The 57671-nt window shown below is 34.7% G+C and carries 54 protein-coding genes and 2 tRNA genes; all 56 read left to right on the top strand.

What is annotated here, in order from left to right; translation table 11 throughout:
- The first annotated feature begins 159 nt into the window (after positions 1-159).
- The 56 genes from metG to lysS all read left to right on the top strand — a co-directional run bounded on the left by metG (position 160) and on the right by lysS (position 57360).
- On the top strand, positions 160-2148 hold the full coding sequence (metG, locus tag JOC75_RS22655) for a methionine--tRNA ligase (protein WP_204956208.1): 1989 nt from the start codon (positions 160-162) through the stop codon (positions 2146-2148).
- A 345-nt stretch (positions 2149-2493) separates the two neighbouring features.
- Positions 2494-3264, top strand: coding sequence for a TatD family hydrolase (locus JOC75_RS22650; RefSeq protein WP_204956207.1), 771 nt, complete (start codon positions 2494-2496; stop codon positions 3262-3264).
- Positions 3265-3506: 242 nt separating this feature from the next.
- Positions 3507-4700 carry a ubiquitin-like domain-containing protein gene (locus tag JOC75_RS22645; protein ID WP_204956206.1) on the top strand — a complete coding sequence of 398 codons (1194 nt, stop codon included), beginning with the start codon at positions 3507-3509 and terminating at the stop codon, positions 4698-4700.
- A 252-nt stretch (positions 4701-4952) separates the two neighbouring features.
- Complete coding sequence (gene rnmV, locus JOC75_RS22640) at positions 4953-5510, top strand: ribonuclease M5 (RefSeq protein WP_204956205.1); 558 nt, start codon at positions 4953-4955, stop codon at positions 5508-5510.
- The gene (gene rsmA, locus JOC75_RS22635) at positions 5510-6394 is read left to right on the top strand and encodes a 16S rRNA (adenine(1518)-N(6)/adenine(1519)-N(6))-dimethyltransferase RsmA (RefSeq protein ID WP_204956204.1); all 885 of its coding nucleotides are present in this window, start codon (positions 5510-5512) and stop codon (positions 6392-6394) included. The genes rnmV and rsmA overlap by 1 nt, the downstream gene beginning before the upstream one ends.
- Before the next feature lie 211 nt (positions 6395-6605).
- Positions 6606-6752 carry a hypothetical protein gene (locus JOC75_RS22630; RefSeq protein WP_204956203.1) on the top strand — a complete coding sequence of 49 codons (147 nt, stop codon included), beginning with the start codon at positions 6606-6608 and terminating at the stop codon, positions 6750-6752.
- Between the two features lie 35 nt (positions 6753-6787).
- Positions 6788-7669 (top strand): sporulation peptidase YabG, encoded by an 882-nt coding sequence (yabG, locus tag JOC75_RS22625; protein WP_204956202.1) that lies wholly within the window; start codon positions 6788-6790, stop codon positions 7667-7669.
- A gap of 859 nt (positions 7670-8528) precedes the next feature.
- Positions 8529-8798 (top strand): biofilm formation stimulator Veg, encoded by a 270-nt coding sequence (gene veg, locus JOC75_RS22620; protein WP_146950566.1) that lies wholly within the window; start codon positions 8529-8531, stop codon positions 8796-8798.
- Positions 8799-8916: 118 nt separating this feature from the next.
- Positions 8917-9102 (top strand): small, acid-soluble spore protein, alpha/beta type, encoded by a 186-nt coding sequence (locus JOC75_RS22615; protein ID WP_204956201.1) that lies wholly within the window; start codon positions 8917-8919, stop codon positions 9100-9102.
- 241 nt (positions 9103-9343) lie between these two features.
- Entirely contained in the window at positions 9344-10213 is an 870-nt protein-coding gene (gene ispE, locus JOC75_RS22610) for a 4-(cytidine 5'-diphospho)-2-C-methyl-D-erythritol kinase (RefSeq protein WP_204956216.1), read from the top strand.
- A gap of 59 nt (positions 10214-10272) precedes the next feature.
- On the top strand, positions 10273-11118 hold the full coding sequence (gene purR, locus JOC75_RS22605) for a pur operon repressor (protein WP_204956200.1): 846 nt from the start codon (positions 10273-10275) through the stop codon (positions 11116-11118).
- Position 11119: 1 nt separating this feature from the next.
- Complete coding sequence (gene ridA, locus JOC75_RS22600) at positions 11120-11494, top strand: 2-iminobutanoate/2-iminopropanoate deaminase (RefSeq protein ID WP_204956199.1); 375 nt, start codon at positions 11120-11122, stop codon at positions 11492-11494.
- Positions 11495-11828: 334 nt separating this feature from the next.
- Entirely contained in the window at positions 11829-12119 is a 291-nt protein-coding gene (spoVG, locus tag JOC75_RS22595) for a septation regulator SpoVG (RefSeq protein WP_046517517.1), read from the top strand.
- Positions 12120-12547: 428 nt separating this feature from the next.
- A complete protein-coding gene (glmU, locus tag JOC75_RS22590) occupies positions 12548-13924 on the top strand; it encodes a bifunctional UDP-N-acetylglucosamine diphosphorylase/glucosamine-1-phosphate N-acetyltransferase GlmU (protein WP_204956198.1) in 1377 nt (458 codons plus the stop codon).
- A gap of 19 nt (positions 13925-13943) precedes the next feature.
- Positions 13944-14897, top strand: coding sequence for a ribose-phosphate diphosphokinase (locus JOC75_RS22585; RefSeq protein WP_204956197.1), 954 nt, complete (start codon positions 13944-13946; stop codon positions 14895-14897).
- 267 nt (positions 14898-15164) lie between these two features.
- On the top strand, positions 15165-15791 hold the full coding sequence (locus JOC75_RS22580; protein ID WP_204956196.1) for a 50S ribosomal protein L25/general stress protein Ctc: 627 nt from the start codon (positions 15165-15167) through the stop codon (positions 15789-15791).
- 324 nt (positions 15792-16115) lie between these two features.
- Positions 16116-16673, top strand: coding sequence for an aminoacyl-tRNA hydrolase (gene pth, locus JOC75_RS22575; RefSeq protein WP_204956195.1), 558 nt, complete (start codon positions 16116-16118; stop codon positions 16671-16673).
- Positions 16674-16751: 78 nt separating this feature from the next.
- Positions 16752-16982, top strand: a complete 231-nt coding sequence (locus JOC75_RS22570; protein ID WP_146950574.1) for an anti-sigma-F factor Fin — start codon at positions 16752-16754, stop codon at positions 16980-16982.
- Positions 16983-17157: 175 nt separating this feature from the next.
- Positions 17158-20688 (top strand): transcription-repair coupling factor, encoded by a 3531-nt coding sequence (gene mfd / locus JOC75_RS22565; RefSeq protein WP_204956194.1) that lies wholly within the window; start codon positions 17158-17160, stop codon positions 20686-20688.
- Between the two features lie 217 nt (positions 20689-20905).
- Positions 20906-21442, top strand: coding sequence for a stage V sporulation protein T (gene spoVT, locus JOC75_RS22560; protein WP_204956193.1), 537 nt, complete (start codon positions 20906-20908; stop codon positions 21440-21442).
- Between the two features lie 131 nt (positions 21443-21573).
- On the top strand, positions 21574-23160 hold the full coding sequence (locus tag JOC75_RS22555; RefSeq protein WP_204956192.1) for a putative polysaccharide biosynthesis protein: 1587 nt from the start codon (positions 21574-21576) through the stop codon (positions 23158-23160).
- 9 nt (positions 23161-23169) lie between these two features.
- Positions 23170-24639, top strand: a complete 1470-nt coding sequence (gene yabN / locus JOC75_RS22550) for a bifunctional methyltransferase/pyrophosphohydrolase YabN (protein WP_204956191.1) — start codon at positions 23170-23172, stop codon at positions 24637-24639.
- A gap of 2 nt (positions 24640-24641) precedes the next feature.
- Complete coding sequence (locus JOC75_RS22545) at positions 24642-24905, top strand: RNA-binding S4 domain-containing protein (RefSeq protein WP_146950578.1); 264 nt, start codon at positions 24642-24644, stop codon at positions 24903-24905.
- Between the two features lie 110 nt (positions 24906-25015).
- Entirely contained in the window at positions 25016-25327 is a 312-nt protein-coding gene (gene yabP / locus JOC75_RS22540) for a sporulation protein YabP (RefSeq protein WP_146950579.1), read from the top strand.
- Positions 25324-25959 carry a spore cortex biosynthesis protein YabQ gene (yabQ, locus tag JOC75_RS22535; protein ID WP_204956190.1) on the top strand — a complete coding sequence of 212 codons (636 nt, stop codon included), beginning with the start codon at positions 25324-25326 and terminating at the stop codon, positions 25957-25959. Before yabP ends, yabQ begins: the two co-directional genes overlap by 4 nt.
- Before the next feature lie 11 nt (positions 25960-25970).
- Positions 25971-26339 carry an FtsB family cell division protein gene (locus JOC75_RS22530; RefSeq protein ID WP_204956189.1) on the top strand — a complete coding sequence of 123 codons (369 nt, stop codon included), beginning with the start codon at positions 25971-25973 and terminating at the stop codon, positions 26337-26339.
- Positions 26340-26429: 90 nt separating this feature from the next.
- Positions 26430-26912: a S1 domain-containing RNA-binding protein gene (locus JOC75_RS22525; RefSeq protein WP_204956188.1), complete on the top strand. Its 483-nt coding sequence runs from the start codon at positions 26430-26432 to the stop codon at positions 26910-26912.
- Positions 26913-27174: 262 nt separating this feature from the next.
- A tRNA-Met gene (locus JOC75_RS22520) sits at positions 27175-27251 on the top strand.
- A gap of 17 nt (positions 27252-27268) precedes the next feature.
- A tRNA-Glu gene (locus JOC75_RS22515) sits at positions 27269-27340 on the top strand.
- A gap of 459 nt (positions 27341-27799) precedes the next feature.
- A complete protein-coding gene (spoIIE, locus tag JOC75_RS22510) occupies positions 27800-30271 on the top strand; it encodes a stage II sporulation protein E (RefSeq protein ID WP_204956187.1) in 2472 nt (823 codons plus the stop codon).
- A gap of 167 nt (positions 30272-30438) precedes the next feature.
- Positions 30439-31176, top strand: a complete 738-nt coding sequence (locus tag JOC75_RS22505) for a vWA domain-containing protein (RefSeq protein WP_146950584.1) — start codon at positions 30439-30441, stop codon at positions 31174-31176.
- Positions 31157-32179 (top strand): protein kinase domain-containing protein, encoded by a 1023-nt coding sequence (locus JOC75_RS22500; RefSeq protein ID WP_204956186.1) that lies wholly within the window; start codon positions 31157-31159, stop codon positions 32177-32179. Before JOC75_RS22505 ends, JOC75_RS22500 begins: the two co-directional genes overlap by 20 nt.
- A 145-nt stretch (positions 32180-32324) precedes the next feature.
- The gene (gene tilS / locus JOC75_RS22495) at positions 32325-33704 is read left to right on the top strand and encodes a tRNA lysidine(34) synthetase TilS (protein ID WP_204956185.1); all 1380 of its coding nucleotides are present in this window, start codon (positions 32325-32327) and stop codon (positions 33702-33704) included.
- A 22-nt stretch (positions 33705-33726) separates the two neighbouring features.
- Positions 33727-34266: a hypoxanthine phosphoribosyltransferase gene (gene hpt, locus JOC75_RS22490; RefSeq protein ID WP_146950586.1), complete on the top strand. Its 540-nt coding sequence runs from the start codon at positions 33727-33729 to the stop codon at positions 34264-34266.
- Between the two features lie 84 nt (positions 34267-34350).
- Positions 34351-36285, top strand: coding sequence for an ATP-dependent zinc metalloprotease FtsH (ftsH, locus tag JOC75_RS22485; protein ID WP_204956184.1), 1935 nt, complete (start codon positions 34351-34353; stop codon positions 36283-36285).
- Positions 36286-36680: 395 nt separating this feature from the next.
- The gene (gene allC, locus JOC75_RS22480) at positions 36681-37928 is read left to right on the top strand and encodes an allantoate deiminase (protein ID WP_239589632.1); all 1248 of its coding nucleotides are present in this window, start codon (positions 36681-36683) and stop codon (positions 37926-37928) included.
- 12 nt (positions 37929-37940) lie between these two features.
- Entirely contained in the window at positions 37941-39170 is a 1230-nt protein-coding gene (locus JOC75_RS22475) for a pyridoxal-phosphate-dependent aminotransferase family protein (protein WP_204956183.1), read from the top strand.
- Between the two features lie 118 nt (positions 39171-39288).
- Positions 39289-40665 (top strand): allantoinase, encoded by a 1377-nt coding sequence (locus tag JOC75_RS22470; protein WP_204956182.1) that lies wholly within the window; start codon positions 39289-39291, stop codon positions 40663-40665.
- Between the two features lie 59 nt (positions 40666-40724).
- On the top strand, positions 40725-42305 hold the full coding sequence (gene ggt, locus JOC75_RS22465) for a gamma-glutamyltransferase (RefSeq protein WP_204956181.1): 1581 nt from the start codon (positions 40725-40727) through the stop codon (positions 42303-42305).
- Between the two features lie 169 nt (positions 42306-42474).
- Entirely contained in the window at positions 42475-43719 is a 1245-nt protein-coding gene (locus JOC75_RS22460; protein ID WP_204956180.1) for a SulP family inorganic anion transporter, read from the top strand.
- An 86-nt stretch (positions 43720-43805) separates the two neighbouring features.
- Positions 43806-44255 carry an Lrp/AsnC family transcriptional regulator gene (locus tag JOC75_RS22455; RefSeq protein WP_204956179.1) on the top strand — a complete coding sequence of 150 codons (450 nt, stop codon included), beginning with the start codon at positions 43806-43808 and terminating at the stop codon, positions 44253-44255.
- A gap of 441 nt (positions 44256-44696) precedes the next feature.
- Entirely contained in the window at positions 44697-45272 is a 576-nt protein-coding gene (locus JOC75_RS22450; RefSeq protein ID WP_204956178.1) for a chromate transporter, read from the top strand.
- Positions 45269-45799, top strand: a complete 531-nt coding sequence (locus tag JOC75_RS22445; protein WP_204956177.1) for a chromate transporter — start codon at positions 45269-45271, stop codon at positions 45797-45799. The genes JOC75_RS22450 and JOC75_RS22445 overlap by 4 nt, the downstream gene beginning before the upstream one ends.
- Positions 45800-46158: 359 nt before the next feature.
- A complete protein-coding gene (locus tag JOC75_RS22440; RefSeq protein ID WP_204956176.1) occupies positions 46159-46926 on the top strand; it encodes a type III pantothenate kinase in 768 nt (255 codons plus the stop codon).
- 40 nt (positions 46927-46966) lie between these two features.
- Positions 46967-47842, top strand: a complete 876-nt coding sequence (gene hslO / locus JOC75_RS22435) for an Hsp33 family molecular chaperone HslO (RefSeq protein WP_204956175.1) — start codon at positions 46967-46969, stop codon at positions 47840-47842.
- Positions 47843-47872: 30 nt separating this feature from the next.
- Positions 47873-48778 carry a peptidyl-prolyl cis-trans isomerase gene (locus tag JOC75_RS22430; RefSeq protein WP_204956174.1) on the top strand — a complete coding sequence of 302 codons (906 nt, stop codon included), beginning with the start codon at positions 47873-47875 and terminating at the stop codon, positions 48776-48778.
- Positions 48779-48882: 104 nt separating this feature from the next.
- A complete protein-coding gene (gene cysK, locus JOC75_RS22425; protein WP_204956173.1) occupies positions 48883-49806 on the top strand; it encodes a cysteine synthase A in 924 nt (307 codons plus the stop codon).
- Between the two features lie 158 nt (positions 49807-49964).
- Positions 49965-51377 (top strand): anthranilate synthase component I, encoded by a 1413-nt coding sequence (trpE, locus tag JOC75_RS22420; RefSeq protein WP_204956172.1) that lies wholly within the window; start codon positions 49965-49967, stop codon positions 51375-51377.
- Positions 51378-51387: 10 nt separating this feature from the next.
- The gene (pabA, locus tag JOC75_RS22415) at positions 51388-51972 is read left to right on the top strand and encodes an aminodeoxychorismate/anthranilate synthase component II (RefSeq protein WP_204956171.1); all 585 of its coding nucleotides are present in this window, start codon (positions 51388-51390) and stop codon (positions 51970-51972) included.
- A 4-nt stretch (positions 51973-51976) separates the two neighbouring features.
- Positions 51977-52837 carry an aminodeoxychorismate lyase gene (gene pabC / locus JOC75_RS22410; protein ID WP_204956170.1) on the top strand — a complete coding sequence of 287 codons (861 nt, stop codon included), beginning with the start codon at positions 51977-51979 and terminating at the stop codon, positions 52835-52837.
- Positions 52838-52853: 16 nt separating this feature from the next.
- A complete protein-coding gene (gene folP, locus JOC75_RS22405; protein WP_204956169.1) occupies positions 52854-53708 on the top strand; it encodes a dihydropteroate synthase in 855 nt (284 codons plus the stop codon).
- Positions 53701-54063, top strand: coding sequence for a dihydroneopterin aldolase (folB, locus tag JOC75_RS22400; protein ID WP_204956214.1), 363 nt, complete (start codon positions 53701-53703; stop codon positions 54061-54063). Before folP ends, folB begins: the two co-directional genes overlap by 8 nt.
- Positions 54060-54587 carry a 2-amino-4-hydroxy-6-hydroxymethyldihydropteridine diphosphokinase gene (folK, locus tag JOC75_RS22395; RefSeq protein ID WP_204956168.1) on the top strand — a complete coding sequence of 176 codons (528 nt, stop codon included), beginning with the start codon at positions 54060-54062 and terminating at the stop codon, positions 54585-54587. The genes folB and folK overlap by 4 nt, the downstream gene beginning before the upstream one ends.
- Positions 54539-54742: a helix-turn-helix domain-containing protein gene (locus JOC75_RS22390; protein ID WP_146950599.1), complete on the top strand. Its 204-nt coding sequence runs from the start codon at positions 54539-54541 to the stop codon at positions 54740-54742. Before folK ends, JOC75_RS22390 begins: the two co-directional genes overlap by 49 nt.
- A 25-nt stretch (positions 54743-54767) precedes the next feature.
- Positions 54768-55769 carry a tRNA dihydrouridine synthase DusB gene (gene dusB, locus JOC75_RS22385; RefSeq protein WP_204956167.1) on the top strand — a complete coding sequence of 334 codons (1002 nt, stop codon included), beginning with the start codon at positions 54768-54770 and terminating at the stop codon, positions 55767-55769.
- Between the two features lie 91 nt (positions 55770-55860).
- The gene (gene lysS / locus JOC75_RS22380; protein ID WP_204956166.1) at positions 55861-57360 is read left to right on the top strand and encodes a lysine--tRNA ligase; all 1500 of its coding nucleotides are present in this window, start codon (positions 55861-55863) and stop codon (positions 57358-57360) included.
- Positions 57361-57671 lie beyond the last annotated feature (311 nt).

The following is a 57671-nucleotide window of genomic DNA, read 5'->3' as shown; positions in this document are numbered from 1 at the left end:
TGCTAATCATAATAGGAGAATACTTAATAGCAATTGTGATAAATTTAAGTAAGTGTAAAAAATTACTTGTTTTATTTTGTTTTAAATATTTATACATAATACTTTGCTAAATAAAACAAACATTTAGCATGTACACGTTAATGCTAGGGAGGCTACATAATGGAAAACAATAAAAATACATTTTATATTACAACTCCAATATATTATCCAAGTGGAAAACTTCATATTGGACATGCTTATACAACAGTAGCTGGAGATGCTATGGCCCGTTATAAACGGATGAGAGGCTTCGAAGTTATGTACTTAACAGGTACTGATGAACATGGACAAAAGATACAACGTAAAGCAGAAGAAACAAATGTTACACCTCAGCAATATGTTGACGATATTGTTTCAGGTATTAAAGAGCTTTGGGGCAAGATGGATATCTCATATGATGACTTTATTAGAACAACTGAAACTCGTCATAAAATTGTTGTAGAGAAAATCTTCTCTAAGCTTTTAGAGCAGGGTGATATTTATCTTGATGAATATGAAGGCTGGTATTCAGTACCAGATGAAACCTTTTATACCGAATTACAGTTGGTTGACCCAATAAAGGAAGATGGCAAAATAATTGGGGGAAAAAGCCCAGATAGTGGACATCCTGTTGAATTAGTAAAAGAAGAATCATATTTCTTTAAAATGAGTAAATATGCGGATCGTCTTCTAGCTTTCTATGAAGATAACCCAGAGTTTATACAACCAGAATCAAGAAAAAATGAAATGGTTAATAATTTCATTAAACCAGGTCTTGAGGATTTAGCTGTATCTCGTACTACCTTTGATTGGGGTGTAAAGGTTCCAGGAGATCCTAAGCATGTCATTTATGTGTGGATAGACGCACTATCAAATTACATTACTGCTCTTGGGTATGGAACAGAAGAAGATGAGAAATATAAAAAATTCTGGCCTGCAGATGTTCATATCGTTGGGAAGGAAATTGTCCGATTCCACACAATCTATTGGCCGATTATGTTAATGGCATTAGACTTACCTTTACCTAAAAAGGTTTTCGCTCATGGTTGGCTATTGATGAAGGATGGAAAAATGTCTAAATCCAAAGGTAATGTAGTTGATCCTGTTACGTTAATTGATAAATATGGATTAGATGCACTTAGATATTACCTTTTGAGAGAGGTTCCATTTGGATCTGATGGAGTTTTCACACCAGAAGGCTTCATTGATCGAGTAAATTATGATTTAGCGAATGATTTAGGAAATTTATTAAATCGAACAGTAGCAATGATTGATAAGTACTTTGACGGTCAAGTTCCTGAATATAAAGGTAGTCAAACTGATTTTGATGATCAGCTCGTTACTATTTCCAAAAATACAATTGTAAAATATGAAGAAGCAATGGACAAAATGGAGTTCTCAATTGCATTATCTTCCTTATGGCAGTTTATTAGCCGAACGAATAAGTATATCGATGAAACACAACCATGGGTATTAGCTAAAGATGAGGAAAGTCGTGATAAGTTAGCATCAGTTATGGTTCACTTAGCAGAGTCTTTACGTATCACGGGTGTTTTACTAAAGCCATTTTTAACAGAAACTCCTGCAAAAATATTTAGTCAGCTTGGAGTAGAAGATGAAGAAAATCAAAATTGGGAAAGCTTGTCTGTTTTTGGTCGTATTCATTTAACAACTGTTAATAAACAATCACCGATCTTCCCTCGCTTAGAGGTAGATGAAGAAGTGGAATTTATTAAAGCACAAATGAAAGGCACTGCTCCTGCTGAAGAAGAAAAGAAAGAAAAACAGGCTCCACCTTCTATAGAAGAAGAAATACTGATTGATGATTTTATGAAAGTAGATATGCGAGTAGCAGAGGTTATAAGTGTTGAGCCTGTAAAGAAGGCAGATCGTCTTTTAAAGCTACAACTCGATCTTGGATATGAAAAGAGACAAGTAGTTTCAGGAATAGCTAAATTTTATAAACCTGAAGACCTTATTGGTAAAAAAGTAATCTGCATCGTTAACCTAAAACCTGTAAAACTTCGTGGTGAATTATCACAAGGGATGATCTTAGCTGGCTCTCAGGATGATGTTTTATCAGTAGCAACTGTTGATAGCAATCTTCCTAATGGATCAAAAGTTAAATAAGTAATATGACAAGTGTTTTGTTTTAGGGCTAGCCTCTTTTGTAAGTTTTGTTGCTTTTATAATTAGAAGGATAGAGCACTGTATACAGTTCAGTGGTTTTTTCTTCTTTGAATCGTACCTTATAAAAGAATAATTAACGCATTTTAGTCTTTTATAAGGTCTATCAGTAACAATGTTTCAGTAGGGTCTTAGTAACAAGATACTTGTATTTATTAAGTAAAGAATTAACGACAATAATGGATAATAAAAGATAAGGATAAAGGTCTAAATAGAGTGTTCCACGTGTAACATTTTGTTGAAGTCCTTTTTCTTATGTCGAAATAAATAAGAAAGTAGGAATTAAAAATGCTTTTTGATACACATGCTCATTTAAATGCTATCCAATACGAAGAAGACTTGGAAGAGGTTATACAACGAGCTGTTTCTGAAAATGTTACTCATATTGTTGTAGTTGGATTTGATCGTCAAACAATTACAAAAGCAATGGAGCTTACTAACAATTACGATATGATTTATGCAGCCGTTGGTTGGCATCCAGTTGATGCGATAGACATGACAGATGAAGATTTAGCATGGATAAAAGAACTATCGGCTCACCCAAAGGTAGTAGCAATTGGAGAAATGGGATTGGATTATCATTGGGATAAGTCTCCAAAGGATGTTCAAAAGGATGTTTTTCGAAAGCAAATTAAACTTGCTAAAGAAGTAAATCTGCCTATTATTATTCATAACCGGGACGCAACAGAAGATGTTGTAAGCATACTACAAGAAGAAAATGCAAGTGAAGTTGGTGGAATCATGCATTGTTTTACTGGAAGTGCTGAGGTAGCAAAACAATGCTTAGAGATGAACTTCTACATATCATTTGGTGGACCTGTAACATTTAAAAATGCGAAGAAGCCAAAGGAAGTTGCTAAAGAAATACCAATGGATCGACTGCTAATTGAAACAGATTGTCCATATTTAACACCACATCCATTTAGAGGTAAACGTAATGAGCCTAGCTATGTAAAATATGTAGCAGAGCAGATTGCGGAGTTAAGGGAAATGGACTATGAGGAGTTTGCTCAAAAAACATCCGACAACGCAAGAAAAGTATTCGGCATAACTCGATAACGAACGGTGTCGAGATGTGGAAAAGCTTGTCCATATTATGAGTAAAATCAATTAGTTCTACATGTCTCTTCTTTTTCATAGGATAACTTTGTCGAGAACTCTTTCTTCCCTTTTTACTTTTTGTTTAGCATAATAATGAGTACGTTGGAAAAATGAGACAACGTTAGAAGGGTTGACAAGATGAAAGATACTCTATATAATCCACGAGGAAGAAGGAGGCGTTTTTCATTTTATTTGAAAATGTGAAAAAACTGTTTTCCGAACGGTTAAAAAAGAACAAAATTGTCCTATCTGCTACTAGTTTACTAGTATTAGGAACTGGAACAGCCTATGGTACCTATGAGGGAACAAAGGAAACTGTCTCACTAACTATTGATGGTAAAGAACAAAAGATACGTACACATGCAGATACAGTTAATGATTTATTAGCTGAAAAAGATATAGATACCAGAAAAGAAGATGAACTATCACCGGCAAAAAATGAAAAGATTAAAGACAATATGAAGATTGTCTTTAAAGCTGCTAAGCCAATCAAAGTTGCTATAGGTGATGAACGAAGGACAATTTGGTCTTCTGCGGATACAGTAAAAGAACTTATAGAGCAAGAGAATTTAAATGTTACAGAGCACGATAAAATCAACCCAGCTTTAGATACCGCAATTAAAAACGATTTGTCATTAACAATAGATAAAGCATTTAAGATTGCCCTAAATGTTGGCGAAAACAAACAACAGGTATGGACTACTTCGACTACTGTCGCTGACTTTTTAAAACAACAAAATGTTGAATTGAATGAACTCGATAAAATAGAACCAGCTCTTACTGAAGAGTTAGATGAAAAGAGCCAGGTTATTGTTACTAGAATAGAAAAAGTCACCGATGTAGTGGAAGAACCGATTGCCTTTAATGTTGTACAAAAGAATGATAGCAGCATTGAAAAAGGGCAACAAAAGGTTATTGAATCAGGTAAAGAAGGTAAACAAAAGAAGCATTATGAAGTTGTCTTAGAAAATGGAAAAGAAGTTTCTAGAGATTTGATAAAAACTGAAACACTTGAAGAAAGTCAGGATCGTGTCGTTGCGTTAGGAACTAAAGCTGTTCAACAGACAAATACAGCAACTGTTTCTCGGGGGAATGATTCTGTTGCAAAAGAATTTTATGCACACTCAACAGCGTATACAGCAAATTGTAATGGATGTTCAGGAAACACAGCGACAGGAATTAACTTAAGGGCAAACCCAAATGCTAAGGTAGTTGCTGTTGATCCAAATGTTATACCATTGGGTACTAAAGTATATGTCGAGGGCTATGGATATGCAGTTGCAGCAGATACTGGTTCGGCAATTAAAGGAAACAAGATTGATGTTTTCTTTCCATCAAAATCAGCTGCCTATCGATGGGGTTCGAAAAAAGTAAAAGTGAAAATATTAGAATAAGAGTTACAGAGGGTTTTATAATCCTCTGTTTTTTTAATTTTTGGATCTGTTTCTAAATATCTGCTGATTTTTAAAACAAATGGTGGTAATAATAAAAATTAAAACTTAAGTAAAACCTTTTGTTGATTGTAAATCGAGTATATACTTTTAGTATACTTACATACATAAGTTTGGTGAAAATATAAACTTTATTCTTTCTATAGTAATTAGACGATTTAAGAACTAAGAAGGTTTCATAATCTGGAGGAAAAAATGAAAATAAAAGAAATAATCGTTGTTGAAGGAAAAGATGATACAACAGCCATTAAAAGAGCTGTAGAGGCTGATACAATAGAAACAAATGGATCATCTATTGGTGATACTGTCATAGAACAAATCAAACTAGCACAAAAGGCTAGAGGAGTCATTATCTTTACAGACCCTGATTTTCCCGGTGAAAAGATCAGGAAAACCATTACTGAAAAAGTAGCGGGATGTAAGCATGCATTTTTAACAAAAGATGAAGCAAGACCAAAAAGGGGTAAGGGAATTGGTGTTGAACATGCATCATCTGAATCGATCCGTCTTGCATTACAATCTGTGAAGGAAGAAATGGAAGAATACATAAGTGATATTACATTTGATGATTTAGTTGATGCAGGTTTAATTGGAGGTAGTCAAGCTAAGGCTAGACGTGAGAAATTAGGGATTTCACTAAAGATTGGCTATACAAATGGAAAACAGCTTCATAAGAGATTAAATATGTTTCAAATCACTAAAGAAGAATATGACGAAGCGATAAACAGGATTATACAGGAGGAAAAAAATTAATGATGAAAGATATTGCAACCCCAGTCAGAACAAAAGCCATCTTAGAGAAATATGGTTTTTCATTTAAAAAGAGTCTGGGTCAAAACTTCCTAATTGAACCAAATGTTCTTTCGCGAATTGTTGATCATGCAGAAGTAACCGATAAAACAGGAGTAATAGAAATCGGACCTGGAATTGGTGCTTTGACCGAACAGCTTGCAAGACGAGCTAAAAAGGTTGTAGCCTTTGAAATTGATCAACGGTTATTACCAATTTTAAAGGAAACATTAGATCCTTACCCAAATGTAAAGGTTATTCACCAGGATGTATTAGAAGCAAACCTTCAGGAAGCTATAAATGAGAACTTTAATGATTGTGAAGAGATTATGGTTGTCGCAAACCTTCCTTATTATGTAACTACCCCAATTATTATGAAGCTATTAGAAGAAAAGCTACCACTTAAAGGTATCGTTGTTATGCTTCAAAAAGAGGTGGCAGACCGTATTGCGGCAAGTCCATCAACAAAGGAATATGGTTCTTTGTCTATAGCAGTTCAATATTATACAGAAGCTAAAACAGTTATGACTGTGCCAAAGACAGTATTTGTTCCACAGCCAAACGTCGATTCAGCAATCATTCGATTATTAGTTAGAGATAAACCAATAGTTGAAGTTGAGAATGAGGAATTCTTTTTTCAAATAATAAGAGCTGGCTTTGCACAAAGGCGAAAAACAATTTTAAATAACCTAGTTCACTTTTTACCTAATGGAAAAGAATCAAAGCTAAAAATTGAAGAAACATTAGAACATATAAAGATAGATAGTAGACGAAGAGGAGAAACTCTATCTATTGAGGAATTTGCTTTATTAAGCGAAGCACTAGATAAAGGTTTATTTAATAAATAAAACTGAATAACTATTATGGAAACCTAGATCAATATATTCTTTAGTGATCTAGGTTTTTTAATTATAAACATTTTTTTAAAAGCTAGAATTTATTTACTTTTCATTCAAAATTGCATAAAAAGGAAATTTATAATCTTCGCTTTCACCAATTCTGAATTCTCACATAGGCTAGAGAAGGATACTTTTTATAAAAGAGATTAGATATGGCATTGTGAAAAAATATCCTTTCTTAAATATGAGTGCTGTTTCTTTAAAGGTTGTTGCTTATGTTTCAAGTGGCAAGCAAGGATCTGCTACAAAATGGAATGTATTTCTTCTACCAAATTATTTTATTAAAAACAGCCATTATGAGAGATGATTTTTTAAGTGAATCATTCATTGGAGTGATAGAATATGCATGTAAAAATTGGAGATGTAGTTGGAAGGCAGTCATATAAGCTTGATGTATTATTTAGGGTTATCGATGTGAAAACAACTGCTGATGGTGAGCAGATTGCAATCTTATATGGTGATGAAGTAAGGCTAATAGCAGATGCAAATTGTAGTGACTTAGTTGTTGTAGATGAAATTGAGAGAAATAGTCGTAAATTAAAAGAAAAAGAACGTATTGATCAATCTTATTTTTTATTTAGGCAGGATTATCAGTTATTACGAGAGAAGCAGGAATACACGGCATCCTCGAGCTATAGTCATAATGAAGAATTTTTCCATTTGCCAGGTAGAGTTCTACATGTAGATGGCGATCCACTATATCTACAAAAATGTTTATCTTTATATGAAAAGATCGGTGTTCCTGTAAATGGTGTTCACGTTCAAGAAAAAGAAATGCCAGAGAAAATTGGTGAGCTTTTAGCTAAATATCGCCCTGATATTTTAGTTATCACAGGTCATGATGCTTACTCAAAGCATAAAGGTGAAGTAGATGATATTAATGCTTATCGTCATTCAAAGCATTTTGTGCAAACTGTTCGGAACGCACGAAGCAAAGTGCCACATCTTGATCAGTTGGTGATTTTTGCAGGTGCATGTCAATCTCATTTTGAATCCTTAATAAGGGCTGGAGCTAATTTTGCCAGTTCTCCTTCTAGAGTAAACATTCATGCCCTAGATCCAGTTTATATTGTTGCGAAGATTAGCTTTACTCCATTTGTAGAAAGAATAAATGTATGGGATGTTTTAAGGAACACGTTAACAAGAGAAAAAGGTCTTGGTGGAGTAGAAACGAAAGGTGTATTACGTACAGGAATGCCATTTAGAAAGCATTCTTCTCAATGATTAAAAGCCGCTTACACAAATAATATGTAAGTGGCTTTTTTATTTATTAGGCTCTGTTAAACTTTGTTGTTGATTTCCGTTACAGGCATTCGCTTTCCCGGGAAAAAAGTACATTTTTTCCTAGGGAAGAATAATGAAAAATCCCAACTGCCGGCTTTTTCAAAGGACAATTCTTCCTAGGTCCGAGAGCCTCCTCGTAAGCTGCGCGCCTGTGGGGTCTCCCTTTGACACGCTTCTCTAAGCAGAAGTCTCATATATTCACCTCCAATCAACAAAGTGCTAAAAATCAACATTAAACTTTAACATAGCTATTTATTAAGCTAACTAACAGCTTTTTTAAACGATAATTCATCCTGGTTCCGGAGTCTCCTCGTAAGCTTTAACAAAGTCATTTATTATAAGCTCAATGCTATTTCCATGTAATAAATAAGCATCTTTTCTTCTGTCTTGACGTTCCCTTAATGTACTACATTTAAATAGAGGTTATGATTAAGCGACTTAGTGGGCTCACTAGTTTTGAGTTAATATAAAAATATTACTACTTAATTTGATAAAATTATCATAGTGATTTTAAACTACATATTAATGTTGGTTTGTGTTTTTTAGACGAAAAGCTATGAAAAAAACATATTTGATGAAGTATTCATTTGAAAACCATGAACATTTTATATAAATATTTTGAAAAACATTCATTTTTAGTACATAAATGTATACAACTATGTTCAAACTATAAGCGAAAGAATGAGAAATTTGTTGAAAATAAATTATTGACAGTGATGAAAATTAACTGATATAATTTAAATTTTATTTGACTTACATAGGCTCAAGGTTGTATAATAAAACTAGTGAGGTGGATGCAATGGGAAAAACTCTAACGGATATTAAAAAATCCTTGGACGGTAATCTTGGCAGACGACTAACTCTTAGAGCAAACGGTGGTCGTAGAAAAACGATAGAACGCTGTGGTGTGCTTGCAGAAACCTATCCATCTGTCTTTGTTATTGAGCTTGATCAAGATGAAAATTCATTTGAACGTGTATCTTATAGTTATGCTGATGTGTTAACTGAAACAGTACAATTAACATTCTTAGAAGATGCAGCTGGTTCAATTGCAGTTAGTGGACAGTAGACAATAATTGTTTACTGTTTTTTCTTTTGTATAAATTTCAATCATTTAACTAATAATAAAATTGCACAATCTTATCTTCTAAAACTCTTGCTTATCCTTTGAAAGGGTGTGTTTGGTTTTGAGTAGACGTCGTGGAATGATGTCCGAAGGTTTTAAATATGAATTAGCAAAAGACTTAGGATTTTATGAAACGGTAAAAGAAGAAGGTTGGGGTGCAATTCGATCGCGTGATGCCGGAAATATGGTAAAGCGAGCTATAGAGTTAGCTGAATTGCAGCTAGCAAAACAAAATAATAGAAGTTAGAAGATAGAATAGGGGTTGACTAAAATGCTTTGTATATTCATACGATGCTTAATTTAGTCAGCCCTTTATTTCTATTTTGTACATCATATAAACCATTTTTTGCTGAAAAAAACCTTCATTTTCACATAGTACGATCAAAATTATATTCGTGTGCTGATGAATTGTCGAAAAAGGCAATACGATAACTGCTTTTGTGGTACAATGTTGATACAATTTTAGATCGTTTAAGTAGGTGATTATAATACGTGTTTTAGAGAAAGCACCAGCCAAAATAAACTTATCATTAGATGTACTTCATAAACGTAAAGATGGTTTTCATGAAGTAGAAATGATTATGACAACAATAGATCTTGCAGATCGTGTGGAATTAGTTGATTTACCGTATGAAGATATTAGAATTGTATCTCATAATCGATTTGTGCCAGATGATCAGCGAAACTTAGCTTATCAAGCAGCTAAATTGTTAAAAGAAAGATATAACATAAAAAAGGGTATCTCTATTTCAATAACAAAGACTATTCCAGTTGCAGCAGGTTTAGCAGGTGGAAGTAGTGATGCAGCAGCAACATTACGAGGATTAAATCGACTTTGGAAATTAGGGTTATCTCTAGATGAACTTGCACAGTTAGGTGCAGAGATTGGTTCTGATGTTGCCTTCTGTGTTTATGGTGGAACAGCACTTGCTACTGGTCGTGGAGAAATTATTCAGCATATTAATCCACCACCACATTGCTGGGTAGTGTTAGCAAAGCCAACTATTGGTGTTTCTACAGCTGATGTATATAAGAATCTCAAAATTGATTCTATTAAACATCCTGATGTTAGAGGAATGGTACAAGCTTTAGAAGCTGGAGATTATGAGGGTATTTGTGATTTAATGGGAAACGTTTTAGAAAGTGTAACACTACATATGCATCCTGAAGTGGCAAATATCAAGGATCAAATGAAAAGATTTGGAGCTGACGCTGTATTAATGAGTGGCAGCGGTCCTACTGTTTTTGGTCTAGTTCAATATGAATCACGTTTGCCGAGAGTTTATAATGGTCTACGTGGATTTTGTGATCAAGTTTTCGCTGTAAGAATGTTAGGTGATGTAAACAGCCTTGATTAAATCCGGATATTAAGTTATATTGACTATAATAATATTCGGATTTTGGAGGTTGCCCTTTTATGAAATTTCGTCGTAGTGGCCGTCTTGTTGATATGACAAACTACATGCTTCATCATCCTCATTCTTTGGTACCATTGACATACTTTTCGGAAAAATATCATTCTGCTAAATCTTCAATAAGTGAGGATTTAACTATTATTAAAGAAACATTTGAACAGCATGGAATTGGAACACTATTAACTGTTCCAGGAGCAGCAGGTGGAGTTAAATTTATTCCAAAGGTTGAGTATAAAGAAGCAAAGCAATTTGTTGATGAGCTTTGTGAATTGATAGCAAAACCAGAAAGACTCCTTCCTGGAGGTTATTTATATTTAACTGATATTTTAGGTAATCCTTCTATAGTAAATAAAATTGGTCGTTTATTTGCGACTGTATTTGGCAACCGTAAAATAGACGTTGTTATGACAGTTGCTACTAAGGGGATTCCTTTAGCATATGCTGTAGCTGCACAGTTGGATGTACCTGTTGTTATTGTACGTAAAGATAGTAAGGTAACAGAAGGATCAACAGTTAGTATTAATTATGTTTCAGGATCTTCAAAACGAATCCAAACAATGCTCCTAGCTAAACGTAGTTTAAAAGAAGGTTCAAATGTATTAATTATTGATGACTTCATGAAGGCTGGAGGTACCATAAATGGTATGATTAGCTTACTAGAGGAATTTAAAGCTAATGTAGCAGGTATAGGAGTTCTCGTAGAGTCCGAGGGTGTTGAAGAAAGACTTGTTGATGAATATATTTCACTTGTTAAACTAGCAAATGTAGATATTCGTGAACGTAATATTCAAGTAATGCCAGGAACATATTTTCAATTGGTAAAAGACAAAAAGATTGGAGAGAATTAGTATGAAAATTGTTAGTACTAAACAAGCACCAGCAGCTATTGGTCCGTATTCTCAAGGTATTATTGTCAACAATTTATTTTATAGTTCAGGTCAAATTCCTCTTACTGCTGAGGGTGAAATGATTACTGGTGATATTGCAGAACAAACACATCAGGTTTTTAAAAATCTACAGGCTGTCCTTAAAGAAGCAGGAGCATCTTTAGAAACAGTTGTGAAGGCAACGGTATTTCTTGATGATATGAATACCTTTGCAGCCTTTAATGATGTGTATGGTGAATATTTTGCAAACCATAAACCAGCTCGATCTTGTGTTGAGGTTGCTCGTCTTCCAAAAGACGCTCTTGTTGAAATAGAAGTTATTGCGTTAATTAAATAATTCAAAAAAACCAATTACAATTTTTATTGTGGTTGGTTTTTTATTTTTGTGTTAACAACGAGTTGACCCTTAGTGTAATGGGGGCAATATATCAATTTTAAAGACAATGTTCTTATAATTAAATTGATATATATAGTAACTCCATTATATTTTCTTGTAACGGAGCTAATTAATCACCACAAACATCATTTTTGTTAGATGCATTTAAAAAAATATTTAATGTCAATAAATTTGCTTATTTTGTAAAAAAAAATATAAATATTGCAGGAATAACGAAAATTTTGTTGAATATGTAAACTAAAGTTTTTCATATGGGGAAAAGGTGGTGAACAGAATGGAAGTTACAGACGTAAGATTACGCCGCGTAAACACTGAAGGACGAATGAGAGCTATTGCATCGATTACGTTAGATCATGAGTTTGTTGTTCATGATATTCGTGTTATTGATGGAAACAATGGTCTTTTTGTTGCAATGCCAAGTAAGCGCACTCCTGATGGTGAATTTAGAGATATAGCACACCCTATTAATTCTAATACACGCGGAAAAATTCAAGATGCTGTATTAGCTGAGTATCATCGTTTAGGTGAACTTGAGGTAGAATTTGAAGAAGCAGGTGCTTCATAAAATAAAAGATAAAGGACTTTGCAGATATATTGCAAGGTCCTTTTTTATATTATTTATTTAAAAAAGGCTGTTTTCGTAAACTTTGTTGCTTTAACAACTCCAAGTAAACAGCACTATATATAGCATAGTGGCAGCTTTTCTTCATAGGATAGTACCTATTTACTATAAGGAACAATGTTTCTACTGCATAATTAGTTCAATTAGCAGCAATCTTTCAGAAAAGAGTCTTAAAAAAGACAAAGGAATTAGATGAATTTTTAATGTGTCAATAACGTATGATAAAAAACTATGTTAAAATTAGAAAAATCATGTACTTTTGTTTGTTACCTTGAAAAACATGCTGTTTTAAGATATATTTTTCTATGGATAAAAGCGTATTATACATAAATCATATGGATATGGTTAAACGATAAATTGGAGGCCTGAAAATGGATAATCGGTATGCAGTTATTTTAGCTGCAGGTCAGGGTACTAGAATGAAATCTTCTTTATACAAAGTGCTTCATCCTGTATGCGGAAAGCCAATGGTTCAACATGTAGTAGATCAAGTGTCAAAGCTGGAATTGTCAAAAACTGTAACAGTTGTTGGTCATGGTGCAGAAAAAGTGAAATCTCAACTTGGAGATACTACCGAGTATGCTTTACAAAGTGAACAATTAGGCACTGCACATGCAGTTATGCAGGCTTCTTCATTTTTAGAAAAAGAAGTAGGTACGACAATTGTAATTTGTGGTGATACCCCATTAATTACAGCAGAAACAATGTCTTCATTGTTAGCGCATCATCAAGAAACCAAGGCAATGGCTACAATCTTAACTGCAAAAGCAGATGACCCAACAGGATATGGACGTATAGTTCGAAATGCTGAGGGAACGGTAGAAAAGATTGTCGAGCATAAAGATGCAAGTGCTACTGAAAGAGAGATTCCAGAAATAAATACTGGTACATATTGTTTTGATAACCAAGAGCTGTTCAAGGCGTTATCAAATGTATCAAATGATAATGTACAAGGGGAATATTACTTACCTGATGTAATCGAAATATTACAAAAAGAAGGTAAAATTGTCTCTGCTTATCAAACAGCTTCTTTTGATGAAACATTGGGAGTAAATGATCGTATTGCTTTATCTCAGGCTGAGAAAATAATGAAGCAAAGAATTAATAAAGAGCATATGAGAAATGGTGTTTCAATTATAGATCCAGACAACACATATATTTCTGCTGAGGCAACTATCGGCAAAGATACAGTTATATATCCAGGAACGATGATACAAGGAGACACAGTGATTGGTGAGGAATGTATAATTGGTCCAAATTCTGAGATTAAGGATAGCAAAATAGGTAACCAAACAACAATTCGTCATTCTGTTGCACACGATAGTGAAATTGGAGATAGTGTTGCAATTGGACCTTTTGCACATATCCGTCCTTCATCTACCATTTCAGATGATGTAAAGATAGGTAATTTTGTTGAGATTAAAAAGTCAGTAATGGGTAAAGGAAGCAAGGCATCACATTTAAGCTATATTGGTGATGCTGAAGTTGGTGCTGATGTAAACCTTGGATGTGGATCAATTACAGTAAATTATGATGGCAAAAACAAATTCCTTACAAAAATTGAAGATGGAGCTTTTATCGGCTGTAATTCCAATTTAATTGCTCCGGTTACTATTGGTAAAGGTGCATATGTTGCTGCAGGATCTACCGTTACAAATGATGTACCAGAAAAAGCATTATCTGTAGCAAGGTCAAGACAAGTAAATAAAGAGAATTATGTCGACCGATTAAATAATAAAAATTCCTAATGGAGGTTTTCACTTTACCATGCCTAATCGTTATAGTGATTCTAATTTAAAAATATTTACGTTAAACTCTAATCCAGCTTTAGCAAAGGAAATTGCTGATGTTGTTGGTGTTGATTTAGGGAAATGCTCTGTTACACGCTTTAGTGATGGGGAAATTCAAATAAATATTGAAGAAAGCATACGTGGAAGTGACGTTTATGTTATCCAATCCACAAGTGGTCCAGTAAATGAACATTTAATGGAACTGCTAATCATGATTGATGCGTTAAAGCGTGCTTCAGCAAAAACAATTAATATTGTTATTCCTTACTATGGTTATGCTAGACAAGATCGTAAAGCAAGAGCAAGAGAGCCTATTACTGCGAAGCTTGTTGCAAACCTTTTAGAAACAGCAGGATCAACACGTGTGATAACATTAGACTTACATGCGCCTCAAATTCAAGGATTCTTTGATATACCAATTGATCATTTAATGGGTGTACCAATTTTGGGTGAATATTTCTTAGGGAAGAAATTAGAGGATATTGTTATTGTTTCACCAGATCACGGTGGGGTAACAAGAACAAGAAAGCTTGCTGATAAGCTTAAAGCTCCTATTGCGATTATTGACAAAAGACGCCCAAAGCCAAATGTTGTTGAAGTAATGAATATAGTTGGTAATATTGAAGGGAAAACAGCCATCTTAATTGACGATATCATTGATACAGCTGGTACAATAACGTTAGCTGCAAATGCATTAGTTGAAAATGGTGCTAAAGAGGTTTATGCATGCTGTACACATCCTGTTCTTTCAGGTCCAGCAATTGATCGTATACAGAATTCTAAAATTAAAGAGTTGGTTGTAACAAATTCAATATTATTACCTGAAGAAAAACGTATTGATAAATTAGTTGAACTATCTGTAGCACCTTTAATTGGGGAAGCGATTATTCGTGTTCATGAAAGACAATCTGTTAGTTTATTATTTGATTAAGCTACTTGAAAGTGTTGAACTTTCTATCTGATATAAAATAAAAGCTTATTTATATTCTTACTCAGCATTACTGTGAGAGATATAAATAAGCTTTTTTTGTTAGCTTGTTAGATATTTTTTATAAGTCATATGAACACCTTTCATCTACCAAAGTTAATTTCATTTCTATTATTCACAATGAAAAGTATTTTTTTACTATGTTTATACACCATAACATATGGGAAAAACAATAATAAGAATTGAATTCGTATAGGAAGGGTGTAATTTATGACAACATTACAAGCAATAAAGCGAACTGAATTTACAAGCTCCGCGAAAAGAAAAGTACGTGAATCAGGTCAGGTACCTGGTGTCATTTATGGTAAAGCAGTAGAAAGTAAACCGATTGCACTTGATAGTATAGCTCTTATCAAAACCCTTCGAGAAGAGGGAAAGAATACAATTATTAACTTAGATGTTGATGGATCTACACATGCTGTTATGTTATATGATATGCAAACAGATCCCCTTAAAAATGAACTTGTACACGCTGATTTTCATATAGTGGACATGCAATCAGAAGTTGAGGTAGAGGTGCCAATTCATCTAACTGGAGAAGCCCAAGGAGTAAAAGATGGTGGCGTATTACAACAACCGCTTCATGAATTAACAATTGCAGCTAAGCCTGGGAAAATACCTCAAACAATAGATGTAGATATCTCAAACTTAGGTGTAAATGAAACAATTTTAATTAAAGATCTACCTAATCATGGAGATTATACATATATCCAAGATGAGGAACAGGTTATTGCTTCTATTCTTCCTCCAAAGCAAGAAGAAGAAATAGATAGTGGTGAAGAACAAGAGCCAGGTACTCCTGAAAACGAAGAAGGTAGAGAGCATAACGACGCTTAAAAATAAATAGGATTGTTGATAGTGTCAGTTCTCTGTTTGATTACGGAGAACTGACATTTTAGTTTTGGTCATTTATCTATTTTCCTCATATGCAAAAAGATAAGAACTACCTAAGGTAAACTCTAAATCGCATCAGAATTTGTATTATTTGGTATTTCTCCTCTTGGACGGAGAATATATTTTTCAAAAATAGATGATTATGTCATGATTAGACATAATCTAACAACATGTTTTATTTATGGTTTGTTACTTTTATGATATTGTAAAGATAATGAATTTTTAATACATAGAAACAGGTAAAGTGATTAGGAGGGTTTCGCATTTATGAAACTCATAATAGGATTAGGTAACCCAGGTAGACAATATGAAAAAACAAGGCATAATGTTGGTTTTATGGTGATAGATAAGCTGGCTGATAATTTGTCTATTCCTCTTGATCGTCAAAAATTCAATGGAACCTATGGAATAGGTCATATATCTGGCGAAAAGGTCATATTATTAAAACCACTCACATATATGAATTTGTCTGGAGAATGTATTAGACCTCTTATGGAATTTTATGAAATTACTGAAGAGGAAATAGTAGTCGTTTATGATGATCTGGACTTACCTGTAGGCAAAACACGTTTGCGGACAAAGGGAAGTGCAGGGGGACATAATGGGATAAAGTCAATGATTCATCACTTAGGGACTCAGGAATTTAATCGTATAAAGATTGGTATTGATCGTCCTACAAATGGAATGAAGATTTCTGACTATGTTTTAGGGCAGTTCACTGAAGAAGATCATATAGGAATTAAAGAATCAATAGATGCATCAGTTTCTGCATGTGAAAAATGGCTTACTAGTTCTTTTGTTCAGGTCATGAATGAATTCAATTAAGCTCGTTTTGTCTGACGTATAGCATTTCTTGAAAAGGTACATACTATAAGTAAAATAAACCTTTTCAGGAGGCGTGTTATGGCTTTGCATTATCATTGTAGACACTGTGGTGTAAAGGTAGGTAGCCTTGATAATAGTTTAATTTCAAGTGAGCAGCTAGGGTTTACTGCCTTAACAAATGCTGAACGCCAAGAAATGATTACTTATCAACAAAATGGTGATATACATATAAAAACTATTTGTGAAGATTGTCAGGATGCATTAAACAGAAACCCTGATTTACACCAATATGAGAGCTTTATTCAGTAATAGCTTTGGGAGCCAACCCCAAAGCATTTTTCTGTTTTAAATTTCATTAAATATATTCCTTCCATATATTAATGCATCTTTTGCAAGTGGATTAGCTAAAGCTGGCTATATTTCAAAAGATAAAAACAAAACAAAAAATAAATTTAAGATGGATAAGATGAGAGGGGGGCTAAGCTTGAACAGTTTACAAAAATATTTTTATGAAAATGATGATTTTAAAACAATCGTATCGGGTATCGAAGAAGGCTTAAAAGAGCAATTAGTTGCGGGCTTATCTGGTTCAGCAAGGACTGTTTTTACTGCAGCCCTTTACCATGACTTAAAAAAATCACTATTGATTGTTACACATAATTTATACCAAGCTCAAAAGGTTTATGAGGATTTGTTGAATTTACTTAAAGAGGATGTTTATCTTTATCCCGTAAATGATCTTATTGCAGCAGAAGTGGCTATTGCTAGTCCTGAATTAAAGGCACAAAGAATAGATGTTTTAAACAAATTGGCAGAAGATAGACCATCAATTGTTATTGCGCCCGTAGCTGGGGTAAGAAGGCTTCTTCCACCAAAAGAACAATGGAAGAATAATCAATACAAGTTAACAGTAGGACAAGATATTGATCTGGATAACTATATTCATCAGTTTGTTTTACTTGGCTATGAGCGGGTAGATATGGTTAGTTCACCTGGAGAATTTAGTGTTCGTGGGGGAATAATTGATATATATCCTTTAACAGAAGATAATGCTATTAGAATTGAATTGTTTGATACAGAAATTGACTCTATTCGATCATTCAATATAGAAGATCAAAGATCAATCAGTATGTTAAAAGCAATTACAATTGGTCCTGCAGTTGAAACAATTATTAATGAAGAATCGAAAATGAGAAGTATCCAAGAGATTGAAGCAGGTTTAGCAAAAAGTCTTAAGAAAATGAAGAATGAACAGCAAAAGGAATTACTAGTTGAAAATATTCAATATGATCTTGAACGATTACGTAATAACCAATTTACTCAAGATATTTTCAAGTTTTCAGCGCTGTTTCATGAAAAACCTGCTAGTTTACTAGACTATGTTTCCAAGGATTCTATTATTGTTTTGGATGAGGTAAGTAGAATTCAAGAAACTTATGAACAATTAGATCGAGAAGAGGCTGAATGGTACACACATTTACTTGAAGAGGGTAAGATTTTTCCAGATGTAAAAATATCGCACTCTTATGTTGATGTTATGACAAATTCAAAGCAGCCTTTAATTTACTTATCACTATTTTTAAGGCATGTTCCACATACTAGCCCGCAAAATATCTTAAATTTATCATGTAAACAAATGCAAAGCTTTCATGGGCAAATGAATTTATTAAAAACCGAATTAGATAGATGGCAGAAATCACAGTATGCAGTTGTATTTCTAGGAGTAAATGAAGAAAGAGCTAAGAAGCTAGAAACAGTTTTAGAGGATTACGAAATCAAAGCTACTATTCAAAGTAATGCGGATATGTTAGCTAGTGGTGTAGTGTCAATCATAGAAGGAGATTTGCAAACCGGATTTGAACTTCCTATGCAGAAGCTTGCTGTTATTACAGAAGAGGAGCTCTTCAAGAAGCGAGTGAAAAAACAAGTTAGAAGGCAAAAGCTTTCGAATGCAGAGAGAATAAAAAGTTACTCTGAGCTGGAAATAGGAAATTATGTTGTGCATGTTAATCATGGTATTGGTAAGTATGTTGGAATTGAAACTTTAGAAATTAATGGTATTCATAAAGATTACTTAAATATTAAATATCATGGTAGTGATCAGCTTTATGTGCCAGTTGAGCAAATCGATCAAGTACAAAAATATGTTGGATCTGAGGGTAAAGAGCCTAAGATCTATAAGCTTGGTGGCAGTGATTGGCGAAGAGTTAAAAAGAAGGTTGAATCATCTGTTCAAGATATTGCAGATGATTTAATTAAGCTTTATGCAGAACGTGAAGCGAGTGAAGGATATGCATTTTCACCAGATGGAGAAATGCAAAAAGAGTTTGAGTTAGCATTTCCATACCAAGAAACCGATGATCAAATACGTTCTATCATTGAGATTAAAAAGGATATGGAACGTCTACGACCGATGGATCGCTTATTATGTGGAGATGTTGGTTATGGTAAAACAGAGGTTGCAATAAGAGCAGCATTTAAAGCAATTGCTGATGGTAAACAGGTAGCACTTCTTGTACCAACAACAATTCTTGCTCAACAGCATTTCGAAACAGTAAGAGAGAGATTTCAGGATTACCCAATAAATATTGGTCTTTTAAGTAGGTTCAGAACCCGAAAAGAGATCAATGAAACAAATAAAGGCCTTAGTAATGGAACAGTTGATATGGTAATTGGTACACATCGATTGTTATCAAAGGATATTAAATATAAAGATTTAGGCTTATTAATCATTGATGAGGAACAGAGATTTGGTGTTACACATAAAGAAAAAATTAAGCAATTAAAGGCAAATGTTGATGTTTTGACTTTAACTGCTACACCTATCCCAAGAACTCTACATATGTCAATGCTTGGTGTAAGAGACTTGTCAGTAATAGAAACACCACCAGAAAATCGTTTTCCTGTTCAGACCTATGTTGTTGAATATAACGGAGGACTAGTAAGAGAGTCGATTGAAAGGGAAATGGCTCGTGGAGGGCAGGTTTTCTTTTTATATAACAGAGTTGAGGATATAGAAAGAAAAGCAGATGAGATATCAATGCTAATACCTGATGCTAGAGTGACATATGCACATGGGAAAATGACAGAAAATGAATTGGAATCTGTTATGCTCAGCTTCCTAGAGGGTGAATATGACGTATTAGTAAGTACGACGATTATAGAAACGGGTGTTGATATTCCTAATGTTAATACGCTTATCGTTAATGATGCAGATAAAATGGGCTTATCACAGCTTTATCAGCTTCGTGGTCGCGTAGGAAGATCTAATAGAGTAGCATATGCTTATTTCACATATCGAAAAGATAAAGTGCTTACAGAGGTTGCTGAAAAAAGACTTCAAGCAATTAAAGAGTTCACTGAATTAGGTTCAGGATTTAAAATTGCAATGAGAGATCTTTCTATAAGAGGTGCAGGAAACTTATTAGGATCTCAACAGCATGGATTTATTGATTCAGTTGGGTTTGATCTTTATTCTCAAATGTTAAAAGAAGCAATTGAAGAAAGACAAACAGAAACTCCTAAGGAAAAGCCTATTGACGTTGAGATTGATCTGCAGGTTGACGCGTATTTACCACAGGATTATATAATGGATGGACGTCAAAAAATAGATATGTACAAACGCTTTAGATCATTAACATCTTTACAAGATCTAGAAGAGCTACAAGAAGAGATGATCGACCGTTTTGGCGAATATCCAATCGAAGTAGGATATTTATTTTCTATTGCCAAACTAAAAGTATTTGCTATTCAAGAAAGAGTAGAGAGCATTAAACAAGATAAAGAGGCTATTTCCATCCTTATCGAGGAAGCCGCAAGTAATCGTATTGACGGCCAAAAGCTATTTGATTTAAGCAATAAATATAATCGTATAGTGGGACTTGGAATGGAAGGAAGCAGATTAAAGCTTACAATTGCAACAAAGAACCTTACTACTGATAAATGGTTGACCATTATTACAGAATTATTAAATGGTCTTGCTGAAGTTAAGAAGGAAGAAATATCAGTGAAATAGCTTTAAATCAGACCTTGTTGTAAGTAATCTTCAGACGAAATTCAGAGTTTTATTAAAAAAACGCTTTCAATATGTATATTACATCACTAGTGAAGGATACTAAATTTAACAAATGGTGATTGTTACATAAACAACTAGCTCCTGTTAAATAATCCATTCTTCAGGAAGGTACAATCATCTTTTTTCCTATCATCCGATGAAAGTGAGGCAACGTAAGATGAAAGCAACTGGTATAGTTCGTCGCATTGATGATTTAGGTCGAGTAGTTATCCCAAAGGAAATCCGTAGAACACTACGTATACGAGAAGGTGATCCATTAGAGATATTTGTGGATCGTGATGGTGAAGTTATTTTGAAAAAATATTCACCAATTAGTGAATTAAGTGACTTTTCCAAAGAATATGGTGATGCCTTATTCGACAGTCTAGGTCATCAGGTTTTAATCTGTGATAGAGACACATTCATTGCTGTTTCAGGTGGCTCAAAGAAAGAGTACCTTAATAAAAACATTGGTGAAGTTGTCGAGCAGGTTATGGAGGAAAGAAACTCTGTATTAAAAACTGATGCTGGAGAAACGCAAATTGTTTCAGGTTTTGATGAGGAAGTTAAATCGTATACGATTGGACCGATTGTAGCTAATGGTGATCCAATTGGTGCTGTTATCATTCTTTCTAAGGAACAATCGATTGGTGAAGTTGAACATAAGGCAGTAGAAACAGCTGCAGGATTTCTAGCAAGACAAATGGAACATTAAGTTTTATAAAAGGGGCAGCATATATGCTGCCTCTTTTGTTTGGTTATCTAAATATCTTGTTTAGGTTCAGCACTTAATTATAGAGTGTATATGCTATAATTTTGGATAGATCATGTTGAGAGGAGTGGGGCATGAACGTCCAGAAAAATAATGGTGGTTCTGTCATACAAGGAGCAATTATCTTAACGATAGCAGGATTACTTATAAAAATATTAAGTGCAGCATACCGTGTTCCTTATCAAAATATTGTAGGGGATATAGGTTTTTACATATATCAACAGATTTATCCGTTCTATGGAATGAGTGTCATTTTAGCTACATCAGGTTTTCCTGTGATCATTTCAAAGGTTATGCTAGACCATGGATATGAACGGTCTCATAAAATCCGCTCTAAAATTATGACAGTTTCCTTGCTATATTTACTTGCTGTTGGTTTATTATTATTCTTACCTTTATTTGAATTTTCCTCTGTAATTTCGGGTTATATGGGGGACAGCCAATTATCACCGCTCATAAAAGTAACAGCTTTTTCTTTTTTAATGATACCTTTTATATCCATCATAAGAGGATATTTTCAATCAGAGCAAAATATGAACCCAACAGCTTTATCACAAGTAATTGAACAAGGAATAAGGGTTACACTAATTTTGGTCAGTTCTTTTTTGATGCTGCGTATGGGCTTTGATTTATATGAGATAGGTATTGGTGCTCTTCTTTCGTCAATAATTGGTAGTGTAGTGGCTTTTGTTTTTCTAATCCTTTACTCTCAAAGGAAACGAGCAGATTATATGATAAAGTGGAATCTATCTGCTCCGATTAAAACAATGGATATCTTAGAATCTTTAGCGAAGTATAGCGTGACAATTGGGATTAGCAGCTTATTATTAATTTTCATTCAGTTAATAGATGCACTCAATTTATATTCTTTACTCATTCATAATGGAATGGATGAAACTTTAGCAAAACAGACAAAGGGAATTTATGACAGAGGTCAGCCGCTTATTCAATTAGGTACAGTAGTAGCAACTTCTTTAGCTTTGTCTCTTGTTCCTGTACTTGCTCAGGCAAAGATGAAGAAAAACAGACAGTTTATTCAAGAACAGATAGAGCTATCATTAAAGTTATGTATCGTTATTGCTGGTGGTGCAGCTATTGGTTTGATGGCGATCATGAAGCCAATAAATATCATGCTTTTTACAAACAGTTATGGAACAAATGTTTTAATAGTTCTTAGCTTTTCAGTACTTTTTACATCACTTGCACTAACACAGTTCGCTATTTTACAAGGGCTTGGCTACACGTTTTTCCCTGTTGTTTCTGTTTTGATTGGAGTGGGAATAAAATATATAGCAAATCAATGGTTGGTCCCAGAATTTAATGTAATCGGTGCAGCATTCTCAACAGTAATATCCTACGGTATTGTTGTATTCCTGACATATATTTATATGCTTAGAAAGAGCTATCATTTTCAATCAGTTAAAATGTTGATGAAAGTAACTTTTGCATTACTGATCATGTTTTTAAGTTTATCAGCATTATTACATATCGTTGAAGGATATATGAGCTTGGAAAATAGGTTATTTGCTAGCTTAGTTGCGCTTGTAGGTGTAGTTATTGGTGGAGGCATTTATGGATTAATGATTCTGAAGCTTCGTATTTTTACGGATAGAGAACTTTTGAATATCCCTATTATGAATAAAGAGATAAAATTGAAATGAGGTACATAAATGGCTAAGAAAATAACAATTGTTGGCTTAGGAGCTGGAGATTTAAATCAGTTACCTTTTGGTGTTTATCAATTGCTAACTAAAGCAGAAGCGTTATATTTACGTACAAAAGAACACCCAGTTATTGAGGAATTAACAAATGAATTAACATTTGAATCATTTGATTCTATATATGAACAAAATGATGACTTTGATTCTGTTTATACAACGATTGTAAATGTTCTTTTAGAAAAAGCAGAGAATGAAGATATTGTGTATGCTGTTCCTGGACATCCACTGGTTGCTGAAAAAACAGTACAAATTTTATTAACAGAAGGTAGACAGAATGGTTTTACAATTTCACTTGAAGGTGGACAAAGCTTCCTTGACGCAACTTTTCAGGCGCTTGAGGTGGACCCCATTGAAGGTTTTCAGCTTGTAGATGCCATTGGGTTAGAAAGTGCTAAACTTCAGCTAAAGGGGCATGTCGTTATCACACAGGTGTATGACCAAATGATTGCTTCTGATGTTAAGCTAACATTAATGGAACAATTGCCTGATGATTATAAGGTTGTCATTGTTACAGCTGCTGGAAGTAACGCGCAAATCTTAAAGGAAGTTGAGTTATTTGAATTAGATCGCGAAACAACAGTAAATAATTTAACAAGTGTATATATTCCTCCAGTAAAGGATGATACATTACTAAACCATCAATTCAATTCATTTAGACAGGTTGTCGCAGAATTACGAGGTCCGAATGGCTGTCCATGGGATAAAGAACAAACACATACTTCTTTAAAAAAATATCTAATAGAAGAATGCTATGAATTATTAGAAGCAATTGAAAAGGATGATATTGATCATATCATTGAGGAGCTCGGAGATGTGCTTTTACAGGTAGTTCTTCATGCACAAATTGGTGAAGATGATGGTATGTTTTCTATGGATGATGTGATTAAAGGGATAAATGAAAAGATGATTCGAAGACATCCTCATGTATTTGGTGAGACAATTGTTTCTGATACAGAAGAGGTATTAGTAAATTGGGACGAAATTAAAAGGGCAGAAAAGGGAACTGAAAATGAACAATCTATTCTTGATTCTGTAGCGAAGACGTTACCTGCTTTATCAAAGGCTTATCATCTACAAAAGAAAGCAGCAAAAGTAGGTTTTGATTGGCCTACAATTGATGGAGCCTGGTTAAAGGTGAAAGAGGAAATCTCTGAGCTTGAAGAAGAGTTTTCAAAAAAAGGAGATAATCCTTTATTAATTAAGGAATATGGGGATTTACTTTTTGCACTAGTCAACGTGGGTAGACATTATAAAATAGAACCAGAAGAAGCATTAACTTCTACAATTACAAAATTTTATGATCGATTTCATTTTATAGAAAGAAAAGCAAAGGAAAATAAAAAGGAGCTTCAGAATATGTCTTTAGAAGAAATGGATACATATTGGAATGAAGCGAAGAAACTAGAAAAAGAGGGCTGAAGATGAGATTAGATAAATTTTTAAAGGTGTCAAGAATTATCAAAAGAAGAACGTTAGCTAAAGAAATAGCAGATCAAGGTAGGATTAGTATTAACGGTATCCCTGGGAAAGCAAGCTCAAATGTGAAAATTGGTGATGAGCTTTTAATTCGCTTTGGTCAGAAATTAGTTACAGTAAAAATTGAGGATTTAAAAGAAATAACAAGAAAAGAAGAAGCAACAAATCTATATAAAATTCTTAAAGAAGAGAGACTTAATGAGGAGTGACCCTTTAAGGAAGAAACGATTCTGGGTTTTCATCTAGGCTTGTTCTAAACCGTATTCTTTGAACATAAAGATATAAAAGAAAATCCTTTATAAGAATGCGGGGGTAGAACATGAATCAATACTATGATAATAATTCGACTGTTCATAAAGGCACAGTTCAAGAGCATGATGTGATTATGAGGGGCAGAAAATTATTGGAAATTACAGGTGTAAAGCAAGTTGAGAGCTTTGATAATGAAGAATTTTTATTAGACACTGTAATGGGTGCGTTAGCTATTAGAGGTCAAAACTTGCAAATGAAGAATTTAGATGTTGATAAAGGGATTGTTTCGATTAAAGGTAGCAGGATCTTTGATCTTATCTATTTAGATGAGCAGCATGCGGAGAAAGCTAAAGGACTCTTTAGCAAGTTATTTAAATGAGTTTAACAACGCAGTTTTATACAATGCTTGCAATGTTTGGAATGGGAAGTTGGGTTGGTGCAGCTCTAGATACATATGGCCGCTTTTTAAAGCGGCCATTAAGAGCTAGGTGGGTTGTATTTATCAATGACTTTCTGTTTTGGATTGTGCAAGGCTTGATCCTGTTTTATTTATTATTGCTTGTAAATGAAGGTGAACTGCGAGTTTATATTTTTCTAGCAGTGTTATGTGGATATGCTGCATATCAAAGTCTTTTAAAGACGATCTATTTGCGTATTCTTGATCGATTAATTCAGACAAGCATTAGTATTTATAGTCTTGTAATCAATATTGGCCAAGCAATCATTATAAAACCAATTGTGTTGTTATTTCAGGTAACAATCACAATTTTATTAGGAATCTTAAAATTTCTTTGGAGTTTAACAAAATGGGCTTTCCAAATCCTATATTCTTTCGTTAAAATAATATTAGCGCCAGTATGGCTAATTTTAAGAGTTTCATGGAAGATTGTACCAAGTGGTATTCGGAACTATATCATAAAGAATATAAATAAATTAGCAGGAATTAACAAAAAGGTAAAGAATATAACTAATACGATAAATTTATGGTGGCAACGGATAAAGAAGAGGTAAGGAGGAAATATATGAGTCTCGAAAGATCGAAGAAAATTACAGAGCTACAATCACAGTATATGATGCAGCAGGAACGGCAGCAACAAATATCTAAAAGACGGAAAAGAGGCTTATTTAGAAGGCTTGTCATGTTCGGGATCTTAGCGATTATCTCTTCTGCTATTATGCTTACCACCATTTTAAGTCAGTCAAATGCTATTAATGAAAAGGTAGAAAAGCAGCAAAAGCTTAGTGAAGAGTTGAGTACTCTTCAAAAAGAAGAAAAGATTTTGAGAGAAGAAATCGTTAAGCTTAATGATGATGAGTATATAGCAAAAATTGCAAGAAGAGACTACTTTTTATCTGATGATAACGAAATCATCTTTAATATAAAAGAGTAGCCTTGTTGACACTCGATTTTTTATTTATGTATAATATGATATAAAGGATATGAATGATTTTTTATCTGTTTAAGGAGGAGCATTATTTTTATGTCGATAGAAGTTGGCAGCAAGTTACAGGGTAAGGTGACGGGCATTACAAATTTTGGAGCATTTGTTGAACTTCCAGGAGGTTCTACAGGTCTCGTACACATCAGTGAAGTTGCCGATAATTATGTGAAGGATATTAATGATCACTTAAAAGTCGGAGATGAAGTTACAGTTAAAGTAATTAATGTAGAAAACGACGGTAAAATTGGCTTATCAATTAAAAAAGCCATTGATCGTCCAGAGCGCCCGGAACGTCCAGAACGACCAGATCGTCCGAGAAGCACAGATCGTCCAAGAAATACAGATCGCCCTAGAGGTGGTTCAGATCGTCCAAGACCAAGAGGAAATGATTTCCGTAGCAATAATAAAGAAAACTTTGAACAAAAGATGAGTCGTTTCTTAAAAGACAGTGAAGATCGTTTATCTTCATTGAAGCGTAATACTGAATCAAAACGCGGAGGTCGCGGAGCTAAAAGAGGATAGCTTGCTGCTTTTATATACATTTTGCGTAAAGGAAAACATCATTTCACGATGTTTTCCTTTTTTGTGTTCGTTTCTGCATTAAATAAAAATGTATATAAGCTATTTCAGTGAATTCAATGACCTGCATCCAGATAAGATCAAAATGTTTTAGAGCATATTCCTTTAGGTCAGATATATTTTAAAAATTTCTATTGACGAATTACTCTATCGATTGTATTATATTTCTTGTGCCTTAGAATTGAAGAAAATGATCTTCCATTATGGCGGTGTAGCTCAGCTGGCTAGAGCGTACGGTTCATACCCGTGAGGTCGTGGGTTCGACTCCCTCCGCCGCTACCATAACAAATTAAATATGAGGCCCGTTGGTCAAGCGGTTAAGACACCGCCCTTTCACGGCGGTAACACGGGTTCGAATCCCGTACGGGTCATATAAAAAAACTAGTTGCAAATGCAGCTAGTTTTTTTATTGTTCATTTTTTTATTCTTAAGCTTAACTCAATAGCTGACCTTTCTCCGTTTATGGACAATTTTCTTTCTTTTCGTCTTATGCTTGTTGGGGCTAAACGAGCCACTTCCGCTTTTACTGTCTAGCTGCAGCGGCTAGCCCCTCGAGGTCATAAGTCTAATAGGAATGGAAGGTAAAGAGCACCTTCTCATCCTATTTGTCTTATGCTTGTCGGGGCTGATCAAGCCACTTCCGCTTTTCTAACATCTTTCTCATTATTTTGACGTATGTCTTAAGAAAAGGTTCAGATCTATTAGATATTTGTCGGTTTTTTCAAAAACAGTCGAACTGTTTAGGGGTTGAGCTACCTTCTTTTGACAAATTCCTTTTTAATCCTTCGATATAATTACAAGTAATATGAACTAAGTGGGGGAATGAAAAAATGGAAAAAGTAGAAAGAAGGTTAATGGAACCAATTTCTGATTTTGGAATGGAAAAGACCCATCAAGCATTTAATCGGTTTTTTCACAAATTTTCAGCGAGATTACAGCTCATCCTCTTACATAAAGGACTTGTTTATGCTTTAATCGGATTTTTATTAGGACGAGCTATTATCTTATCGGAAGTCTTGCCATTTGCACTTCCGTTTTTTGGAGCCGTTTTGTTGATGAAACGGGATAAAGCATTATTAGCGGGATTATCACTAATTGCAGGTGGTATGTCACTATCAGTTGAAATATCACTTCTTATTACAATATCGATTATTGCGTTTATATTACTTAATCGACTTTCGTCTACATTTATAAAAGATCAAGTGAAGGTTTTGCCATTTGTGATCTTTACTACAGTAGCACTGACAAGAATCGGCTATTTTTATGTGATTAATTCATCATTAACTGTTTATGATTATATGATGGCAGGAATAGAATCAGGATTATCTTTTATATTAACGTTAATCTTTTTGCAAAGTATTCCATTAATATCAGCACGTAAATATAAACAGTCACTAAAGATCGAAGAGATTATCTGTATTATGATTCTTTTAGCTTCTGTAATGACCGGACTTGTTGGGGTATCTTTTCAAAGTCTTCAATTAGAACATATATTTTCAAGGTATATCGTCTTATTATTTGCCTTTATTGGTGGATCTAGTATTGGTTGTACGGTGGGTGTTGTAACAGGATTAATTTTAAGTTTAGCCAATGTTGGAAATTTATATCATATGAGCTTACTTGCCTTTTCAGGGCTTTTAGGGGGTCTTTTAAGAGAAGGACAAAAGCTTGGTACAGCAATTGGACTATTAGTTGGATCTGTTTTGATTTCTCTATATGGACAAGGTTCATCTGATTTAATGACAACCCTTATTGAATCAATGGTTGCGATCGTCTTATTTTTACTAACACCTAAAGCAGTAACTGGAAGATTAGCTAAACATATTCCAGGTACAAATGAACATGCTCAGGAGCAACAGCAATATGTAAGGAAAATTCGTGATGTGACAGCACATCGTGTTGATCAATTTTCACAGGTGTTTCATGCTTTGTCCGAAAGCTTCGCAACGTTTTATGATAAAGATGAAACAAATGATGAGCAACGTGAAACTGATTTATTTTTAAGTAGCATTACTGAAAGTACTTGTCAGCATTGTTTTAAAAAAGAAAAGTGCTGGGTAGAGAACTTTGATAAAACATATGATTTAATGCAGAACATTATGCATGAAAATAGACAAAATACGTATCAAAATAATATGAAATTAAAGAAGGAATTTGATCGTCATTGTTCAAAGTCTGCAAAAGTAGAAGAAGCCATTGAGCAAGAAATAAATTATTTTCAAGCAAATCAAAAATTAAAAAAAGAAGTAAAAGAAAGTAGAAGGCTTGTTGCAGAACAATTATTAGGTGTTTCAAACGTAATGGAGGATCTTTCAAGAGAGATAAAAAGAGAAAGAGAAAATCATTTTGTACAAGAAGAGCAGATATTAGATGCACTGCAGAATTTCGGAATCGAGATTGTTAATGTTGAGATCTATAGTCTTGAGCAGGGAAGTGTGGATATTGAGATGAGTATTCCATACTGCAATGGACATGGGGAATGTGAAAAAATAATAGCTCCAATGCTATCAGATATTTTAGATGAATCGATCATTGTAAAAACAGAGGAGTGTGCTAATTATCCTAATGGATACTGCCATGTTTCATTCGGGTCTGCAAAAAAATATCGTATCGAGACTGGTGTTGCACATGCTGCAAAAGGTGGGGGACTAGTTTCTGGTGATAGCTATTCAATGATAGAGTTAGGTCTTGGAAAATATGCAGTTGCGATTAGTGATGGAATGGGAAATGGGGTACGAGCTCATTTTGAAAGTAATGAAACGATAAAATTGCTTCAAAAAATTCTTCAATCAGGAATTGAGGAAAAAGTAGCAATTAAAACGATAAACTCGATTTTATCCTTAAGAACAACTGATGAGATATTTTCAACTTTAGACCTTGCAATTGTTGATTTACAAGATGGTAATAGCAAGTTCTTAAAAATTGGATCAACACCTAGCTTTGTCAAACGAGGAGATAAAATAATTAGGATTCAAGCTAGTAATTTACCTATGGGGATTATAGATGATTTTGATGTAGATGTTGTTGGTGAAAAGTTAAAGGCTGGTGATCTGCTTATTATGATGAGTGACGGAATATTTGAGGGTCCTAAGCATGTTGAGAATTATGATTTGTGGATGAAGCGTAAAATTAGTGAAATTAAGACAGAGGATCCTCAAGAAGTTGCTGATTTAATCATGGAAGAAGTCATTAGAACAAGATCTGGAAAAATAGAAGATGATATGACAGTAGTCGTTTCTGCAATCGAGCATAATACACCTAAATGGGCAAGTATCCCTGTGTCACCGAAGAAAATCAGCTAAAAATTAGCATGTATAATTTACCCTTCTTTTGGAGATGAATGATAATAATATTTTTAGAAAACTAATTTCTTTTCATTAGATATTAGGACAAGATCTATTGTTGATTATCGTTTATGACAAAGGGAAAGCAAAGAGATTTATAGATCTCTATAGGAGGGTAATTAAGTATGGAGAAGGGTCATTTAAAACAAATCTTATTAATTACTGATGGTTACTCAAATCAAGGGGAAGATCCAATCGCGATGGCAGCATTGGCTCAGGAACAAGGAATTACTGTAAATGTAATAGGTATTATGGAAGAAAATGTGATAGATCAGGAATCTATGAGAGAAATTGAAGGGATTGCAATGTCTGGTGGCGGTGTTCACCAAATTGTTTATGCTCATCAATTATCACAAACAGTACAGCATGTTACTAGGAAAGCAATGACACAAACTTTGCAAGGTGTTGTGAATAAAGAGCTACAACAAATTCTTGGAAAAAGTACATCTCTAGAAGAATTGCCTCCAGAAAAGCGTGGAGAAGTTATGGAGGTTGTTGATGAACTTGGTGAAACAGTTAGTATGGAGATACTAATATTGGTTGATACAAGTGCTAGTATGAAACCAAAACTTCCAACAGTTAAAGAGTCCCTTCTGGATTTATCAATTAGTCTTAATTCCAGGATGGGTAAGAACTTATTCTCAGTATCAGTATTTCCTGGGAAAAAGAATGAAGTGGAAAAGGTTCTTGATTGGACACCAAAGCTTGAATCGTTATCTTCTATATTTCCAAAATTATCGACTGGTGGTATAACACCAACTGGTCCAGCGATAAGAGAGGCTATTCAACATTTTAAGAAGAAGCGGTCTTTAAAGAACTTATTAAGAAGTGAAGAAGAATACTATGATGAACCAGGCATGTAATTTTTCTCCAGGATCTAGAATAATCGGTAAGTGGAATGGTAAAGCCTATATCATTATTAGGCTGCTTGGCCAAGGTGCTACTGGTAATGTTTATTTAGCTGACAGTGGAGGCAGAGAAGTTGCTGTCAAGCTTAGTGAAAACAGTATGGCAATTACATCTGAGGTAAATGTCTTAAAGCATTTCTCGAAGGTCCAAGGTACTTCTCTTGGGCCTTCTTTGTTAGATGTGGACGATTGGAAATCTGGATCTCAAAAAATGATCTCATTTTATGTTATGGAATATATTCAAGGAAAAACACTTCTTGATTTTATAAATGAGAGAGGTATAGAATGGACAGATGTTTTAGTATTGCAGCTTTTATCTAACTTAGAAAAGCTTCATCAACAAGGGTGGATTTTTGGTGATCTAAAGCCAGATAATTTAATCATCTCTGGTCCTCCACCTAAGATAAGATGTATAGATGTTGGTGGTACAACACAGCAAGGAAGAGCGATAAAAGAATTTACCGAGTTTTTTGATCGCGGGTATTGGGGGGTAGGCTCAAGACGAGCTGAACCGACATATGATTTGTTTTCGGTAGCTATGATCATCATTAATGCTGCATATCCCAAACGTTTTTCAAGAAAGAGTGATGGAGAAGGGAAAAATCAATTATTAGCAGTTATTCAACAGCATCCATTCTTGCTGAAGCATAGAGAGGTTTTGAGCAAGGCAATTTTGGGGAATTATAATAGTGCAAGTGAAATGAAAAATGATTTTATAGAGTTGTTATCTAAAAAAACAAAGCAGTCAGCTACAAATCAACAAACTTATAAAACAAAAGTTCCAAAGCAAACTCAAGCTAATAGAACTCAACACAAGCAGCAACATGCTAGTGCGTCTAGAAATCAAGTGAAGAAAAAGAAGAAACAAAAGAAGACAAGTGGTTTTGTAGAGACACTCATTATTTTAATAAGTGTGTTCTTAATTTATTCGTTATATGTTTATCACATTTTGTTGTAAAAGCGACCTATAGGTGATACTCAAATAGCTACTAAGCTGTAAATTTGTTTAATGTGTGAACGGCTCCCTTCTTCTTTGTTGTTCTTTATCATTTAATGGTAGGATAGAGTTATATCGTAACTATAGTCAAAAAGAGGGGAAAAAGTTGAGAGATGTTTATACCCTTATTAAAAAACAAGAATTAATAGAAGAAGATTCAACAGTTGTAGTTGGTGTATCCGGAGGGCCTGATTCATTGGCATTGTTGCATATGCTAATTTGTTTGAAAGAGAAAATGAACCTCAATATTGTAGCTGCTCATATGGATCATATGTTCAGAGGTGAAGAGTCAAAGGCGGAAATGGATTTTGTTATTGATTTTTGTAAGAAACACAATATTGCTTCAGAAGCCAAACAAGTTGATGTTAGCTCGTATGCTATGAAAAATAAGAAAAACACTCAAGTTGCTGCCAGAGAATGTCGATATCTCTTTTATAAAGAAATATTAGATAAACATCATTCTAAGACTTTGGCTCTTGGACATCATGGCGATGATCAAGTAGAAACAATCTTAATGAGATTAGTAAGAGGAAATACAGGAGAAGCTCTTGCAGGTATTAAAGTGAAGAGGCCGTTTCATAATGGACTGATTATTAGACCCTTACTTGGAACGACAAAAGAGAATATCCTTTTATATTGTAAAGAGAATAATCTAAATCCTAGATTTGATCCTAGTAATGAAAAATCAGATTATACGAGAAATCGATTTAGAAAAACTGTTTTGCCATTTTTAAAAAGTGAAAATCCACAGGTACATGAAAAATTTCAATATTTTAGTGAAACCTTTCTAGAGGATGAAACGTATTTACAGGTATTAACTCAGCAACAAATGAATAAAGTATTCAAAAGGCAAGATTTGTCGGCTGTGGAAATTGATATCAAGAGGTTTTTAAACCTACCTTCTCCTTTACAAAGAAGAGGGATTAAACTAATATTAAACTATCTATATGTAAATATTCCATCTTCCCTTTCTTCTATACATATTGAGAGCATACTGACATTGCTCTCACAAGAACATCCTTCAGGTTCACTTGATTATCCAGGCGGACTTAAAGTGATTAAATCATATACTACCTGTTTGTTTACTTTTGAGCATACTGAATTGGAGAAATATCGTATTGAATTAGAAATACCCTCCAGTGTTACACTTCCAAATGGTTTTATCATTTCGTGTAATGTGACTAGAGAGATTCCTTTACATAGAGGAAATGATACTTTTTTAATGAGGTATGAAGCGATATCAACACCTCTTATCATTCGGTCAAGAGAACAGGGAGATAAAATGAAATTGAAGGGCATGAACGGAAGGAAAAAGGTAAAAGATATATTTATTGATGAAAAGATACCATTACATAGCCGACATGCATGGCCAATAGTAGAGGATGGGAATGGAAATATCCTTTGGATTCCTGGTTTGAAAAAATCAATATTTGAAGAAGAGGGAATACATAAGGGTGAATTTGTCATATTACATGTTAGGGTTTAAATCTTCTAGGGGGCACACTTTAATGAGACAAGATATTGAAGAAATTTTAGTTACGACAGACCAAATTAATGAAAAAGTTAAAGAATTAGGAAAAGCTTTAACTGAAGAGTACCAAGATCGCTTTCCTCTGGCGATTGGTGTTTTAAAAGGTGCAATGCCGTTTATGGGTGATCTTTTAAAAAACATCGATACATATTTAGAAATGGATTTTATGGATGTTTCTAGTTATGGTACTTCTACAGTTTCTTCTGGAGAGGTAAAGATTCTTAAAGATCTGGATACTTCTGTAGAGGGTAGGGATATCTTAATTATTGAAGATATCATTGATAGTGGTTTAACATTGAGCTATCTAGTCAAATTATTCCGTTATCGTAAAGCAAAATCAATTAAAATTGTTACACTGCTAGACAAACCAACAGGTAGAAAAGCTGATATTCAAGCCGATTATGTAGGCTTTGAAGTACCAGATGCCTTTGTTGTTGGTTATGGATTAGATTACATTGAAAAATATCGTAATCTTCCTTATATTGGCGTACTTAAACCAGAGATTTATCAAAAATAATCTCTACAGCTAATTTGTTGTGTTACCATGATTTTCTATGGTACTATTTAAAATAGTCGTGTTTACTGTGGGAGGAGGTAAGGAATGAATCGGATCTTCCGTAATACCATATTTTATTTACTTATATTTTTAGTCATTATTGGGGTAGTTAGCTTCTTTACAGGTGCTAATCCTAAAACGGAGCAAATCACTTACAATAAGTTCATTTCTGACTTAGATAATGGGAATGTAACTGAAATGACGGTCCAGCCAGTTCGAGGTGTATTTGAAGTTCGAGGTAAAATGAAAGGTTATGCAGAAGATGAGACCTTTTTAACATACATACCAACTGAACAAGGACTAGATCGTGTTGATCAGGCAGCTACAGGTATTAAAAAATTAACTGTTGCTCCAGCAGAAGAAGCAAGTGGATGGGTGACTTTCTTTACGTCAATCATTCCATTCGTTATCATCTTTATTTTATTCTTCTTCTTACTTAACCAAGCTCAAGGCGGCGGTGGTGGCCGTGTGATGAATTTTGGTAAAAGTAAAGCTAAGCTTTACAGTGAGGAAAAGAAAAAGGTTAAATTTAAGGATGTAGCAGGTGCTGATGAAGAAAAGCAAGAGCTTGTAGAGGTTGTTGAATTCTTAAAAGACCCTCGTAAGTTTGCTGAATTAGGTGCTAGAATTCCTAAAGGTGTCTTACTAGTTGGACCTCCAGGTACTGGTAAAACTTTACTTGCGAGAGCTGTAGCTGGTGAAGCAGGAGTACCATTCTTCTCAATCAGTGGTTCTGATTTCGTTGAAATGTTTGTCGGTGTTGGTGCGTCACGTGTTCGTGATTTATTCGAGAATGCGAAAAAGAACGCTCCATGTATTATCTTTATTGATGAAATTGATGCAGTTGGTAGACAACGTGGTGCTGGTTTAGGTGGAGGTCACGATGAGCGTGAACAAACACTTAATCAATTACTTGTAGAAATGGATGGCTTTGGAGCAAACGAAGGTATTATCATCATCGCTGCTACAAATAGACCAGATATTCTAGATCCGGCATTATTACGTCCAGGACGTTTTGATCGCCAAATTACAGTTGATCGTCCAGACGTAATTGGACGTGAAGCAGTACTAAAAGTGCATGCACGTAATAAGCCTTTAGATGAATCAGTAGATTTAAAAGCTATTGCAGCCCGTACTCCAGGTTTTTCTGGTGCAGATTTAGAAAACTTATTAAATGAAGCAGCGCTTGTAGCTGCTAGACAAGATAAGAAGAAGATTGATAACACTGATCTTGATGAAGCAACAGATCGTGTTATTGCGGGACCTGCTAAGAAGAGTCGAGTAATTTCTAAGAAGGAACGAAATATTGTTGCTTATCACGAAGCAGGCCATGTTATTATCGGTGTCATTTTAGATGAAGCTGATATGGTTCATAAGGTTACGATTGTACCTCGTGGTCAAGCTGGTGGTTACGCAGTAATGCTTCCTAAAGAAGATCGTTACTTTATGACAAAGCCAGAGTTGCTTGATAAAATTACAGGTTTACTTGGTGGACGTGTTGCAGAGGAAATTGTCTTCGGTGAAGCAAGTACTGGAGCTCATAATGACTTCCAAAGAGCTACAGGAATAGCAAGAAAAATGGTTACTGAGTACGGTATGAGTGAAAAGCTTGGACCATTACAATTCGGTCAAGCACAAGGTGGTCAAGTGTTCCTAGGTCGTGACATCCATAATGAGCAAAACTATAGTGATGCAATTGCTCATGAAATTGATATGGAAATTCAACGCTTTATTAAAGAAAGCTACGAACGAGCACGCACGATTATTACTGAGAATCGTGAAAAACTTGAGTTAATTGCTCAAACCTTATTAGATGTTGAAACTCTTGATGCAGCTCAAATAGCGAGCCTTGTTGAAAAAGGTAAACTACCAGAAAGACCAGTTATCATTGAAAATAAAAAAGAAACTGAAGATCAACCTGAAGATGTGAAGGTTAATATTCAATCTAAAAAAGAAGATGACTCTTCAGAAAAAGAATAAATAGTAAAAGGTCGATGATTTTTATACAAATCATCGACCTTTTTTATATGTTTTTTTCACTAATCAAGGCTTTAATTCTGAAACTGTTTTATCAGTCTTCTTGAAATTTCTACCAATTAATCCCCGTTTTTTCGCAACATTCTAATTTTCCATCTCCTTCAATTATTATTACCTTATTCAGTTTATCCTTAAGGTGAAAGGTAGTTCTATAAAGTGGATTATTTATTATATACCGGTAAGCTTTTCTATAAAAAAATTTAGTTATAGTGACCAATACTAATAAGAAAAGTTCTACAAAATTGTGCATGATTTATAAAATTGTTTAATTTAAAATTAGTATATAACTTAAGATGTTAACAAATATAACATTAAAAATAAGGTTCGGAGGAAGTGTGATGGATATGAGAGCAAAAGATACTTCTACCTTATATGAGCAGATTGAACAGCTTGTTGATTGGTTAGCTGAATTTGGGAAGAGTGAAAATGGTGGTGTAACAAGATTGCTCTATTCTGACTCTTGGGATCAAGCGCAACGAGCTGTGGAAAAGTATATGAATCAAAGTGGTCTTGTTACTTATTATGATGATGTAGGGAATTTGTATGGAAGATTGGTAGGAAGTGAGGAAAATACAACGACAATTTTGACAGGTTCACATATTGATACAGTTAAAGATGGTGGGAAATTTGATGGTGCATATGGGATTATTGCAGGCCTGTTAGCTTTAAGGGGGCTGTATGAGCAATACGGGGCACCTAAGAAAAATATAGAGGTTGTTTCTCTTTGTGAAGAAGAAGGAAGTCGTTTTCCGATGACCTATTGGGGATCAGGTAATATATCAGGTGCAAAAAATCCTGAGGATATACTGAACATTAAAGATTCTCAAGGTGTTAGTTTTGAGGCATCGATGAATAAATTACAATTTGGTATAGGGAAATATTCCCTACCTAAACGGAATGATCTTGATTGTTTTATAGAGCTTCATATTGAGCAAGGAGTAGTTCTAGAAAAGGAAAAGAAAACAATTGGTGTTGTTAGTCATATTGTTGGGCAACGAAGATACAATCTTACGGTTATTGGTGAAAGTAATCATGCGGGGACAACTCCTATGGCATGGCGAAAGGATGCTATGTACGCAGCAGCTCAGCTTATTCAATCATTAATTGATCGTGGAAAAGAAATGTTCTCTGATTTAGTTGTAACAGTTGGTCAAATAAGCTTAGAGCCAAATATAGCAAATGTAATTCCAAAAAAGGCTACCTTTAGTGTAGATATCAGACATAGTAAAGAAGATGTTTTGGAGAGATTTTGTGATGTAATCTTTAAAGATTTAAAGATGATCGCAAATAAACATCAAACCCAGCTTGAGATAGATAATTGGATGAATGAAAATCCAGTATTAATGAGTGAACAACTAAATTCTTTAATTCAAACGATTTTAGAAAAAAAACAAGTGCCATACATGAAAATGATAAGTGGTGCTGGACATGATTCACAAATCTTCGGACAATATTGTCCAACTGCTTTAATATTTGTTCCTAGTCAAAATGGAATTAGTCATTCTCCTTTAGAATTTACCAACACAAAAGATTTAGAAGTAGGTATACAAGTGCTAATGGAGGCTTTATATGAGCTAGCATATTAAGGAGGATTCATAATGAAGACTTATAAAGAGATAGATGTGCCTTTACGGACAATTATGACTCCAGGTCCAGTTGAAGCTGATCCAAGAGTATTGCGTGCAATGAGTACACCAATTTTAGGACAGTTTGATCCAGCATTTACTGAGATGATGAATGAAACGATGGATATGCTACGTCATGTTTTTCAAACAACAAATAAATGGACATTTCCGATTGATGGAACATCGAGATCTGGTATTGAAGCTGTATTATGCAGTGTTATTGAGCCTGGAGATAAAGTTCTTATCCCGATATTTGGGAGATTTGGATTTTTGTTAACAGAAATTGCAGAACGTAACGGTGCAGAGGTTTATACGATCAATTGTGAATGGGGAAAAATTTTTGAACAACAAGAGATTATAGATAAAATGAAAAGAATAAAGCCAAAGGTATTGGCGATTGTGCATGGTGAAACCTCAACAGGATGTATGCAACAGTTAGATCAGGTAGGTCCTGCTTGTCGAGAGCTTGGTGTATTATGTGTAGTTGATGCTGTTGCTACCATTGGTGGAACAGATGTGAAGGTAGACAGGTGGCAATTAGATGCAGTGATTGGTGGTACGCAAAAGTGCTTGTCACTTCCTTCGGGGATGGCTCCTATTACGTACAATAACCGGATTGAAGAAGTACTTTTAAAGAGGAAAAAAGTAGAGAAGGGTATAGCGACAGAAAAGGATAATGTGAGTGTAGGCCAGCCGATTCGTAGTAATTATTTTGATTTAAGTCAGCTTCAAGATTATTGGGGACCAAGAAGACTTAATCATCATACAGAGGCTACTTCAATGCTATACGCATTAAGAGAAGGAGTTCGGATAGTGCTTCAGGAGGGTTTATCAGAGAGATTTGAAAGACATCAATTGCATGAAAAGGCTCTTGTTGAAGGAATAAAAGCGTTAGGGTTAGAGCTGTTTAATGATGTTCCATGGAAGCTGCCGATGGTCACTTGTATTTGTATCCCAGAAGGAATTGATGGTGAGTCGGTTCGAACAATGCTCTTAACTCAATTTGGCATTGAAATTGCTAGTTCATTTGGACCTCTTCACGGTAAGATTTGGCGCATTGGAACAATGGGTTATAGTTGTCGGAAAGAAAACGTTCTATTTGTTTTATCTGCACTAGAAGCAGTGTTAATTCGTCATCGAGCTAATATAAATATAGGTAAAGGTTTACAAGCAGCATTAGATGTATATGAATCAGCACATTAGTTAGTCAAATAGCAAAATAAATTGACAGAAAATTCATTAATTTTCGATGGGGTGATACAGACAATTTCATCTGAATCTTAGAGCCTAAGGCATACGTAGTCTAAGGGGGGGATATTTAATGGTTCAATTTGATCTAATAATTAAAGATGGGACGGTTGTTTTTCCGAATGGTGTGGACAAAGTGGATCTTGGGATAAAAGATGGCAAGATTGTTTTAATAGATAAAGTAATACCTATAGAGGGTATCAAGGTTTGGGATGCAAAGAATCAATATGTCTTTCCAGGGATGATTGATGTACATGTGCATTTTAGTGAGCCGGGAAGAGAACATTGGGAAGGGTTTCTTACAGGTTCACAAATGATGGCTGCAGGTGGTTGTACAACTTACTTTGATATGCCTTTGAATGGAATACCATCAACTGTTACTCAGGAAGCGCTTCATGAAAAGGTGAGACTTGGTAATGAGAAATCCTGTGTTGATTTTAGTTTGTGGGGTGGTCTTGTTCCAGGAAATGAATCAAGTTTAGAGGGACTTGCTCGTGATGGAGTTATTGGCTTTAAGGCATTTTTATCAACAACTGGAAATAAAGAGTTTGAAGCGGTAGATGATCTAACATTGCTCAATGGGATGAAAATCATTGCTAAGTTAGGAAAGGTTTTGGCTCTTCATTCGGAAAGTGCAGCTATGACAGATTGGCTAAAAGAACAAAAAGAACAAGAAGGTAAGGTAAGTGCAGATGATTACTTAGAGACACGTCCTATCATTGCAGAGGTCGAAGCTGTAGAAAGAGCGATCTATTATTCAGAGCTAACAGGTTGTGCACTTCACTTTGTTCATATTAGCTCTGCGAAAGCTATTGAGAAAATAGAGCAGGCAAAATCAAGAGGATTAGATCTGACAGTAGAAACCTGTCCGCATTATCTATTGTTTAACCATGATCACCTTAGAGAATTGGGGACGGTAGCTAAATGTGCTCCTCCTTTGCGAGAAAAGAATGAGCAGGAAAAATTGATTTCTCTATTAATCAATCAAAAATTTGATATGGTTTCATCTGATCATTCTCCTTGTCCTTATGATTTGAAAGACCCTAATGTTCATAATCTCTTTGAAGCTTGGGGTGGTATAAGTGGAGGACAGTTCACACTTTTATCAATGATAAAACTTGCACTAAATTATGATATACCCTTTGAGCTTGTGGCAAAGTGGACAGCAGAAGCTCCTGCAAAAAGATTTGGCCTTTCTGATAAAGGTCAAATAAGGGTTGGTGCAGATGCTGATTTTGCTATTGTTTCACTTGAAAAACCTTTTGTTGTGTCAAAAGGAAATTTTTATGCTAAGCATAAAGATAGTTTATATATGAATTATTCATTTCCATGTCGAATTGTTGGAACGATTAATCGGGGAAATGCTGTGTTTAAGAACGGGGAGATATTAGATGGTGCATTATCTTGTGGAGGTTGGATTAAACCAATTGAAAATGCAGCTATAAAATAATTGGGTTAGTAGCTACTGACACTGTCTTAATCAATGTGTGATATGAAGGGGGAGTAAGCATGAACAAAGCTATTGTTGGTTCGAAATCAATGGTTGTTAGTCCGCATTACTTAGCTTCTCAAGCAGGTAACAGCATACTTGAGAGGGGAGGAAATGCTTTTGATGCTGCGGTGGCTGTTAGTGCATGTCTTGCCGTAGTTTATCCTCATATGACAGGTATTGGCGGAGATTCTTTTTGGCTCACTTATAGTAAAAGTGACCAAAAAGTTCGTGCTTATAATGGAAGTGGACGTACTGGGGTAAATGTATCACCTGATAATTATAAGGGTCAGAGTGCAATTCCAACACGTGGAATTGATAGTGTCATTACTGTTCCTGGGATGGTAGATAGTTGGGAAGCGGTGTTAAGTGAATATGGTCGATTATCACTCGTAGAGGTTTTGAAGCCGGCAATTGAATATGCAACAAAGGGGTTTCCATTTTCGGTCGATCAACATGAAAACACAGTTAAAAATGTTGAAATGCTGAAGGTGGATGAGGATATAGCCCGTGTCTTTTTATCACAAGGAAAAATCCCTCTAGTAAATGAAAGGTTTATTCAAGGGGATTTAGCAAACACCTTAAAAGGGCTAGCTTCGTTTGGGAGAGAATGGTTTTATAAAGGAGAAATGGCATCAAGACTTATTTCTAGTTTAAAGGATAAGGGAGGGGTGTTGACATTAGAGGACTTTGCTGATCATAAAGGAGAATGGACTGACCCACTATCTACAACATATCGAGGATATGATATGTATCAGGTTCCACCAAACTCACAAGGCTTTGTAGGTTTAATGGCTCTAAACATTTTAGAAACCTATGATCTTACATCAATATCTGAAGGGTCTTTTGAGTATTATCATTTATTAGTAGAATCCCTGAAAAGAAGTTTTCAAGATCGCAATATACATTTAACAGATCCTACTTATTATGATATCCCTTTAGAAAAATTACTAAGTAAACAGTACGCAAAGGAAATGGCAAGTTCGATACAGTTTAACTCAGCAAAAGATATAAACACTAAGCCTGTAGGAAGTGATACAGCGCATGCAGCTGTCGTTGATGAAGAAGGCAATGCTGTTTCATTTATTCAAAGTCTATATTTCGAATTTGGATCAGGAGTTTTAGCTGGAGACACTGGGATTATCATGCAAAACAGAGGCTCGTTTTTTTCATTAAATCCGAATGATGTTAATTGTCTCGAACCGAGGAAAAGAACCTTTCACACTTTAATGCCAGCTATGGCTCTGAAGGATGATCGACCATATATTTTGTATGGAACACAAGGAGGAGAAGGTCAGCCGCAAACTCAAACAGCGATTATTACTAGAATGATTGATTATGGAATGAATCCACAAAAAGCAATTAATGCTCCAAGATTTGTGTGGGGCAGAACGTGGGGACAAGAAACACAAGAATTGAAGGTTGAAGGGAGAGTAGATTTTACTATACTTGAGCAATTAATGAAAGCAGGTCATATCGTAAATAAAGTCGGGGATTTTGATACGGTTATGGGTCATGCGAATGCAATTTTGATTGATGATAAAGGCTTTCTTCATGGTGGAGTTGATCCAAGAAGTGATGGAGCAGCGGTTGGAAGATAGTGATCTTTTTATTGATTTTCGTGAGCATATGTGAGAAATAATCTGAGCTGTTTTAAATAAGATTAACCTGTAAGTATATCCATATGTTATGTGGTTGGGACGAATAATCTATGATAGATAGAATATGATGAAATGAACAATCAAAGGTCCTATGTTAGGAGGCGTTAAATTGTCATTTTTGAGCTATAAAAAGGATTATTTGAAGGGAGATATCTCCTCTGGCCTAGTCGTTGCAACATTAGTCATTCCACAAGGTATTGCATATGCATTAATTGCAGGATTACCTCCTGTAATTGGTTTATATACAGCGACTATTCCGGTTCTTATCTATCTTTTATTCGGTTCCTCTCCTCATGTTTCAATAGGGCCTGTTGCTATCATCTCTATTCTTATATACAGCGGAGTCACACCGATAGCAGCAATCGGAACAACTGAATATATGGAGTATGTTTTGGTGTTGACAGTTCTAGTTGGCGTCATACAATTTCTTTTATCATCGATGAAATTCGGAGTGATTGTTGAATATGTTCCTCATGGAGTGATTAGTGGCTTTACTTCAGGTTGTGCCGTTATTATATCAATGAATCAAATAAGTGAAATGGTTAAAATACCTTTGTATGATCGTAGTAACATGATTTCTTCATTATGGATGATCCTTACCCATATGGATGAGATTCATGTCATCTCTTCCATTATGGCTATCTTATCAATAATTGTGCTTATCTTATTAAAGAAAATGATTCCGAATTATCCTCAACCTATTATTCTTATTATCATAAGTGTATTTTGTGTGTATCTACTAAATCTTGATATGTATGGTGTTGCTTTAATTGGTAAAATTCCTATGGGTATGCCCCCTCTTGTTTTTCCTGTGTTCACTATGGAAAAGATAACTTCAATGATACCAATTGCCATTGTAATAGCTTTTATAGGCTTTATTGAAACCTTTGCAATCGGGAAGGTAATTGCAAAGAAAGAAGGTTATTCTCTTAGATCTAATACAGAACTGAAATCGTTAGGTCTTGCGAATATCGTTGGAGGTTTTTTCTCTGCTATGCCTGTTGCGGGAGGGTTTTCAAGATCAGCGGTTAACTATAGCTCTGGTGCTATAACTAAATTCTCATCTGTTTTAAGTGTAGGCATCGTTTTAGTTTCACTAATTTATCTTACATCTCTGTTTTCGTTTATTCCGAAGGTTGTCCTCTCAACTATCATCTTATTATCGGTAATCAAATTAATTGATGTGAAAGAGACTGCAGAAATACTGAGAAACAATGTGTTAGATGGATTTATTCTCCTTTCGACTTTTACAGTCACAATTATAGCAGGGCCAAAGTTTGGACTAGTCATTGGGATCTTATTATCTATTTTAATTGGTATGCGAAAAGTTAATATTTCCTATATTGAAAATTGAACTAGATTTTTTTCTTCGTTAAGACTTTTATCCAATCCTTCTTATTACTATACTTGTGTTATATAAGTTAAAAGGATGGGTTGTTATTGAAGATAGATCATATTGATCGTAAAATACTAGAGCTTCTTACAATTAATGGTAGAATGTCTTATTCAGATATTGGAAAAGAGCTTGATATGTCACGGGTATCAGTTCGAGAACGTGTAAACCAGTTGATTAATAATGACGTAATTGAAAAATTTAGTGTGGTTATTAATTCTGAAAAAGTGGGTAAAAATGTTTCGGCTTTTTTTGAGGTGGATTGTGAGCCGGCTTATTTAGTTGAGGTTGCTGAAACTTTAGCGGAAAATCCTTTTGTGTCTAGCTGTTACCAAATGACGGGACCAAGTACATTACATATGCATGTGTTGGTTGATGACTTCATTGCATTAGAAAAATTTATTAACGATGAACTATATGCCCTTGAGGGAATTAACAGAGTAGAAAGTCATATATTGTTAAGGCGTTTTAAGAGCCGTAGTGGTATGAAGTTATGATTATCAAAATAACTTAAGAAAAAACATTGAAAAACATGAATAATGACTGAGAGAAAGAATGGCTTTCCTTTAGTCATTATTTTTTATTGACTATTTTAGCTAATAAGAAGTGAGCTCTACCAGTTTGCTAATCGTATTATATCATTTTATCTGATTTGTATAGAAAGTTAGCGTTATTTCCTATATAATCACAAATGGATTTCGTTTGTTAATCTAATTAAACTATTAAACTAACAAACGAAGGTAGAAAAAACATAAATGCTAATATCATACATAAATATTGTATAGGAAGGAGTTATGAATAAAGATGACTCTAGACTTTAAATGATTACTTACATCAGACTGTTAAAATACAGTAAATAGAAAAAGAATAAGAATAAATCGAGCCGAAAAATTCTAATGTCAATCATTCATAAAAATTTAATATGAAGGGTGAAATAGATGAAGCACTTACAAATCTTTCTAGCGTTTTTTCGTGTTGGAATGCTTGGTTATGGTGGTGGACCGTCATCAATCCCACTAGTTCACAAAGAAGTGGTTGATAAATATAAATGGATGAATGACGATGAGTTTGCAGATGTGTTAGCTCTTGGTAACACACTCCCAGGACCTATTGCAACTAAGATGGCAGGGTATATTGGGTACCGTGTTGCCGGTGTTTTAGGGTTGATAAATGCAACATTATCAACCATTATACCGACCATTATATTAATGATCGTTTTATTAACAACAATCACTTCCATTAAAGATTATCCTTGGGTACAGGGGATGACAGCTGCAGTTGTCCCTGTCGTTGGGGTAATGTTAGCGACGTTAACTTGGGACTTTTTCAAAAAATCACAGCAATCTCTAGGTTGGATTAAATCTTTAGCATTCATATGTTTTAGCTTTTTATTAATGGAGATTCTAGGATTACATCCAGCTATTTTAATTGGGATCCTGCTGCTAGCTGCAGTCTTAAAAAAGGATAAAGGACCAGACAAAGATCGTGATTTTGAAAGGGGGAATGCTTCGTGATTTATTGGGAGATATTCCTTGCCTTTTTTATTCCGGGGATTTTAGGATACGGAGGCGGTCCTGCATCCATTCCACTCGTAGAGAATGAGGTAGTTGATCGGTATGGATGGATGAATGTAAGTGAATTTAGCGAGGTTCTTGCATTGGGTAATGCTTTACCAGGACCTATCGCTACGAAGATGGCAGGATATATTGGCTATCAACAGGGGGGAGTGCTAGGAAGTTTAGTAGGTATTTTTGCAACTGTTGCTCCGTCGCTTATCTTGATGATCGTGCTTTTAGGATTTCTATATAAATATAAAGATTCACCGAAAGTAAAAAGGATGACGACCTTCATTCGACCAACCATTGCAGTATTATTGGGAGTGATGGCATTTAGTTTTTTCTTTACCTCGTATGAAGATACTGGTCTTTGGCAATCACTTATTCTGGTTGCTACTAGTTTTTTCCTTCTGGAGAAATTTAAGGTTCATCCAGCTCTCGTAATTGTTGGGGCTATGGGGTATGGGGCATTTTTTCTAGGTTAACTCTAAAGTGTTTCAACTATTGCTCTTATGAAGAAGCGGCTGGGACATTAAGTATTTAAGCTAATGATAAACCCGAATTATTGGTGATATTTCAACTAATCAGAAGCCTAATAATTCGGGTTTTAATTTGCATACTATTTTTTAGAATCAGTGGAATGGAGCTGAAGACAGTAGGGAATCTACGAATTCAAATCAGCTCTAGTTTTCCTTTAAGTATGATCACTATGAAGTGTAATGTTATATTTTATTTAAAATGAAATCATTGGTTTTTCTAGATAGGGGTATAAAGGAACTTTATGATAAAATGAAGTTGTATGGAAATACATACATAATAGAACAATAATAAAGTGGTGATTTCTGTGATTCTTGTATTGGACGTTGGTAATACAAATACCGTTTTAGGGGTATATGAAAATGATGATTTAAAACATCATTGGCGAATAGAAACAAGTAGAAATAAAACAGAGGATGAGTTTGGTATTATAATAAAAAATCTATTTGAACATGTTGGGCTTTCTTTTGATCAAATTGATGGAATTATTATATCGTCTGTTGTTCCTCCGATTATGTTTGCTCTAGAAAGAATGTGTGTGAAGTATTTTGCTATAAAACCTCTTGTGGTAGGTCCAGGAATTAAGACAGGGCTGAATATAAAATACGAAAATCCACGCGAAGTTGGTGCTGACCGTATTGTTAATGCAGTAGCGGGTATTCAAGATTATGGTAGTCCGCTCATAATTGTCGACTTCGGAACAGCAACTACATACTGTTATATTAATGAAGACAAGCAATATATGGGTGGTGCAATTGCTCCTGGGATAAATATCTCAACAGAGGCACTTTACTCAAGAGCAGCTAAATTGCCACGAATTGAAATTTCTCGACCAGATCATATAATCGGGAAAAATACAGTTAGCGCGATGCAGGCTGGGATATTATATGGTTATGTAGGTCAGGTAGAGGGAATTGTTAAGAGAATGAAAGACCACTCAAGTCATGCTCCAAAGGTTATAGCAACAGGTGGTTTAGCAAATCTAATTGCGAAAGAATCGGATAGTATCGATATTGTTGACCCATTTTTAACATTAAGAGGACTACAACTTATATACGAAAGAAACACTAATTGATGAAGAAACTATCGATGGGCTTGGAAGGAGATTTTACAACATGGATTATTTAATAAAAGCTCTTGCATATAATGATCAAGTAAGAGCCTATGCATCTAGAACAACAGATACAGTAGCGGAGGCTCAAAGAAGACATCAAACCTGGCCAACAGCTTCTGCTGCTTTAGGACGTTCAATGACAGCTGGTGTCATGCTAGGTTCTATGCTAAAAGGTGATGCAAAGTTAACGATAAAAATTGAAGGTGGAGGTCCTTTAGGTCCTATCCTTGTAGACAGTAATTCAAAGGGTGAGGTAAGAGGATATGTGACAAACCCTCAAACACATTTTGATTTAAATGATAAAGGAAAACTAGATGTAGCTAGAGCAGTAGGGACCGAAGGGAATTTAACAGTTGTTAAAGATTTAGGCTTGAAAGACCACTTCTCTGGACAAGTACCGATTGTATCTGGTGAATTAGGAGAAGATTTTACATATTATTTAGTAACATCAGAACAAATTCCTTCTTCAGTTGGAGTAGGAGTATTAGTGAATCCTGATAATACAATATTAGCTTCAGGTGGATTTATTATTCAGTTATTACCTGGTGCTGAAGAAGACACAATAACAAAAATTGAACAAAGATTAAGTACAATTGAACCGATTTCAAGATTAATTCAACGAGGTTTAACTCCTGAAGAAATACTAGAAGAAGTTCTTGGTGAGGGAAATGTTAGGATTTTAGACAAGCAACCTGTCCAGTTTAAATGTCATTGTTCAAAAGAACGAATTGAAAATGCAATTGTTAGTTTAGGGACAGAGGAAATACAGGCAATGATTGATGAGGATGGTCAAGCAGAAGCACAGTGCCACTTTTGCAATGAGTTATACCATCTTAATAAACAAGATCTAGAAGAATTAAAGAGAGCAGCAGAGTAGTACTTTTGCTAATTGTGGGAGTTGGAAGAGTTGGGTAGTAAAACACTGTGGGTGATCATTTTTAGCTTAGTTATCACAAACTGCGTGACAATAGGCTATTTTACTTCAAAAAATCAAGGGCAAGGAGCCATCCCTGTATCATCAAATGAAGATGAACAGAATGAGGTAATTGCAACGATTGGAGAAGAAACAATATCTAGAGATCAATGGATGAACAAACTAGAAGAGCAATTTGGACAAGAAACATTAAAAGAATTAGTGAATCTACATGTAGTAGAGGAACTGGCTGAAAAATATGAAATAACAGTTTCTGATGAACTCATTCAACGTGAATTGGCTGTTTATAAATCAATGTATAACTCTTTAGATGAGGAACAGTTTGGAAACGAGCAAAACTGGGAGCAACAAATTCGTTATAGTATCTTATTAGAAGAATTATTAACGCGTGATGTATCTGTATCAGAGGAAGAGATAAGGAAGTTCTATGATAGCAATAAAGAGTTATATGATATAGATGAAACATATCATTTATCTCACATTATCGTAAAGTCAGAAAAAGAAGCTAAAATGGTGATTGAAGAATTAAATGGAGGTTCAAGTTTTGAAGCTCTTGCTTTAGAAGTCTCAACTGATGAGTTTACAGCAAATCAGGGAGGAGATATCGGATTTATCTCTACTAATAATGAATATGTACCTGGCTCTTATTTAGAAGAAGCTTCAAGCCTTGATAAAGGGGAATGGAGTGGCCCGATAAAAGTAGATACAGGTTATGCGGTTATCATGCTTCATGAAAAAATTAAAGGTAAAGCTTACACCTATGAAGATGTGAAGAGTCAAATTCGTAGACAAATTGCATTAGAGCAGATGGAAGGTAATGTTTCAGTCGATCCTTTATGGGATGAAATAGGAGTAACTTGGTTTTATGAAAATAAGTAATAAAACGTAAGGTAAAGTAAGTAAAATGTTTTGACAATTATGAAAAGAATTGCTATATTACTTATAAATCCAATGAAATTACTCGGGATAGGGGAGGAACTTAGATGTCACGCGTAGCAAATTCTATACATGAACTTATAGGAGAAACACCAATTGTAAAGCTAAACAGACTTGTAGATGATAATAGTGCAGATGTTTATTTAAAGCTTGAGTTTATGAACCCAGGAAGCAGTGTTAAAGATCGTATCGGTCTTGCAATGATTGAAGCTGCTGAACAAAAGGGTGATTTAAAACCAGGTGACACAATTATTGAACCAACTAGTGGAAATACTGGTATTGGTTTAGCTATGGTTGCTGCAGCAAAAGGCATTAAAGCAATCTTAGTTATGCCTGATACAATGAGTATGGAACGTAGAAATCTTCTTCGTGCATATGGTGCAGAATTAGTCCTTACACCAGGTGCTGAAGGAATGGGTGGAGCAATTCGTAAAGCTGAAGAGCTTTCAAAAGAACATGGTTACTTTATGCCTCAACAATTTAAAAATGAAGCAAATCCAGAAGTTCACCGTTTAACAACTGGTAAAGAAATTGTTTCACAAATGGGTGATCAATTAGATGCCTTTGTATCTGGTATTGGTACAGGTGGTACAATCACTGGGGCTGGATCAGTTTTAAAAGAGAATTATTCAGATATTAAGATATATGCAGTAGAGCCAACAGATTCACCAGTTCTTTCAGGTGGAAAACCAGGTCCTCATAAAATCCAAGGTATTGGTGCAGGGTTTGTTCCAGATATCCTTAATACTAATGTATATGATGAAGTTATTACTGTTAAAAATGAAGAAGCATTTGAAACAGCAAGAAGAGCTGCTAAAGAAGAGGGTATTCTTGGTGGTATTTCATCTGGTGCAGCGATTTTTGCAGCATTAAAGGTTGCTAAAGAGCTTGGAAAAGGTAAAAAAGTCTTAGCTGTTATTCCAAGTAATGGTGAGCGTTACTTAAGTACTCCGTTATATCAATTTGATTGATTTTCATACATTAAGAGAGAGGCTTGACTTTGTCAGCCTCTTTTTTTATTCAAAAAGTTTAAAAGTTTGTATTTTCTACATGTAAAAAGTAAATTAATATGTTATCTTCATTACATTTATGTAAAATGGTAGTAAGAGTTTTAAAGGAGAGATAACAGATGCACCAAAGAAGAACTTCGTTAAGCATACAGTTTGACTATGAAGGTAACTTTTTTGATCAATATAAATATTTATCTAAGAATGAAAATGAACATGCCTTTTTAGAAAGTGCTCGTGGTGGAAGGTATAGTATAGCGGGAATTAATCCATTTGCATCTGTTAAGGGTAAGGGTGAAACACTTACTATTATCGATAAAGGTGAAAGGGAGATTATGAGTGGAAAACCACTTGATCTTTTTAGAGAATGGTTTAGTCAATATTATACAAAGTCAGATCCGGATCTGCCGGACTTTCAAGGTGGAGCAATAGGTTTTATTAGCTATGATTGTGTAAGGCATTTTGAGAAGTTACCTGTAGTTGCTAACGATGATTTGGAAACACCGGATCTTTATTTCCTGCTATTTGATGATGTTGCCGTATATGATCATCAAACGTCAAAACTATGGTTAATTACACATTATTATAATGATCAGAATCTTACAAAGGCACAAGAGAGATTACAGGAACTGAAGAAAGACTGGACAAGTAAGATAGAAGGTGAAGAAGCATTTCTTAAGCCTGATATTTCAACACATACACCTGTTACTTTTTCGAAAGAAGCCTTTAAAAAGGCTGTTGATGCAATTAAAGAATATATCTCTCAGGGTGATGTATTCCAAGTGAATCTTTCTGTTAGACAGCATTTCCAATTAGAGAATACTCCCTTAAAAATATATGAAACATTACGGAAGATAAATCCATCACCATATATGGCTTATCTGCATTTTCCTGAGTTTCAAATTGTTAGTGGTTCACCAGAACTTTTAGTGAAAAAACAAGGGGATTCAGTCAGCACGCGTCCTATTGCTGGAACACGATCTAGGGGTAGAGATGAAGAGGAAGACAATAAGCTAGCAAACGAATTAATACAGAACGAGAAAGAAAGAGCAGAGCACGTTATGCTTGTTGATCTAGAACGTAATGATCTTGGTAGAGTTTGTGAATATGGGTCTGTTCATGTTAATGAATTTATGGTGATTGAAAAGTACTCCCATGTGATGCATATCGTTTCAAATGTTCGAGGGAAATTAAAAAATGAAGCAAATTATGCAGATGTTATCAAAGCGACCTTTCCAGGTGGTACAATAACAGGAGCACCAAAGGTAAGGACGATGGAAATCATCGAAGAATTAGAACCAACAAGACGAGGGATCTATACAGGGTCAATAGGCTGGATTGGTTTTGATGAAAATATGGAGCTAAATATTGTTATTCGTACATTACTTGCTAAAGATGGTTTTGGGTATGTTCAATCTGGTGCTGGAATTGTTATCGATTCTAATCCGGATTATGAATATAAAGAGTCCTTAAAGAAAGCAAGGGCTTTAGTTAAAGCAATTGAGTTGAGTAAAGAAGAGAAAATTTTAGGCTGAGGTGAGTTTAGTGATTTTAATGATTGATAATTATGATTCATTTACGTTTAATTTAGTACAATATTTAGGTGAACTTGGTGAAGAGTTAATGGTAAAGCGCAATGATGAAATAACCATTTCAGAAATTGAACAGTTAAACCCACAATTTTTAATGATATCACCTGGACCTTGTAGTCCAAATGAAGCAGGCATAAGCATGGAAGCTATAGAATACTTTGCAGGCAAGATTCCGATTTTTGGTGTGTGTCTTGGTCACCAATCAATTGCACAGGTGTTTGGTGGAGATGTTATACGTGCTGAACGGTTGATGCATGGAAAAACATCGGAAATTAATCATAATGGTGATACGATTTTTAAAAACATGGAAAACCCATTTACAGCGACGAGATATCATTCTCTTATTGTTAAAAATGAAACTCTTCCCGACTGTTTAGAAGTTACCGCATGGACAGATGAAAATGAGATTATGGCCGTACGTCATAAAACATTACCTATCGAAGGAGTTCAATTTCATCCAGAATCCATTATGACATCTTTTGGAAAAGACCTATTAAAGAATTTTATAGATCAATATAAATTAGTAGAAAAGAGCTAATTACGTGTATATATATATAAATTCACATTATGTAAAGGATACAGAAGCCACGATTTCTCCATTTGATCATGGCTTTCTTTATGGTTTAGGTGTATTTGAAACATTTAGAGTTTATAAAGGGTTTCCTTTCCTATTAGAAGATCATTTAAAAAGACTTCAATTAGCAGTGGATGAACTAGGTATTCATTATCAAATAAATTTCGATGAAATAATGGAAATCCTTCAAAAGCTATTGAAGCTAAATCAATGTCATGATGAAGATGTAACAGTACGTTTGAATATTTCAGCAGGAAATGGTGAGGTAGGAAAGCTTCTTCAAACTTATGATAAGCCAAATCTTCTCTGCTTTTTAAGGAAAGCCCCACCTTTAAATAACGATGAAAAAGACGTTGTCCTCCTTGAAATTCCAAGAAACACTCCAGAAGGACCCTTTCGACTAAAGTCACACCATTATTTAAACAACATTTTAGGGAAACGAGAAATTAAGGAGACACCTGAAAATGAGGGGATATTTTTAACTGCTAATGGTTTTGTGGCAGAAGGTATTGTATCAAACGTTTTTTGGGTTAAAAACAACTCTGTTTATACCCCGGCAGTTGAAACGGGGATCCTTAACGGAATAACTAGACAGTTTATTATAAAGTGCTTAGAGAATCTTGATATAGATGTAAGCGAAGGTTTTTATACAAAGAAACAAATGCTCGAAGCTGAGGAGGTCATCCTAACAAATTCCTCTCAAGAGATAATAGCGGTGAAAAAAGTAAATGATCATATTTTTGACGGTAATGAAGGAACAATTGTAAAAAAGTTAAGGGACTTGTATGATCATTATAGGAAAACACTATTAAGTAAAGATGAGTTATAAAGGGCTGAAGAAGAGGATGAGAGTTAGTACTAACAAACAGTGTTATATTAATTGTGGTAAATATTCCCTAAATATTGAAGAGAAGACATTGGTAATGGGTATTTTAAATATAACACCAGACTCCTTCTCTGACGGTGGAAATTATACAGATCTTGAATTAGCCACTTATCATGCAAAAGAAATGGTTAAAAACGGTGCAGATATAATTGATATTGGCGGGGAATCAACTAGACCTGGATCTAAGGCGGTTTCTATAGATGATGAATTGGCAAGAGTAATCCCTGTAATAGATAAGCTATCAAAGGAATTGGATGTACCAATTTCGATTGATACTTATAAAGCGGAAGTTGCAAAGCAAGCCATTGAGGCAGGTGCTTCAATTATCAATGATGTTTGGGGAGCAAAGGCAGATCCTGAAATGGCAAATATAGCAGCATTATATAACGTGCCAATAATTCTTATGCATAATCGCCATGATCGAAACTATGATCAGCTTATCCCGGATATGATTGTAGATTTGCTTGAATCAGTTAATATCGCTAAAAAGGCTGGAGTGACAGATGATAAAATCATACTTGATCCAGGGATTGGGTTTGCCAAAACAATAAATGATAACCTGGATGTTATGCGGAATTTGGATGCATTTACTCGCCTGGGATACCCGGTGCTTTTAGGTACCTCTAGAAAATCCTTTATCGGAAACATTTTGGATTTGCCACCAAATGAACGAGTGGAAGGTACTGGTGCTACTATTTGTTTAGGTATAGAAAAAGGATGTCATATTATCAGAATTCATGATGTGTTAGAGATGTCAAGAATGGCTAGAATGATGGATGCTATGCTAGGGAAAGGGGATGGAGGTCATCGATAAAATTTATGTTGATGGAATGGAATTCTATGGCTACCATGGAGTTTTTAAGGAAGAAACTAAATTAGGGCAACGTTTTAGAGTAGATCTTACAGTTGAGTTGGATTTACAAAAAGCCGGAGAACAAGATGATCTAGATCAAACGATTAATTATGCCTCACTTTATAAATGTTGTAAAAGTATTGTTGAAGGTGAACCATATAAGCTAGTTGAAGCTGTTGCTGAAAATATAGCTCAAAAAATTTTAATAGAATTTACAGCTGTGCATTATTGTACGGTAAAGGTAATAAAACCAGATCCCCCAATACCTGGACATTATAAAGAAGTAGCTGTAGAGATTAAAAGGGGAAGAACATGAAACATGATGTTTATCTAGCACTTGGTTCAAATATAGGAGATCGAGAAAGCTATTTAATAAATGCCATTTCGAAAGTGAATAAACATGATTTTATTCAAGTGGATGATATTTCCTCAATTTATGAAACAGATCCAATTGGCTTTACAGATCAAGCGCAATTTCTAAATATGGTTATTAAGGTGAAGACTGATTTATCAGCGGTTGCGCTTCTGGTTGAATTACAAAAGATAGAAAAAGAATTAGACCGAAAACGCGAAGTGAAATGGGGACCAAGAACGTTAGACCTTGACATTTTACTATTTAATAATGAAAATATTGAAGCAGAAGAACTTATTGTTCCTCACCCAAGAATGCATGAAAGAGCATTTGTGTTAATTCCTTTATATGAATTAGACAAAACTGTTAGCATTCCTACTTTAGATCAACCAATTAAAACAATCATAGATCAATTACATGATAAAGAAGGAGTCCGAATATGGAAGCAGAAAAATGGGGTAGACGTATTCGCGCTTTTAGAAAATTAAAAGGCTTTACCCAAGAAAGCTTTGCGAAAGATCTTGGGGTATCTGTTTCTGTATTAGGAGAAATAGAAAGAGGCAACCGTGAACCCAATGAACAATTTATTCAAGATGTAGCTAAAGCTCTTAATGTATCTGTTGAAGAGCTTACCCCGAATTAACTGAAAAGATTGGAGGTTAACATTTTTGTTTAGTATTGGTGATATACAATTGAAAAATAGAGTCGTATTAGCACCTATGGCAGGCGTGTGTAATGCAGCCTTTCGACTAACGGTTAAAGAGTTTGGTGCAGGCCTTGTTTGTGCAGAGATGGTTAGTGATAAGGCGATTTTATTAAATAATGCTAGAACCATGGGTATGCTTTATATTGATGAAAGAGAAAAGCCTTTGAGTCTACAAATCTTTGGTGGTGAAAAGGATACATTAGTTGAAGCTGCTAGATTTGTTGATAAAAACACAACAGCTGATATTATTGATATAAACATGGGGTGCCCTGTGCCGAAGATTACTAAATGTGATGCAGGAGCAAAATGGCTATTAGATCCAAATAAGATTTACGATATGGTATCTGCTGTAGTAGAAGCTGTAGACAAGCCAGTAACTGTTAAAATGCGTATGGGCTGGGATGATAATCATATTTATGCAGTGGAAAATGCTCGGGCAATCGAACGTGCAGGTGGTAAGGCTATAGCACTTCATGGTCGTACTCGTGTACAAATGTATGAAGGAACAGCGAATTGGGATATCATTAAAGAAGTTAAGGAAGCTGTTAACATACCTGTTATTGGCAACGGAGATGTCACTACACCTCAAGATGCAAAGCGTATGCTTGAAGAAACAGGTGTTGATGGTGTTATGATAGGTCGTGCAGCTTTAGGAAATCCTTGGATGATATATCGCACTGTAAAATATTTAGAAACTGGTGAATTAATGGATGAACCAGGAGTTCGTGAAAAGATGGAAGTTTGTAAATTACATCTAGACCGCTTAATCGAGCTCAAAAATGAAAACATCGCGGTAAGAGAAATGAGAAAGCATGCTGCATGGTACTTAAAAGGTATCAGAGGTAATGCTACAGTAAGAAATGGTATTAACTTAACGAATACAAGAGATGAATTCGTAACTCTAGTAGATGAATTTGTTTTAGAGATAGAAGCTAAACAAGAGAGTGCTAGTCAAGTTGGCTAATAACAAGTGACTTGCTGTTTTATGCAGATAAACTGTCAGGGGTGCTGGCAGTTTTCTGCTAATAAATTGCAAAAAAATAGGAGTGTTTAATATGAGTCAAGAAGAGATGAATCAAGAAGAATTAAGTGATCAGATAAAAGTAAGAAGAGAGAAATTACATAGTTTACGTGATAAAGGTCTAGATCCATTTGGTAAACGCTTTGATAGATCACATCAAACAGCGGATATTCTTTCTACTTATAACGAAATCGAAAAAGAAGAGCTAGATGAAAAAGAGGAATCTGTTACAATAGCAGGTCGTATTATGACAAAACGCGGCAAAGGAAAAGCTGGCTTTGCTCATATTCAAGATTTATCTGGTCAAATCCAAATCTATGTTCGTAAAGATGCTATCGGAGAAGAAGCGTATGAAATCTTCAATACAGCAGATTTAGGAGATATCGTAGGTGTGACTGGTAATGTATTTAAAACAAAAGTTGGAGAACTTTCGGTTAAAGTAAAATCTTTCGAACTATTAACAAAGTCTCTACGTCCATTGCCAGACAAGTTCCATGGTTTAAAAGATATTGAACAAAGATATCGTCAAAGATATGTGGATTTAATTATGAGTCAGGAGAGTAAAAACACTTTTATAACTCGTAGTAAAATCATACAATCAATGCGACGTTATTTAGATGACCAAGGTTATTTAGAGGTTGAAACGCCAACTATGCACTCTATTCCTGGAGGGGCTTCCGCACGTCCTTTTATTACACATCATAATGCATTGGACATGTCTCTTTATATGCGTATAGCGATAGAACTGCATCTAAAACGCCTTATAGTAGGTGGGTTAGAGAAGGTCTATGAAATTGGTCGTGTATTTAGAAATGAAGGTATATCAACTCGTCATAATCCAGAATTTACAATGATTGAGTTATACGAAGCATATGCTGACTATCAAGATATTATGGCACTTACTGAAAATGTAATTGCACATATTGCGAAAGAAGTGTTAGGCACAACTACGGTACAATATGGAGAATATGAAGTGAATCTTGAACCGAAATGGACAAGACTTCATATGGTAGATGCAATTAAGGAATACACTGGTGCAGATTTCTGGAGAGAGATGAGTGTAGAGGAAGCTCGTGAACTAGCAAAAGAACATAATGTTGAGATCAATGAACATATGCAATATGGACACATTGTCAATGAATTCTTCGAACAAAAAGTAGAAGAGAAATTAATTCAGCCAACATTCATATATGGTCATCCGGTTGAAATTTCTCCATTAGCTAAGAAAAATGATGAAGACTCACGTTTTACTGATCGCTTTGAGTTATTCATTGTTGCAAGAGAACATGCTAATGCATTTACTGAATTAAATGATCCTATTGATCAAAAAGAAAGATTTGAGTCACAGCTTAAAGAAAGAGAACAAGGTAATGATGAAGCCCATATGATGGATGAAGACTTTATTGAAGCATTGGAATACGGTATGCCTCCAACGGGTGGGTTAGGAATTGGTATTGACCGATTAGTTATGTTATTAACAAATTCACCATCTATACGTGATGTGTTACTCTTCCCGCAAATGAGACACAAATAATAAGGAAACCTTTGCTATGATGGCAAAGGTTTTTTTATTGATAAATTTAGAATGGTATCTGTAATGCTTAAATGAAAAAAACACTTGCCTAAGGTTGATCGTGGTGTTATATTAGAATACGTTGCTGCGAAACACGCAACACAGGTTGAAATAAAATATAAAAACATCTTGACTCTATGTTATGATGTTTGATATTATAATAAAGTTGTTTCAAGTAAATGATCTTTGAAAACTAAACAAAACCAAGCGTGCCAACGTTAATTTCGATTAACAAAAACGTACTATATAGTACAAAATGAAATACATGAGCA

This window comes from Metabacillus crassostreae (assembly GCF_016908395.1).
GTDB classification, from domain to species: domain Bacteria; phylum Bacillota; class Bacilli; order Bacillales; family Bacillaceae; genus Metabacillus; species Metabacillus crassostreae.
This window is presented reverse-complemented; position numbering and strand designations above follow the sequence as displayed.

Coding starts and splice junctions, on each gene's coding strand:
- metG (WP_204956208.1), top strand. CDS start 160: ATGGAAAACAATAAAAATACATTTTATATTACAACTCCAATATATTAT.
- JOC75_RS22650 (WP_204956207.1), top strand. CDS start 2,494: ATGCTTTTTGATACACATGCTCATTTAAATGCTATCCAATACGAAGAA.
- rnmV (WP_204956205.1), top strand. CDS start 4,953: ATGAAAATAAAAGAAATAATCGTTGTTGAAGGAAAAGATGATACAACA.
- rsmA (WP_204956204.1), top strand. CDS start 5,510: ATGATGAAAGATATTGCAACCCCAGTCAGAACAAAAGCCATCTTAGAG.
- yabG (WP_204956202.1), top strand. CDS start 6,788: ATGCATGTAAAAATTGGAGATGTAGTTGGAAGGCAGTCATATAAGCTT.
- veg (WP_146950566.1), top strand. CDS start 8,529: ATGGGAAAAACTCTAACGGATATTAAAAAATCCTTGGACGGTAATCTT.
- purR (WP_204956200.1), top strand. CDS start 10,273: ATGAAATTTCGTCGTAGTGGCCGTCTTGTTGATATGACAAACTACATG.
- ridA (WP_204956199.1), top strand. CDS start 11,120: ATGAAAATTGTTAGTACTAAACAAGCACCAGCAGCTATTGGTCCGTAT.
- spoVG (WP_046517517.1), top strand. CDS start 11,829: ATGGAAGTTACAGACGTAAGATTACGCCGCGTAAACACTGAAGGACGA.
- glmU (WP_204956198.1), top strand. CDS start 12,548: ATGGATAATCGGTATGCAGTTATTTTAGCTGCAGGTCAGGGTACTAGA.
- JOC75_RS22585 (WP_204956197.1), top strand. CDS start 13,944: ATGCCTAATCGTTATAGTGATTCTAATTTAAAAATATTTACGTTAAAC.
- JOC75_RS22580 (WP_204956196.1), top strand. CDS start 15,165: ATGACAACATTACAAGCAATAAAGCGAACTGAATTTACAAGCTCCGCG.
- pth (WP_204956195.1), top strand. CDS start 16,116: ATGAAACTCATAATAGGATTAGGTAACCCAGGTAGACAATATGAAAAA.
- JOC75_RS22570 (WP_146950574.1), top strand. CDS start 16,752: ATGGCTTTGCATTATCATTGTAGACACTGTGGTGTAAAGGTAGGTAGC.
- spoVT (WP_204956193.1), top strand. CDS start 20,906: ATGAAAGCAACTGGTATAGTTCGTCGCATTGATGATTTAGGTCGAGTA.
- JOC75_RS22555 (WP_204956192.1), top strand. CDS start 21,574: ATGAACGTCCAGAAAAATAATGGTGGTTCTGTCATACAAGGAGCAATT.
- yabN (WP_204956191.1), top strand. CDS start 23,170: ATGGCTAAGAAAATAACAATTGTTGGCTTAGGAGCTGGAGATTTAAAT.
- JOC75_RS22545 (WP_146950578.1), top strand. CDS start 24,642: ATGAGATTAGATAAATTTTTAAAGGTGTCAAGAATTATCAAAAGAAGA.
- yabP (WP_146950579.1), top strand. CDS start 25,016: ATGAATCAATACTATGATAATAATTCGACTGTTCATAAAGGCACAGTT.
- yabQ (WP_204956190.1), top strand. CDS start 25,324: ATGAGTTTAACAACGCAGTTTTATACAATGCTTGCAATGTTTGGAATG.
- JOC75_RS22530 (WP_204956189.1), top strand. CDS start 25,971: ATGAGTCTCGAAAGATCGAAGAAAATTACAGAGCTACAATCACAGTAT.
- JOC75_RS22525 (WP_204956188.1), top strand. CDS start 26,430: ATGTCGATAGAAGTTGGCAGCAAGTTACAGGGTAAGGTGACGGGCATT.
- spoIIE (WP_204956187.1), top strand. CDS start 27,800: ATGGAAAAAGTAGAAAGAAGGTTAATGGAACCAATTTCTGATTTTGGA.
- JOC75_RS22505 (WP_146950584.1), top strand. CDS start 30,439: ATGGAGAAGGGTCATTTAAAACAAATCTTATTAATTACTGATGGTTAC.
- JOC75_RS22500 (WP_204956186.1), top strand. CDS start 31,157: ATGATGAACCAGGCATGTAATTTTTCTCCAGGATCTAGAATAATCGGT.
- hpt (WP_146950586.1), top strand. CDS start 33,727: ATGAGACAAGATATTGAAGAAATTTTAGTTACGACAGACCAAATTAAT.
- ftsH (WP_204956184.1), top strand. CDS start 34,351: ATGAATCGGATCTTCCGTAATACCATATTTTATTTACTTATATTTTTA.
- allC (WP_239589632.1), top strand. CDS start 36,681: ATGGATATGAGAGCAAAAGATACTTCTACCTTATATGAGCAGATTGAA.
- JOC75_RS22475 (WP_204956183.1), top strand. CDS start 37,941: ATGAAGACTTATAAAGAGATAGATGTGCCTTTACGGACAATTATGACT.
- JOC75_RS22470 (WP_204956182.1), top strand. CDS start 39,289: ATGGTTCAATTTGATCTAATAATTAAAGATGGGACGGTTGTTTTTCCG.
- ggt (WP_204956181.1), top strand. CDS start 40,725: ATGAACAAAGCTATTGTTGGTTCGAAATCAATGGTTGTTAGTCCGCAT.
- JOC75_RS22450 (WP_204956178.1), top strand. CDS start 44,697: ATGAAGCACTTACAAATCTTTCTAGCGTTTTTTCGTGTTGGAATGCTT.
- hslO (WP_204956175.1), top strand. CDS start 46,967: ATGGATTATTTAATAAAAGCTCTTGCATATAATGATCAAGTAAGAGCC.
- cysK (WP_204956173.1), top strand. CDS start 48,883: ATGTCACGCGTAGCAAATTCTATACATGAACTTATAGGAGAAACACCA.
- trpE (WP_204956172.1), top strand. CDS start 49,965: ATGCACCAAAGAAGAACTTCGTTAAGCATACAGTTTGACTATGAAGGT.
- folP (WP_204956169.1), top strand. CDS start 52,854: ATGAGAGTTAGTACTAACAAACAGTGTTATATTAATTGTGGTAAATAT.
- folK (WP_204956168.1), top strand. CDS start 54,060: ATGAAACATGATGTTTATCTAGCACTTGGTTCAAATATAGGAGATCGA.
- JOC75_RS22390 (WP_146950599.1), top strand. CDS start 54,539: ATGGAAGCAGAAAAATGGGGTAGACGTATTCGCGCTTTTAGAAAATTA.
- lysS (WP_204956166.1), top strand. CDS start 55,861: ATGAGTCAAGAAGAGATGAATCAAGAAGAATTAAGTGATCAGATAAAA.